62 protein-coding genes and 1 tRNA gene (1 of these 63 cut by a window edge) are annotated in these 55477 nt (G+C 60.3%); 10 read left to right on the top strand and 53 right to left on the bottom strand.

Going from position 1 to position 55477, the window contains the following annotated elements; all coding sequences use genetic code 11:
* Window positions 1-114: 114 nt before the first annotated feature.
* Entirely contained in the window at window positions 115-2094 is a 1980-nt protein-coding gene (gene dnaG / locus B8991_RS07935) for a DNA primase (RefSeq protein ID WP_084352107.1), read from the bottom strand.
* A 387-nt stretch (window positions 2095-2481) separates the two neighbouring features.
* On the opposite strand from dnaG, the gene B8991_RS07930 reads away from it, so the two are divergent.
* Window positions 2482-4092 (top strand): calcium-binding protein, encoded by a 1611-nt coding sequence (locus tag B8991_RS07930; RefSeq protein WP_084352105.1) that lies wholly within the window; start codon window positions 2482-2484, stop codon window positions 4090-4092.
* 48 nt (window positions 4093-4140) lie between these two features.
* On the opposite strand, the gene B8991_RS07925 is transcribed toward B8991_RS07930, so the two are convergent.
* A complete protein-coding gene (locus tag B8991_RS07925) occupies window positions 4141-5571 on the bottom strand; it encodes a Glu/Leu/Phe/Val family dehydrogenase (RefSeq protein ID WP_084352265.1) in 1431 nt (476 codons plus the stop codon).
* 350 nt (window positions 5572-5921) lie between these two features.
* On the bottom strand, window positions 5922-6392 hold the full coding sequence (locus B8991_RS07920) for a hypothetical protein (protein ID WP_084352263.1): 471 nt from the start codon (window positions 6390-6392) through the stop codon (window positions 5922-5924).
* A gap of 211 nt (window positions 6393-6603) precedes the next feature.
* Here B8991_RS07920 and B8991_RS07915 point away from each other — a divergent pair, with 211 nt between their 5' ends.
* Entirely contained in the window at window positions 6604-7515 is a 912-nt protein-coding gene (locus tag B8991_RS07915) for a pirin family protein (protein ID WP_084352103.1), read from the top strand.
* 39 nt (window positions 7516-7554) lie between these two features.
* Here the strand turns inward: B8991_RS07915 and B8991_RS07910 are convergent, their stop codons facing one another.
* Entirely contained in the window at window positions 7555-8142 is a 588-nt protein-coding gene (locus B8991_RS07910; RefSeq protein WP_084352101.1) for a TetR/AcrR family transcriptional regulator, read from the bottom strand.
* 114 nt (window positions 8143-8256) lie between these two features.
* On the opposite strand from B8991_RS07910, the gene B8991_RS07905 reads away from it, so the two are divergent.
* The 6 genes from B8991_RS07905 to B8991_RS07880 all read left to right on the top strand — a co-directional run bounded on the left by B8991_RS07905 (window position 8257) and on the right by B8991_RS07880 (window position 14083).
* Entirely contained in the window at window positions 8257-8541 is a 285-nt protein-coding gene (locus B8991_RS07905; protein ID WP_084352099.1) for a hypothetical protein, read from the top strand.
* An 82-nt stretch (window positions 8542-8623) separates the two neighbouring features.
* Entirely contained in the window at window positions 8624-9910 is a 1287-nt protein-coding gene (locus B8991_RS07900) for a homoserine dehydrogenase (RefSeq protein WP_084352097.1), read from the top strand.
* A gap of 259 nt (window positions 9911-10169) precedes the next feature.
* Complete coding sequence (gene glpX, locus B8991_RS07895) at window positions 10170-11135, top strand: class II fructose-bisphosphatase (protein ID WP_084352095.1); 966 nt, start codon at window positions 10170-10172, stop codon at window positions 11133-11135.
* Between the two features lie 68 nt (window positions 11136-11203).
* Entirely contained in the window at window positions 11204-12946 is a 1743-nt protein-coding gene (gene recJ, locus B8991_RS07890) for a single-stranded-DNA-specific exonuclease RecJ (protein WP_084352093.1), read from the top strand.
* A 143-nt stretch (window positions 12947-13089) separates the two neighbouring features.
* Window positions 13090-13164, top strand: a tRNA-Glu gene (locus tag B8991_RS07885).
* Between the two features lie 484 nt (window positions 13165-13648).
* Window positions 13649-14083 (top strand): hypothetical protein, encoded by a 435-nt coding sequence (locus tag B8991_RS07880; RefSeq protein WP_084352091.1) that lies wholly within the window; start codon window positions 13649-13651, stop codon window positions 14081-14083.
* A gap of 18 nt (window positions 14084-14101) precedes the next feature.
* Here the strand turns inward: B8991_RS07880 and B8991_RS07875 are convergent, their stop codons facing one another.
* The 7 genes from B8991_RS07875 to B8991_RS07845 form a co-directional block, all read right to left on the bottom strand.
* Complete coding sequence (locus B8991_RS07875) at window positions 14102-14650, bottom strand: hypothetical protein (RefSeq protein ID WP_143514516.1); 549 nt, start codon at window positions 14648-14650, stop codon at window positions 14102-14104.
* 326 nt (window positions 14651-14976) lie between these two features.
* A complete protein-coding gene (locus B8991_RS07870; RefSeq protein WP_084352087.1) occupies window positions 14977-16473 on the bottom strand; it encodes a YfjI family protein in 1497 nt (498 codons plus the stop codon).
* The gene (locus B8991_RS07865; RefSeq protein WP_084352085.1) at window positions 16470-17357 is read right to left on the bottom strand and encodes a DUF7146 domain-containing protein; all 888 of its coding nucleotides are present in this window, start codon (window positions 17355-17357) and stop codon (window positions 16470-16472) included. The genes B8991_RS07870 and B8991_RS07865 overlap by 4 nt, the downstream gene beginning before the upstream one ends.
* Window positions 17358-17448: 91 nt before the next feature.
* Window positions 17449-17856, bottom strand: a complete 408-nt coding sequence (locus tag B8991_RS07860; protein ID WP_235866575.1) for a winged helix domain-containing protein — start codon at window positions 17854-17856, stop codon at window positions 17449-17451.
* Between the two features lies 1 nt (window position 17857).
* Window positions 17858-18043: a helix-turn-helix transcriptional regulator gene (locus B8991_RS07855; protein ID WP_084352259.1), complete on the bottom strand. Its 186-nt coding sequence runs from the start codon at window positions 18041-18043 to the stop codon at window positions 17858-17860.
* Window positions 18044-18145: 102 nt separating this feature from the next.
* Window positions 18146-18895 (bottom strand): hypothetical protein, encoded by a 750-nt coding sequence (locus B8991_RS07850; protein ID WP_084352083.1) that lies wholly within the window; start codon window positions 18893-18895, stop codon window positions 18146-18148.
* Entirely contained in the window at window positions 18892-20208 is a 1317-nt protein-coding gene (locus B8991_RS07845) for a tyrosine-type recombinase/integrase (protein ID WP_084352081.1), read from the bottom strand. The genes B8991_RS07850 and B8991_RS07845 overlap by 4 nt, the downstream gene beginning before the upstream one ends.
* 353 nt (window positions 20209-20561) lie before the next feature.
* Here B8991_RS07845 and B8991_RS07840 point away from each other — a divergent pair, with 353 nt between their 5' ends.
* A complete protein-coding gene (locus tag B8991_RS07840) occupies window positions 20562-21176 on the top strand; it encodes a hypothetical protein (RefSeq protein WP_143514515.1) in 615 nt (204 codons plus the stop codon).
* Window positions 21177-21336: 160 nt separating this feature from the next.
* Here the strand turns inward: B8991_RS07840 and B8991_RS07835 are convergent, their stop codons facing one another.
* The 40 genes from B8991_RS07835 to rpsL form a co-directional block, all read right to left on the bottom strand.
* Window positions 21337-22353 (bottom strand): amino acid ABC transporter substrate-binding protein, encoded by a 1017-nt coding sequence (locus tag B8991_RS07835; protein WP_084352077.1) that lies wholly within the window; start codon window positions 22351-22353, stop codon window positions 21337-21339.
* A gap of 203 nt (window positions 22354-22556) precedes the next feature.
* The gene (locus tag B8991_RS07830) at window positions 22557-23273 is read right to left on the bottom strand and encodes an ATP12 family chaperone protein (protein ID WP_084352075.1); all 717 of its coding nucleotides are present in this window, start codon (window positions 23271-23273) and stop codon (window positions 22557-22559) included.
* Complete coding sequence (locus B8991_RS07825) at window positions 23270-23950, bottom strand: HAD-IA family hydrolase (protein WP_084352073.1); 681 nt, start codon at window positions 23948-23950, stop codon at window positions 23270-23272. The genes B8991_RS07830 and B8991_RS07825 overlap by 4 nt, the downstream gene beginning before the upstream one ends.
* A complete protein-coding gene (locus B8991_RS07820; protein WP_084352071.1) occupies window positions 23947-24993 on the bottom strand; it encodes an RluA family pseudouridine synthase in 1047 nt (348 codons plus the stop codon). The genes B8991_RS07825 and B8991_RS07820 overlap by 4 nt, the downstream gene beginning before the upstream one ends.
* Window positions 24990-25370 (bottom strand): fluoride efflux transporter CrcB, encoded by a 381-nt coding sequence (crcB, locus tag B8991_RS07815; protein WP_084352068.1) that lies wholly within the window; start codon window positions 25368-25370, stop codon window positions 24990-24992. Before crcB ends, B8991_RS07820 begins: the two co-directional genes overlap by 4 nt.
* A gap of 109 nt (window positions 25371-25479) precedes the next feature.
* Window positions 25480-26793, bottom strand: coding sequence for a replication-associated recombination protein A (locus B8991_RS07810; protein WP_084352066.1), 1314 nt, complete (start codon window positions 26791-26793; stop codon window positions 25480-25482).
* 372 nt (window positions 26794-27165) lie between these two features.
* Window positions 27166-27576 carry a 50S ribosomal protein L17 gene (gene rplQ / locus B8991_RS07805; RefSeq protein WP_084352064.1) on the bottom strand — a complete coding sequence of 137 codons (411 nt, stop codon included), beginning with the start codon at window positions 27574-27576 and terminating at the stop codon, window positions 27166-27168.
* A 169-nt stretch (window positions 27577-27745) separates the two neighbouring features.
* The gene (locus B8991_RS07800) at window positions 27746-28762 is read right to left on the bottom strand and encodes a DNA-directed RNA polymerase subunit alpha (protein ID WP_084352257.1); all 1017 of its coding nucleotides are present in this window, start codon (window positions 28760-28762) and stop codon (window positions 27746-27748) included.
* A 112-nt stretch (window positions 28763-28874) separates the two neighbouring features.
* Entirely contained in the window at window positions 28875-29264 is a 390-nt protein-coding gene (gene rpsK, locus B8991_RS07795; RefSeq protein ID WP_084352062.1) for a 30S ribosomal protein S11, read from the bottom strand.
* 15 nt (window positions 29265-29279) lie between these two features.
* A complete protein-coding gene (gene rpsM, locus B8991_RS07790) occupies window positions 29280-29648 on the bottom strand; it encodes a 30S ribosomal protein S13 (RefSeq protein ID WP_084352060.1) in 369 nt (122 codons plus the stop codon).
* A 199-nt stretch (window positions 29649-29847) separates the two neighbouring features.
* The gene (locus B8991_RS07785) at window positions 29848-30180 is read right to left on the bottom strand and encodes a DUF6693 family protein (RefSeq protein WP_084352058.1); all 333 of its coding nucleotides are present in this window, start codon (window positions 30178-30180) and stop codon (window positions 29848-29850) included.
* A gap of 53 nt (window positions 30181-30233) precedes the next feature.
* On the bottom strand, window positions 30234-30878 hold the full coding sequence (locus tag B8991_RS07780) for an adenylate kinase (protein WP_084352056.1): 645 nt from the start codon (window positions 30876-30878) through the stop codon (window positions 30234-30236).
* Window positions 30875-32239 (bottom strand): preprotein translocase subunit SecY, encoded by a 1365-nt coding sequence (gene secY / locus B8991_RS07775; RefSeq protein ID WP_084352054.1) that lies wholly within the window; start codon window positions 32237-32239, stop codon window positions 30875-30877. The genes B8991_RS07780 and secY overlap by 4 nt, the downstream gene beginning before the upstream one ends.
* Before the next feature lie 107 nt (window positions 32240-32346).
* Window positions 32347-32820, bottom strand: a complete 474-nt coding sequence (rplO, locus tag B8991_RS07770; RefSeq protein WP_084352053.1) for a 50S ribosomal protein L15 — start codon at window positions 32818-32820, stop codon at window positions 32347-32349.
* Window positions 32821-33048: 228 nt separating this feature from the next.
* Window positions 33049-33834: an MBL fold metallo-hydrolase gene (locus tag B8991_RS07765; protein ID WP_084352051.1), complete on the bottom strand. Its 786-nt coding sequence runs from the start codon at window positions 33832-33834 to the stop codon at window positions 33049-33051.
* Between the two features lie 141 nt (window positions 33835-33975).
* Entirely contained in the window at window positions 33976-34164 is a 189-nt protein-coding gene (rpmD, locus tag B8991_RS07760; protein ID WP_084352049.1) for a 50S ribosomal protein L30, read from the bottom strand.
* A gap of 12 nt (window positions 34165-34176) precedes the next feature.
* Window positions 34177-34761, bottom strand: a complete 585-nt coding sequence (gene rpsE / locus B8991_RS07755; RefSeq protein WP_084352047.1) for a 30S ribosomal protein S5 — start codon at window positions 34759-34761, stop codon at window positions 34177-34179.
* Between the two features lie 122 nt (window positions 34762-34883).
* Entirely contained in the window at window positions 34884-35243 is a 360-nt protein-coding gene (rplR, locus tag B8991_RS07750; protein ID WP_084352045.1) for a 50S ribosomal protein L18, read from the bottom strand.
* A gap of 11 nt (window positions 35244-35254) precedes the next feature.
* Window positions 35255-35788, bottom strand: a complete 534-nt coding sequence (gene rplF, locus B8991_RS07745) for a 50S ribosomal protein L6 (protein WP_084352043.1) — start codon at window positions 35786-35788, stop codon at window positions 35255-35257.
* A 10-nt stretch (window positions 35789-35798) separates the two neighbouring features.
* Window positions 35799-36191: a 30S ribosomal protein S8 gene (rpsH, locus tag B8991_RS07740; RefSeq protein ID WP_084352041.1), complete on the bottom strand. Its 393-nt coding sequence runs from the start codon at window positions 36189-36191 to the stop codon at window positions 35799-35801.
* 14 nt (window positions 36192-36205) lie between these two features.
* On the bottom strand, window positions 36206-36511 hold the full coding sequence (rpsN, locus tag B8991_RS07735; protein ID WP_084352039.1) for a 30S ribosomal protein S14: 306 nt from the start codon (window positions 36509-36511) through the stop codon (window positions 36206-36208).
* 13 nt (window positions 36512-36524) lie between these two features.
* Window positions 36525-37088 carry a 50S ribosomal protein L5 gene (gene rplE, locus B8991_RS07730; RefSeq protein WP_084352037.1) on the bottom strand — a complete coding sequence of 188 codons (564 nt, stop codon included), beginning with the start codon at window positions 37086-37088 and terminating at the stop codon, window positions 36525-36527.
* Window positions 37081-37392, bottom strand: a complete 312-nt coding sequence (rplX, locus tag B8991_RS07725; protein WP_084352035.1) for a 50S ribosomal protein L24 — start codon at window positions 37390-37392, stop codon at window positions 37081-37083. The genes rplE and rplX overlap by 8 nt, the downstream gene beginning before the upstream one ends.
* Window positions 37392-37760 carry a 50S ribosomal protein L14 gene (gene rplN, locus B8991_RS07720; protein ID WP_084352033.1) on the bottom strand — a complete coding sequence of 123 codons (369 nt, stop codon included), beginning with the start codon at window positions 37758-37760 and terminating at the stop codon, window positions 37392-37394. The genes rplX and rplN overlap by 1 nt, the downstream gene beginning before the upstream one ends.
* Before the next feature lie 75 nt (window positions 37761-37835).
* Window positions 37836-38066: a 30S ribosomal protein S17 gene (gene rpsQ / locus B8991_RS07715; protein ID WP_084352031.1), complete on the bottom strand. Its 231-nt coding sequence runs from the start codon at window positions 38064-38066 to the stop codon at window positions 37836-37838.
* Window positions 38067-38077: 11 nt separating this feature from the next.
* Window positions 38078-38281, bottom strand: a complete 204-nt coding sequence (gene rpmC / locus B8991_RS07710; RefSeq protein WP_084352029.1) for a 50S ribosomal protein L29 — start codon at window positions 38279-38281, stop codon at window positions 38078-38080.
* A gap of 523 nt (window positions 38282-38804) precedes the next feature.
* Window positions 38805-39425, bottom strand: a complete 621-nt coding sequence (locus B8991_RS07700) for a 2OG-Fe(II) oxygenase family protein (RefSeq protein WP_084352027.1) — start codon at window positions 39423-39425, stop codon at window positions 38805-38807.
* Between the two features lie 216 nt (window positions 39426-39641).
* On the bottom strand, window positions 39642-40055 hold the full coding sequence (rplP, locus tag B8991_RS07695) for a 50S ribosomal protein L16 (protein ID WP_084352025.1): 414 nt from the start codon (window positions 40053-40055) through the stop codon (window positions 39642-39644).
* A gap of 12 nt (window positions 40056-40067) precedes the next feature.
* Window positions 40068-40778 carry a 30S ribosomal protein S3 gene (gene rpsC, locus B8991_RS07690; RefSeq protein ID WP_084352023.1) on the bottom strand — a complete coding sequence of 237 codons (711 nt, stop codon included), beginning with the start codon at window positions 40776-40778 and terminating at the stop codon, window positions 40068-40070.
* Window positions 40778-41158: a 50S ribosomal protein L22 gene (gene rplV / locus B8991_RS07685; RefSeq protein WP_084352021.1), complete on the bottom strand. Its 381-nt coding sequence runs from the start codon at window positions 41156-41158 to the stop codon at window positions 40778-40780. Before rplV ends, rpsC begins: the two co-directional genes overlap by 1 nt.
* Before the next feature lie 3 nt (window positions 41159-41161).
* On the bottom strand, window positions 41162-41440 hold the full coding sequence (gene rpsS, locus B8991_RS07680) for a 30S ribosomal protein S19 (RefSeq protein ID WP_084352019.1): 279 nt from the start codon (window positions 41438-41440) through the stop codon (window positions 41162-41164).
* Between the two features lie 3 nt (window positions 41441-41443).
* Complete coding sequence (gene rplB, locus B8991_RS07675) at window positions 41444-42286, bottom strand: 50S ribosomal protein L2 (RefSeq protein WP_084352017.1); 843 nt, start codon at window positions 42284-42286, stop codon at window positions 41444-41446.
* 263 nt (window positions 42287-42549) lie between these two features.
* On the bottom strand, window positions 42550-42846 hold the full coding sequence (locus B8991_RS07670) for a 50S ribosomal protein L23 (RefSeq protein ID WP_084352015.1): 297 nt from the start codon (window positions 42844-42846) through the stop codon (window positions 42550-42552).
* A complete protein-coding gene (rplD, locus tag B8991_RS07665; protein WP_084352013.1) occupies window positions 42843-43460 on the bottom strand; it encodes a 50S ribosomal protein L4 in 618 nt (205 codons plus the stop codon). The genes B8991_RS07670 and rplD overlap by 4 nt, the downstream gene beginning before the upstream one ends.
* Window positions 43457-44299 carry a 50S ribosomal protein L3 gene (gene rplC / locus B8991_RS07660; RefSeq protein WP_084352011.1) on the bottom strand — a complete coding sequence of 281 codons (843 nt, stop codon included), beginning with the start codon at window positions 44297-44299 and terminating at the stop codon, window positions 43457-43459. The genes rplD and rplC overlap by 4 nt, the downstream gene beginning before the upstream one ends.
* A gap of 15 nt (window positions 44300-44314) precedes the next feature.
* Complete coding sequence (gene rpsJ / locus B8991_RS07655) at window positions 44315-44623, bottom strand: 30S ribosomal protein S10 (RefSeq protein WP_084352009.1); 309 nt, start codon at window positions 44621-44623, stop codon at window positions 44315-44317.
* 108 nt (window positions 44624-44731) lie between these two features.
* Window positions 44732-45907 carry an elongation factor Tu gene (tuf, locus tag B8991_RS07650; protein WP_084351976.1) on the bottom strand — a complete coding sequence of 392 codons (1176 nt, stop codon included), beginning with the start codon at window positions 45905-45907 and terminating at the stop codon, window positions 44732-44734.
* Window positions 45908-45993: 86 nt separating this feature from the next.
* Entirely contained in the window at window positions 45994-48117 is a 2124-nt protein-coding gene (gene fusA, locus B8991_RS07645) for an elongation factor G (protein ID WP_084352007.1), read from the bottom strand.
* A gap of 25 nt (window positions 48118-48142) precedes the next feature.
* Window positions 48143-48613, bottom strand: coding sequence for a 30S ribosomal protein S7 (gene rpsG, locus B8991_RS07640; protein ID WP_084352005.1), 471 nt, complete (start codon window positions 48611-48613; stop codon window positions 48143-48145).
* A gap of 12 nt (window positions 48614-48625) precedes the next feature.
* The gene (gene rpsL, locus B8991_RS07635) at window positions 48626-48997 is read right to left on the bottom strand and encodes a 30S ribosomal protein S12 (RefSeq protein WP_005621086.1); all 372 of its coding nucleotides are present in this window, start codon (window positions 48995-48997) and stop codon (window positions 48626-48628) included.
* A 368-nt stretch (window positions 48998-49365) separates the two neighbouring features.
* Between rpsL and B8991_RS07630 the strand changes: the two genes are divergently transcribed.
* The gene (locus tag B8991_RS07630) at window positions 49366-50172 is read left to right on the top strand and encodes a putative rhamnosyl transferase (RefSeq protein ID WP_084352003.1); all 807 of its coding nucleotides are present in this window, start codon (window positions 49366-49368) and stop codon (window positions 50170-50172) included.
* Window positions 50173-50258: 86 nt separating this feature from the next.
* On the opposite strand, the gene rpoC is transcribed toward B8991_RS07630, so the two are convergent.
* Window positions 50259-54506: a DNA-directed RNA polymerase subunit beta' gene (gene rpoC, locus B8991_RS07625; RefSeq protein WP_084352001.1), complete on the bottom strand. Its 4248-nt coding sequence runs from the start codon at window positions 54504-54506 to the stop codon at window positions 50259-50261.
* Window positions 54507-54596: 90 nt separating this feature from the next.
* Window positions 54597-55477: the end of a DNA-directed RNA polymerase subunit beta gene (gene rpoB / locus B8991_RS07620; RefSeq protein ID WP_084351999.1), read on the bottom strand. The gene runs 3256 nt beyond the window's last position; 881 of the gene's 4137 nt are visible here — the last part of the coding sequence; the start codon falls outside the window, past its right edge; the stop codon is at window positions 54597-54599.

Raw genomic sequence — 55477 nt, 5'->3', positions numbered from 1 at the left:
CTGAGCGGGCGATTCTACTAGGGCGATTCGTTCAATCCGAATCAATAGCGCGATTCGGCGATTCGCACACCCGTATAGCCGCATTTTCTTTACTGTTTACTTACCAAGATGCGTTTAACTGCCGCGCTTGGCGTATTCTATTCTCTCCAGAAGCGCGTCCAGAGCGCTGCGTTCATCGCGATCGATTCGCGCGCCGTTGGGGCCGACATCATATTCCACGCGGTCATTCTGTTGGCTGCGCTCTGCCTGGTGGCGGGCATTTGCCGCCTGCCCCAAACGCCAGGTCACCGCCTCATCCGAAGGCCCTTCCAGATCTTCCTCCGCCTCGGCCAGTTCGGCCTGATGCCCCGCACGGGCCGATAGTTTCGCCAATTGCTCGGCCACGGTCATCCGGGCAAGATCCGTGTTGCCGGGCCGGCGAATGCAGGGCGTGACTGCCACATGGCGCGCCGAGAGCAGTGTTTCAAGGGGCTCGGGCCCAAGATGGTGCAGAATCTCGGCCCGCAAGGCCTTTGCATCCATTCCGGCGTGACGCAAAAGCTGATCGCGCAGGATTGCATGGGTCGGATCGGCGCAATGCATCTGCTCCAGCTCCGGTTCAAACTCCTCGATCAGGTCGGGGCAGGTCACCAAAGCGGCCAGAACCACCGCCTCGTGCTGGCGGGTTTCGGCGCTTTCGCCTGCCGCCACCAGCATGGAATTGCGCACCGAATCGCCCGCGCCTTTTTCCACCTGCCAAGACGGCGCACCAAACTTGCCGCCGGACTTGCCCGGACGAAATGCGCCCTGCCGTTTCTGGGGCCGGCGCGCTGTGCGGAACAGCTCCCACCGCAGTTCCTTGATCGCCTCGCCGTAATGGCCGCGCACCGACGGGTCACGGATCAGCATGATCTTCTCGCGCAGCACCTTGTCCAGCGCGGCCCTGCGTTCAGGACTGTCAAAGACCTGGCCTTCTGTTTCGCGCTGCCACAGCAGGCTAACCATCGGCAGCGCGGCATCCAGCACCTTTTGCAAGCCAGCGGCCCCGTCGACGCGGATCAGATCATCGGGGTCCTTGCCCGGCGGCATGACTGCGAAACGCAGCGATTTCCCGGCCTCCAGCAGCGGCAGCGCCAGATCGATCACCCGGTAGGCGGCGCGCATGCCCGCCGTGTCGCCATCCAGCGCAATCAGCGGCTCGTCCGAGATCCGCCACATCAGGTGCAACTGATCTTCGGTCACGGCTGTGCCAAGCGGTGCCACGGACGCGCCAAAACCGGCGGCGCTCAGCGCGATCACGTCCATATAGCCTTCGGCCACGATCAGCGGCGCACCTTTGCCGGATGCCGCGCGCGCAGGGCCCATGTTGTAAAGGTTGCGCCCCTTGTCAAACAGCAGCGTTTCCGGAGAGTTCAGGTATTTGGCATTGTCATTCGGGTCCATCGCCCGGCCGCCAAAGGCAATGCAGCGCCCGCGCGCATCGCGGATCGGGAACATGATCCGGTTGCGGAACGTGTCATAGGGCTTGCCGCCCTTGCTGGACGCCTTCGCCAAGCCGCAATCAAGGATCATCTGTTCGGACACGCCCTTGCCGCGCAGGTGGTCCCAAAGCCCCTGCCAGCCGTCGGGCGCAAAGCCGATGCCGAACGTGTCGCGCGTCGCATCCGTCATGCGCCGCCGGTCAAGATAGTCGCGCGCCGCCGCCCCTGCCCCGGTCTTGAGCTGCATGATGAAGAACTGCGCCGCCTGCTCCATCACCTGTGTCAGCTCTGTCCGCAGATCCGCCTTTTCCTGCGCCTTCGGATCGCGCGCGGGCATCGGCATTCCGGCCTCGCCGGCAAGGATCTCGACCGCTTCCATGAAACCGACATTCTCGGTCTCGCGCACGAAAGAGATGGCGTCGCCCTTCGCGTGACAGCCAAAGCAGTAGTAGAATCCCTTGCGGTCATCGACGTGAAAACTGGCGGATTTTTCCTGATGGAACGGGCATGGTGCCCACATGTCGCCCTTGCCCTGATTGGACTTGCGCTGATCCCACATGACCTTGCGCCCGACGACCTGAGACAGACTCAGCCGGGTGCGCAATTCGTCCAGAAAGTTCGGTGGCAGGCTCATGCCATGAATATCGGTGCAGGCGCGCGCAAAGTCCAGCCGATGGGTGCTCTGCAGGTCATCATATCCCTGCGCCCACGCTGACCCTCGGTCGCAACCCGAAATGCCGATCGCGGCAGCGCATGATCATGCCCGGCACCCCGCGCCACATGGCGGCAAAAGATCTTGCGCTGCCGAATTTCCAAAAAAGCATCCGAGCCTCGTATCGCGCCAAGACCATTTCAACAATTTGTTTATAAACAATTTTTCAACCTATTCGACGGGGCCGACACATTACCGACATATTTAAGTCAAGTTTTTGACACAGCTTCGCCCGAGAACATCTTTTGGAAGATTTCAAATCAAGATACGCAACCGTAGGGTTAAAAGAGCAGCATAAGGAGCTTGTAAATGTCGATTGATGGTGACAGCGGTAACAACCTGTTGGTGAACCTTCTTTTTTCCAACACCCTACGTGGCTTTGCTGGCGATGACACGCTGGTTTCAGGCCTTGCGAATGATCGGATGGAACCCGGTGAAGGCGATGATTTTGTCGACGGCGTCCTCGGCGGCGCTCATACGATCCTGGGCAGCGAAGGTGACGACACGCTGAACGGCTCCACGCTTGGGAGCGATACCTTTCTCATCTGGGAATCGCTGGCCGGTGGCGTCATGGACGCGGAAACGATTACCGCCTCGCTGGCTGGCGGGGATCTGCTTAGCATTCAAAGCGCCGCCGCAACCGGCTACAATCTGAATGCGGATCCCGACAACCAGGGCTGGGGCAACGGCAGCCATGACCTGCGGTTTCGCAATATCGACAAGTTCGACCTGTACCTCAGCGGTGAAGGGTTTGATACGATCCTGACTCTGGACGGCGATGACACGATCCGGACCGGAAGCGATTCCGATTTCGTGGGCGGGCGCGGCGGCGACGATGTGATCATCAGCGACGACGGCAATGACACGCTTTATGGCGGCGAGGGGAACGACTATATCGTTGGCGATACCGTCACAAGTTCCCTCACCGCAAACGACCGGATCTTTGGTGACGCCGGCAATGACACCGTGTGGGCCGGTGTGGGCGATGATGTGGTCTACGGGTTGGAAGATAACGATCTGCTCCGGGGCGAAGATGGGAACGATTTCCTTGCAGGCGGCGACGGTGCCGATACCGTGCTGGGGGGTGCGGGCAATGACACGATCAGCGGCGGTACGGGCGATGACGCCCTTTACGGCGGTGCAGGCATTGACGCGCTGAACTACTATTTCGCCACTGGCGGTGTCACCGTTGACCTTTCGGCGCAGGGCGTGGCCCAGGCGATCGGTGGGGGCGAAGGGACGGACATCTTCTCTGGCTTTGAGAATATCCTTGGCAGCGGCAACTTTGGGGACAACCTGATCGGTAATGCCGCGAACAACACCATTCGTGGCTATGGCGGTGGCGACACTGTCAGTGGCGGTGGTGGAGACGATTTGTTGTTGGGATATGCCGGCAATGATGTGCTGTCGGGCAACGATGGCAATGACACGCTGAACGGCAGCTTGGGCGATGATTCGGCCTATGGTGGCGATGGCAACGATCTGCTTCAGGGCGGCAATGGCAACGACCTGCTGAACGGGCAGGATGGGGCCGACATCCTGGTGGGTGGCGCGGGTGCCGACACTTTGACCGGCGGCCTTGGCGCGGACGTGCATTATGGCGGCGCTGGCGCAGATGTTTTCGTCTTTGCGGCAATCGCCGAAAGCCATTCCGGGCCGGGAACGCGCGATCGCATCGCTGATTTCGGTGGCGGGGACATGATTGATCTGTCGCTGATCGATGCCAACAATACGATCGCAGGGAACCAGGCTTTCACCTTTATCGGGACGGATGCCTTCTCGGCTGCGGGGCAGGCAAGATACTGGACAGATGGCACCAACACCATCCTGCTGCTTGATGTGGACGGCGACGGGACGGCGGATGGGAATATCGCCCTGACCGGCATCGGCTCGTTGACTGCCGGCGACTTTCTGCTCTGATTTCAAGACACTCGATTGCCCCGCCCTGATCCGGGCGGGGCAATCGTTTCAAAGGCCCTTGGCGCGATAGCTTGCGGCGACCTTGGTGATCGACACCAGATATGCGGCGGTGCGAAGATCATCGACATCTTCCCGCTCGTGCCAGACGTCGCGCATCGACTGATAGGCGACCCGCATCGTGTCATCCAGACCCGAGCGCACCAGTTCAAGCTCGTCCGCGCCGCGCAGGTACTTCGTCTTGAACTCTGGCGTCATCGACCAGGCATCGCCAAGATAGCGGTCCAGACGCTCCAGTTCGTCGATGACAAGTTGATGGCGCGCCTCTTCCTGACGCCGCTGCATACGACCAAAGCGGATATGGCTGAGATTCTTGACCCATTCGAAATAGGACACCGTCACACCACCGGCATTTGCATACATGTCGGGAATGATAACGACGCCTTTTTCGCGCAGGATTTCGTCCGCCCCGGCGGTGATCGGGCCGTTCGCGGCCTCGATGATCAGCGGCGCCTGGATATCCGCCGCATTGCCAAGGTTGATAACCCCTTCCAGCGCGGCCGGGATCAGGATATCGCAGGCCGCACCAAGCACCGCGGCCCCTTCGGCGTGATGGGTCGCGTCCGGATAGCCGGTGACACCGCCATTGGCGATAATCCACTCGCGCACATTCTCGACGTTCAGACCGGCCTCGTTCACAAGCGCGCCGTCGCGCTCGATGATGCCTGTGATCTTGCAGCCATCCTCTTCGGACAGGAACTTGGCAGCATGATAGCCCACATTGCCAAGCCCTTGGATGATCACGCGCTTTCCGTCCAGCTTGCCGGTCAAGCCCGCCTTCTCAAGGCCCTTCGGATCGCGGAAAAACTCTCGCAGCGCATATTGCACGCCCCGGCCCGTCGCCTCCACCCGGCCAGAGATACCGCCCGCATTCAGCGGCTTGCCGGTCACACAGGCCCGCGCATTGATGTCGGTGGTGTTCATCCGCGCATATTGATCGGCGATCCAGGCCATTTCACGTTCGCCTGTGCCCATATCGGGGGCGGGCACGTTCTGACTGGGATGGATCAGGTCGCGCTTGGCCAGTTCATAGGCAAAGCGCCGGGTGATCAGCTCCAGCTCATGCTCTTCATACTGGCGCGGATCAATGCACAGCCCACCCTTGGAGCCGCCGAACGGCGCCTCCACCAGCGCACATTTATAGGTCATCAGCGCCGCCAGCGCCTCGACCTCGTCCTGGTTGACCTCGGTCGCGTAGCGGATACCGCCCTTGACCGGTTCCATATGTTCGGAATGCACGGAACGATACCCGACAAATGTCTGGATCCCTCCGCGCAGACGCACACCGAAACGTACGGTATAGGTGGCATTGCAGACGCGGATCTTTTCTTCCAAGCCCGGCGGCAGGTCCATCTTCGCGACCGCACGATTGAACATCATATCCACGCTCTGCCGGAATGTCGGTTCGTTCTTTGGCTGCATCTGCCCCTCCATGGTCATGCAAGCTGCGCATCCTTCCGCAAGCTGTCCCATGCGCGGGTAACAAAGCGGTTAAGACGAGCGCTATTCGATACTGTCACACACTATGTCGAATTCCTTCGACGTCTCATAGTGCGCTGCCATTGTCGCCCGTGTCGAGACAATTGACCATGATCGGTGCAATATCAGGAAATCAAACGACCTTTCCGCAGAACCGCGTCCGGGATTCCAACGAACCGCCGGACAAATCACCAGATGCGGCCCAGCAGGCCCCGCCACGAAAGCCCGCAACCATCATATGAAATCATCCATATCGCAGATCAGACCCGCGTCCTCCGGCAAACGCGGAAAGGTCAGATTTGTCCGGCCTTCATCGCGGTTATCATATCGGCCATGAATTTTGCCTCGGCAGACGGAATGACGCCGCCAATGGCAACCCGGCGTCCAACGCGCCACCAGATGCCCGGTTTCCAGCCACGGGGTTGCTTGTCCACGGTTTTCAGCATGAACCCGTTGGACGGCTTGAAGGCAAAAGCCCCGCGATCCACCGTGACGATATCCTCGGTCCGTGCCAGTAACGTCCCGGCGCTGTCACGCAATTCGTCGCGGGTTAGATGCAGCGTCAGCGCGGTTGCCTGCCACATCACCTGAGCCGCCCATAGCGACAAAGCCCCGACCGCCACCAGCAACACCTGCCAGACCGCGCCCATGGCCGCCGTCACCGCAACGTATAAAAGCAGCAAGCCAAGTGCTGCCACGATACCCACACCAATGATCCGCCGTCCGGCAGAGGCACCAGCCTGCGCCACAATCTCGTCCTGCATGCCTGCCCCCTGCGGCGTCCTGCGCCCGTCATTTCCGTTGTTTTTCGAAACGTCGGGGCCATGCCCGGCCCCGACGTTCTCCGCATAGCGCACCGATTGCGGGAAAGCGAGAGTGTGCGTCCCTGCACATACGCGGTTCGAGCCTCGCGGATTGTCGCAACGCCCGACGCCCCTTATCTTTCGTCCAGCAACACTTGGAAGGAGACGTGCAATGTCCCTCAGACCGACTTTGGAAACCCGCAAGGCAACCCCCACGATGGAGGGCGCAGGCGTGCATCTGCACCGCGCCTTCGGCTTTCAGGATCCATCAGAGCTGGACCCGTTCCTGCTGTTCGATGATTTCCGCAATGACGTGCCGGATCACTACCTGCAAGGGTTTCCATGGCATCCGCATCGCGGGATCGAGACCATCACATATGTTCTCAACGGCTCTGTCGATCATGGCGACAGTCTGGGCAATACCGGGTCGCTGGGCGCGGGCGATGTACAATGGATGACGGCCGGATCGGGCATCCTGCATCAGGAAATGCCCAAGGGAAATGCCAGCGGGCAAATGCATGGCTTTCAGCTTTGGGCAAACCTGCCCTCGTCGCTGAAGATGACCGCGCCGCGCTATCAGGACGTCGAAGGCAAGGAGATCCCCGAGATCATCGACGATGACGGCACCCGCGTGAAGGTCATCGTGGGCTCGTTCTGGGGAAAAAGCGGCCCGGTGGACGGCATCGCCGCCGATCCGCAATATCTGGACGTCTATGTGCCTGCGGGCGTGAAAAAGACCCTGCCTGTGGACACTTATCGCCGGGCCTTTGCCTATGTCTTCGAAGGATCGGGCGCGTTCACGGATGCCGCAGACCCCACCGGTGTGCTTTTGGAAAAAGAGGTGGACGGCGCAGAGCTGAACATCCGCGACATGTCCGGCGACCGCACGCTGGTGCGCTTTGGCACCGGCGACAGCGTCACCGTGCAGGCGGGCGAACAAGGCGTGCGCTTTCTGCTGATCTCTGGCGCACCGATTCAGGAACCGGTCGCCTGGCACGGGCCCATCGTGATGAACACCCAGGCCGAGCTGCAACAGGCCATGCGCGACCTGCGCAACGGCACGTTCATCAAGGCGGCACATTGACCGCCCGGCGGCGGCGCAGGGATTTTTGCGCCGCCGCCTTTATTCCGTCACGCTGCGATGCACCATGTCCCAATAGACCTGCTCGACCTCTTCCAGCGACAGGCGACCGGCGCTGCGATACCAGGTATTCACCCCCGTCAGCATGGCAATCACCGCCAGCGTCGCTATCTTCGGATCGGCTATGGTGAAATCGCCCCCCGCCATGCCGTCGCGCAAGATGCTTTCCAGCGCATCCTCATAGTCCCGCCGGAGCGCCTCGATGATTTGGAAATTGTTCGGCTCCAGGCTGCGCAGCTCCATGTAGGAAATGAACACCGCCTGCGGTCGGTCAGCGTGAAAGCTGATGTGGAAGCGGGTGAACCGCTCCAGCCGCGCCGTGGGCGAACCATCCTGCCCCAGCGCCGCATGCGCCGCCAGCAGCTCGTCCATATGGCCACGCATCAGCGAAAACAGCAGCGATTGCTTGTCGGCCGTGTAATTATACAACGCGCCCGCCTGCACCCCGACCTCGGTTGCGATCTGCCGCATCGACACCGCAGCATAGCCGTGCCGGGCGAACAGCCGCAAAGCTGCCTCGCGGATGCGCGGGCCGGTGATTTCGGAATGAGAACCTGTCGTGCGTGCCATACCCCCTGATAACTGAACAAATGTTCAGATCAAAGCCCGACTTGCCCAAACCGCGCGTCTGGGGCATGACGGTGCAGTCCTGATCGCCCCGCCCCTACCGGAGCCGCCCCGCCGATGCGCCTAATCCTTGCCCTGACCCTTGCATCCCTTGCCGGATGCACCAGCTTTCCAGAGCTTGAGGCGGCACAGACACCGGGGATCCAGTCCGCCGCCTATCCGCGTCTTCTGCCGCTGGACAGTCTTCTGGCCGAGGGTGGCGACCCGCGCGCAACGCCCGAGGCAATGGATGACATCGCCGCCCGTGTGGCACAGTTGCGCGACCGCGCCGACCGCCTGCGCGGCCCGGTCATCGACAGCGCGACCCGGTCGCGGATGGCGCGCGGCGTTGTCGAAGGCTGACACGGCACCACCCGCCGTTGCACCCCGCCTGCGAACCCGCTACATCGCCGCCAAGCCATGAAGATTTTACAGGAGCCCCGCGATGTCAGACCCCCTGCGCCTTGGAATTGCCGGTCTGGGGACCGTCGGTGTCGGCGTCGTCAAGATCGTCCGTCAGAAGGCGGCAATGCTGCAATCGCGCACCGGGCGCGAGATCACGATCTCTGCGATTTCCGCGCGCACCCGCGACAAGGATCGCGGCGTTTCGCTGACCGGCTACGCGTGGGAGGATGATCCCGTCACCCTGGCCACCCGCGACGACGTGGATGTGTTCGTGGAACTGATGGGCGGCAGCGACGGCCCCGCCAAGGCCGCGACAGAGGCAGCCCTCGCCGCGGGCAAGGATGTGGTCACCGCCAACAAGGCGATGCTGGCGCTGCACGGTCAGTCCCTGGCCGAGGCGGCCGAAAGCGCGGGGGCCGTGCTGCGTTTCGAAGCGGCTGTCGCAGGCGGCATCCCGGTCATCAAATCCCTGACCGAAGGCCTTGCCGGCAACGAGATCACCCGCGTGATGGGCGTGATGAACGGCACCTGCAACTACATCCTGACCCGGATGCAATCGGCGGGCCTGCCCTATGAAGAGGTGTTCGAAGAGGCCAACCAGCTGGGCTTTCTCGAAGCCGATCCCGAACTGGACGTGGGCGGCATTGACGCCGGTCACAAGCTGGCGCTGCTGGCCTCCATCGCCTACGGCACACAGGTGGCGTTTTCCGAGGTAGAACTTGAAGGCATTGGCCAGATCACCATCGAGGATATCCGTCAGGCCGCCGATATGGGCTACCGCATCAAGCTGCTGGGCGTCGCGCAGCTGACCGGACGCGGGCTGGAACAGCGCATGTCGCCCTGCCTCGTACCGGACAGCTCTCCGCTTGGGCAGTTGGAAGGCGGCACCAACATGGTGGTGATCGAGGGCGATCAGGTCGGCCAGATCGTGCTGCGCGGTGCGGGCGCCGGTGAAGGCCCCACCGCCAGCGCGGTTCTAAGCGACGTCATCGACATCGCGCGCGGCACCCGCCTGTCGACCTTCGGGCAACCCGCGACAACCCTGCGACCGGTCACTCCGGCCCGTGCCACGGCACCTGCCCCCTATTATCTGCGGATGCTTTTGCAAGACCGCCCCGGCGCGCTGGCCAAGATTGCAACGACACTGGGCGAGGCCGGGATCTCCATCGACCGGATGCGCCAATACGGGCATTCCTCGGGCACCGCACCGGTTCTGATCGTGACGCACAAGACAACCCGTGCGTCGCTGGACGAGGCGCTGGTCGCCATGCCCGCCACAAAAGCGCTGGCCGAGGCCCCCGTCGCCCTGCGCATCGAGGAAGCCTGACCCGCCAAGATCCACAACGCGCCCGGCCGAATGCGGATCGGGCGCGCCTGGGCTGCGGTCCTGGCCTGCGGGCGGATGGCGCCAGCAATGTCCGCCACGCGCCCCGCGACGGGTGCAGAAGACAGTCAAAGCAGTCTCCTGTGCCTTGACGGACACCCTAGACCGCGCGGCTTGCGCGCCTGCGTTAGCGCTACCGGCCTTGTCTGTTCACCCCCCGTTGGGCTACATCGCAGCAACGCCGTTCCTGAAGGATTTCCAGATGACCTCTCATATTGATTTCAATGACCGTATGCTTTCGCTTGGTCTGGCGCGTGTGGCCGAACAAGCCGCCATCGCCAGCGCCGACTGGATCGGACGTGGCGATGAGAAAGCCGCCGATCAGGCTGCGGTCAACGCCATGCGCGACCAACTGAACAAACTCGACATTCAGGGCACCGTGGTGATCGGCGAAGGCGAGCGTGACGAGGCCCCCATGCTGTTCATCGGCGAAGAGGTCGGCAACGGCACCGGCCCGGCGGTGGATATTGCGCTGGACCCGCTGGAAGGCACCACCCTGACGGCCAAGGACATGCCCAACGCGCTGACGGTCATCGCCATGGGGCCGCGCGGCTCGATGCTGCATGCGCCGGACGTCTATATGGACAAGCTGGCAATCGGACCGGGCTACAAACCGGGTGTGGTGACGCTGGACATGTCGCCGATGGACCGTGTCAATGCGCTGGCGGCGGCAAAAGGCTGTTCAACCGACGACATCACCGTCTGTATCCTGGAACGCCCGCGCCACGAAGAGATGATCGCCGAAGTGCGCCAGACCGGCGCGGCGATCCGCCTGATCACCGATGGCGACGTGGCCGGCGTGATGCATTGCGCCGAACCCGACCTGACCGGCATCGATATGTATATGGGATCCGGCGGGGCACCCGAAGGCGTGCTTGCAGCAGCAGCGCTGAAATGCATGGGCGGGCAGATATTCGGCCGCCTGCTGTTCCGCAACGATGACGAGAAGGGCCGCGCCGCCAAGGCCGGGATCACCAATCTCGACCGGGTCTATACCCGCGACGACCTGGTCACCGAACATGTGATCTTCGCCGCGACCGGCGTCACCAACGGGTCGCTCGTGGCCGGGATCAAGCGCGAGGTCGGCTACCTGACGACCGAAACGATCCTGATGCGGTCCAAGACCGGCTCTGTCCGGCGCATGACCTACCGCAACCCGACACGCTGACCGGGCATCCGGTCGGACCTTCAGGCGCGCCTGCAACACCGGGTCCGGGGCGGACCTGACGGAGGATCATGGCCTATCTGAATGTCGAAACATCCCTGACGGGCCGCCGCTGGGTCGGCCCCTCGGGCGAGGCAGAACGCCAGGCCGAGGCATTGGCGCAACAGACCGGCCTGCCGCGTCCGATCTGTGCCGTGCTGGCACGCGCAGGCGTTCCCGCATCCGAGGCGCAGGCCTATCTTTCCCCGCAATTGCGCAGCCTGTTGCCCGACCCGCGCTCCTTGCGGGATATGAAACCGGCCGCAAAACGCTTTCTTGCCGCCGTCACCCGGGCAGAGCGTATCGCCATCTTCGCCGATTATGATGTGGATGGCGGGGCTTCCGCCGCGCTGCTGCTGGATTGGCTGGGCGCGATGGACCGGCAGGCGACGCTGTATATCCCCGACCGGATCGATGAGGGCTATGGCCCCAACGTGCCCGCCATGCAGGCGCTGGCCAAAGATCACGACCTGATTGTCTGCGTCGATTGCGGCACGCTCAGCTTCGAGCCGATCGCCGCCGCCAAGGGCACGGATGTGATCGTGCTGGATCACCATCTCGGTGCCGAAGAGCTGCCCGCAGCGCTGGCCGTCGTGAACCCCAACCGACAGGACGAATCCGGCGATCTGGCGCATCTCTGTGCGGCCGCCGTGGTGTTCCTGATGCTGGTCGAAACCAACCGCCAACTGCGCGAATCCGGGCGGAAAGGCCCCGACCTGATGGCGATGCTGGATCTGGTGGCGCTGGCCACCGTGGCCGATGTGGCACCGCTGATCGGGGTCAACCGCGCGCTTGTGCGCCAAGGGCTGCGGGTCATGGCACGGCGCGACCGCCCCGGCCTTGTGGCCCTGTCGGATGTGGCAAAGCTGACCAGCGCGCCCAGCAGTCACCATCTGGGCTTTGTCCTTGGGCCGCGCGTCAATGCGGGCGGGCGCATCGGCAAGGCCGATCTTGGCGCACGCCTTCTGGCCTGCCGCAATCCGCAAGAGGCGCAAGCCATGGCCAACCGGCTGGATGCGCTGAACACCGAACGCCGCGAGGTCGAGGATCAGGTCCGCGCCGCCGCGATGGCGCAGGCCGAAGAGCGCGGGCTTGACGCGCCGCTGGTCTGGGCGGCGGGCGAAGCCTGGCATCCCGGCGTCGTCGGCATCGTCGCCAGCCGCCTCAAGGAAGCCAGCAACCGGCCCGCCATTGTCATCGGGCTGGACGGGGACGAGGGCAAAGGCTCTGGCCGGTCGGTCGCGGGCGTGGACCTTGGTGCCGCCATCCAAAGACTCGCCGCCGAGGGGTTACTGCTCAAGGGTGGTGGCCACAAGATGGCGGCAGGCCTCACGGTCGCCCGCGACAAGCTGGACGAGGCAATGGCGCGGCTGTCGGATCTGCTGGCCAAACAGGGGGCCGGTGATGCGGGCCCTGCCGACCTTCGGCTTGACGGCACGCTGATGCCGGGGGCCGCCACGCCAGAGATCATCGACCAGCTCGACAATGCCGGCCCTTTCGGCGCTGGTGCCCCTGCCCCGCGTCACGCCTTCCCCTCGGTCGAGATCCGCTATGCAAAGCGCGTCGGCTCAGCGCATCTGCGGCTCAGTTTTTCTGACGGAACAGGCCCCAGAATCGACGCAATCTGCTTTGGGGCCTATGACGGCCCACTTGGGGACGCGCTGGAGAATCACGGCGGCGCCCGCTTTCATCTCGCCGGACGGTTGGAAATCAACGAATGGGGTGGCAGGCGCAAAGCCCAACTGCGCCTCGATGATGCCGCAAAGGCGCAATAACGCCTGATCTTCCGCTGCATTTCCCTTAAAATCCGCAAGTTTACAGCCTGACCCGACGTCGAATAAAAATTCCCTGAAAAACAGTGTAATTTCCACTTGCACGCACCGCAGGCTTTGCCTAAACACCGCCTCACGCCAAGCGTGGCCCGTTCGTCTATCGGTTAGGACGCCAGGTTTTCAACCTGGAAAGAGGGGTTCGATTCCCCTACGGGCTGCCATTTTTCTTGCTTAAGTAGTTGATTTTTCTACCTAAACAGAAAGCGCGTCCCCCACTATATCCCCCACCTTGCAGCGGATTGTCGCGGAATATGTCGGAACAAGGCGACGCCTCATCGGGCAGTCTTAATCATCCGTCAGTCTTTGACTGGTGTCCCGACCTTCCCGCGCAAGAGCGTTCACAAAAGCACGAATGGCTGCGGATTCGCGGCTGCGCTCGCCATGCTGATAATTGGGATGTGCCTTGCCGGGGTTCGCACCGCCGCCCGCACCGTGCATCCGGCATACCGCCCAGCCGCGTACCGCCGGGCTTCTGCACGGTAAACCGGTGCGTTTTGACTTCGCAGAGCATCGTGGCGCACGGTGCATGGGGTAAGCGTCCTGTTTCATTGCCGCCCCTCCCCCGTGGTTTTTTCATCGGTAGACACTGGCAACTTGGTGAAGTGATAATAATTGTCTAGCCGGAATGTTAACGGGGCCGATTTTATGCACCTACTTAGAATTTTTATTGCTTTCATATTAATCTCACAATCTGCTTTGGCGCAGCAACAGGAAGGCGTCATTTTACGCTGCGGGGCGTCGAGTGGTCACGCTTTCCATTTCAAGGACGAAACTACGAATCCCAATGGGCCCAACTGGACAAAGGACAGCATATCCACAGGCAAAATCATTCTCGTACGTTATGGCGATGAATGGGATATTCTCTTTGATGATAGCGTTGGTTCTTATGGCTACCGACAGGATGGTGCGAGAGTGATACCGTTGTTAGACAGTCCTGGCATGTTGACCGTTGGCGCATTCGGCGCGGCCTATGTCGATATTTATACCTTTGATTTTAAAGACAAAATATTAGCGTGGAGCAGAAACAAACTCGGCCCGATTTTGCCAAAGGTAGCAGCATACAAAGCAACTTGCGAATGACGGGTTCAGCGTCTTGCGCTAGTCATTTCCGCTCCGTCCCCCTTGGTTGACGTTGCCGACCACCGCCTGCGCGCCGCTTTCCACCGTGACACGCTCAACCCGCACAGTCTGTTGCCCTTTGGAACGATACCTTTTGAGCGTGTCCATCTGTGCCGCAAAGGTGCGTGCCAGCTTGTTCAGCGCGCGTTCGGCAGCATCCTGTTGCGGGATGTTGTCAACATGGTTCAACCGCCGCGCTAGCATCATTGTCGCTTGGTGAATGGCTGCCATCTGCGTTGTCAGCAGCAATTCCGCTGCATCTTTGGGCTGCATTGCATCCACGAAACCCAGTGCAAAGTTGGATGCGCTTTCATCGGTGCGCCTGCTTTGCGACCCCAATTTCGCCATTTGGCCAAGCCATTCGCTTTGCATGGCTGCGTTCGGTGCTGACGTCAGAACCCTGTCGAAGTCGCCACGCGCGTTGATTTGAAGCACGTTGTCGGCCCCCCATTCCAAGGCCATCGCGGGCGGTTCGCGTTCCTGCATCTTTGCAGCCGATTTCTTCGGTTTGTCGAGGTCATTCGCCATTGTCTTGTCCTTTCGGTTGAACCCAAGCCCGCGCGATACCGCACCAGTGCCGTCCATCCGGCCCGTGCTTTTCCCACTCGGTCAGCCTGCGCCAATCTGCCAGAGACACGACACGGCCTGTCCAAGTGCGTGGATCCCCGGTGACAGATGCGCCATGCCGGAACGCATCAGATTCGCGGTTCTGCGCCGGGGGCGTTGCGACACTTGCGACATTTGCGACAATCAAAGCCGGGCGCTGGGCGTGTGTCGCAGATGTCGCGATTGTCGCAGGGGGCGGGGCGTCACTTTCGCGCCCCTCCCCGAGTTCCGATAAAGCGGCGCTTGCATCAAACCACATCGCTGTCACCCAGCACGATATGCCACGCCTCGGCCCGTGCGGCCCCCCGCACCACTGCGCCCGCATCCAGCCGCACAAGCCATCCATGCTTCTCAAGGATGCCCAGCGCCGCCCGTGCCTTCGGGCTTTCGCGCAAAGGGTTCGGTCCGAGCCTGACCACATCCCGCGCCATCACGTCAGGATGCGGCCAGCTTTCCAGCAGCCATTTGCGCAGCGCCTCGGCCTTGTCGATTTCCGCCGATACGGTCGCGGCGCTGGCAAGCCGTGACGCTTCGGACAAATAGAATTGCGCCAGCGTTATCGCGTCGGCCATCGTTTCGGCTTTCACGGCCTGCGCGTCCAGATCGGGCCAGAGGGTCAGCACGCCTGCGATGCGCGCCGCCTGTTCCGCCACCTTGGATGCGGTGCCGGTGATATGCGCCAAGTCGCCGCCGGGGGCTTGCGCCGCTTCGATTGCATCGGCAAATCCCGCCAGTAGCGTGCGGGCGTCAGGGGCAAGGCCAAGGCTGCGCGGTTGCAGTTCGCGGGTTTCTTCATCCATCGGCAGGGGCGTGTCGAGAATGTCGTGCAGCCGCCCCGCAAAGCCTGCCAATGCCCTATCATCGCGCCGCGCGGTTGCCTGCATCCGTGTGCCAATGGCGCTGGGCGGTTCGCACATCAGGAACCGGGGCAGAAAGCCGGTATCGGCTGCCAGCGGGTCGGCCATGAAGCTACGCGCCACGGTCGGCTGCACCATCAGATGCACCGCCAGCCGCCGCCCATAAAGCGTTGCGTGCCCATCGCCTGCGCGCGTGCGCCTTATCGGATTGCCTTGCCAAAGGTCATTCAATGCCGCCAGCGTCTTTTGCCTGTTGTCGCTATTCATGGCGTGCCCGCCCAGAAATTGCCCGCCTTCATCCGAGAAAAGGCCAAGACTGGGTTGGCCGGTTGCGAATAGTTTGGTCAGCCCTTCAAAGGTCGGTTCCGACACGGTGCGGTCAGCCGATGGGGGCGCGTCGGGTTCTGCGCCCAGGGCTTCAAGGTCGGCTTGTGCAGCAGTGCGCTTTTCGCCCTTGCCCTTTTTGGCTTCGGCAAGGATGCGGTCGCGCTCCCCTTTCCAGAGCGCATGTGCATTGGCCCAGCTTTGCATATTGTCGCGCTGGGCTTTCGCCTGTTCGCGTTCATGGTCACGCAGCGCCGCCATCAGCGGCGCGTCGCAGGCTGATTTGCGTTCGCCGCTTAGCGCCATCGTCAAAGCATAGAGCGCCAAGGGACGCGGCCCGCCCAGCGTGTCCACATCTGCAAAGCCCTGCACCGCTAAGGATGCCACGGCCAAAGCCGATTGCGCCGGGATTGCCACCGGGGCTTGCGTGATGCCCTGCACCGCTTCGACAGCCCCGCGCAACGGCCCGAGCGCGTGAACGGGATAGGCGGCACCGGGCGCAATGTCGCGCACCAGCGGTTGCGGTCCTTCGGGGTTGTATCGGATAGCTTGGGGCGCGGTCATGCGGTTTCCCCTTTCTTTGTCAGAATGTCGTTCCAGTCGCGGCCATCGGGGGCAGGCAAGAGCGATACCTGCCAGCCCAGCGCGTGCGCGCGTGCCGCCAATGCGTTTGCAGCTTCACGGCCTGCCGTGTCGCCATCGGGGGCGATGGTCAGCCGCTTTGGTGTATCCGGCAGGTGCAGGGCGCGGATGCCGGATGTTGACAGCGCCGCCCAGACGGTCGCAGGCCCACGCAACAGGCCAGAGGCAAGGCTCAAGGCGGTTTCTATGCCTTCGGTCACCACCAACGGCCCCGCCCCATCCATGAGCCTGACAGCGCCGCCAGCAGCCCCGCCCAGCATCATCTTTGCCGGGTCAATCGCAGCCTTGCCCGTGCCATCGGCGCGCAGGTAGGTGCGATGCACGCAAGCCCCATCCGCGCCCTGCACCGCCGCCACCAACGCGGGATGCCGCTTCGCGGTCGGCCCGTGCCAGCAGGAGCCGTGAAAGCGCAGGGTGCGGGGCAGGTCGCAAGTGATGCCCCGTGCTTTGCGTAGATAGGTTTCGGCCAGCGTGCCGCCGATGGGCTGGGCGTCCTGCCAAACCTGTTTGGCTTGCGCCGCACGTTTGACCGCCTCGGCCCGCTGTTCCGCGTCGCGCTGGGCCAGCGTTGCCGCGTCCGGGGGCGTGTAATCCCCCGAGCGCAGCCCCGTCGCCGCCAGAATATCCGTGAAAGCACAAGCCGATTTCTTGCAATCCAGCAGCAGCCGCCCATTGCGGCCATCACCCAAGGTCAGGGCGTTCTGGCGCTTTTCGCGCTCGGGCTGGCATACGGGGCAAGGTGCCGCCCCGTAGCTGCGATACCACTTGCCGCCCAGCGCAAGTGTCAGGTCGCGTGCATCCCTCATTGCATCGCCCCCCAGATCAGGACGGCCAGCGCGTGCGCCTGCGCTTCGGTCAAACCATGCGCCCGCATCAAAAAGGCAATTTGCAGACGATTCATGCCGCACCCCCTTTCCAGTCGAGGGTGACGCCAGAGCGCAGCACATAGCGCCCGTGATGTCCGGCGTAATCGCCGCCATGCGGTTCAGTGACGGTTTCGATGTCCAGCCCGAGTGCGCGCAAGTTGAACACATAGGCGCTCCAGCGCGGCGCAGGGTTGTCGATGGGCGTGCAGCCTTTGGCCCCAACGCGACGCAGTTCTTCGAGCGCCCAGCGGTCGCGGCCCGTCACCACGATGCGAAACGGATCGCCTGTGCTGGGCGTGACGCGATAGAACGTGCCGGAATTGTGGCGTTTGCGCTTTTGCGGTGCTATGTTCGGGATGTCAGCCGCATTTGCATGGCGATAATCCCGGCCCGGTTCCTGCGCCAACAGGTTCCGGGCCACTTCGTTTCCGCCGCTCATATCAAGCGACCTTCGTTTCGCGGGCTTCAAGCCACGCGGTCACGTCGCTTTCGCGCCACGCCACAAGGCGTGCGCCCAGCTTCACGGGCTGCGGAAATTCGCCGCGTTTCATCCAATCGTAAATGGTCGAGCGGGAAAGCCCAGTGCGGGCTTCCACCTCGGGGCGTCGGATTAGTTTTTCGGCCATTGTCGGTTCCTTTCGGTTGCAGATGTTGCAATCCGGAAGGTCGGGCATTTCGCCTAAGTAGTCATACGGGGTGAATGGGGGTAAATTACAGACATTTCCCCGTTAAGATACGGGGGCAAATTTCATTCTTTTCTGAGCCGCTTTTGCCATATCCGCAGGCGATGCATCTATTTCCAGTGCACAGTAGGCTGCGCGCACAAGTTTATAGAGCTGACCGGTTGTTTCACCTGTCACTGGATTGCGGCCCAATGTTGCCGGCTCTCCAGTTACCGCAGCAACAATAACGCAGCATTCAGTCGCCACTCTATGCGCGAGGATATTTTTGCCTTTGTTTCCATTCACAATATTTCCGGTCGACTTGATTCTCTCGCGGACACCATCCGAGTTCTTTCCGATAGCGATGCCTGCGGCATCCAAAGCGTTTGCTTGCCACTCCAAGGTTCCGGCTACCGTGGCTATGGTTTCAAGTTTGTCTAAAAGCGAGTGACGGGCCATCAACTGGCTACCTTCTGGAAGATGAGCTGCTAAGGTTGGAGCATCGCCCCATGCCGCGAGCAGGTCATAGGCAAACATCCGCAATTCGTCACCAGCGCCAAAACCACCTCCGCGAGGACCATCCTTATCACCTCGCACGCATGCAGCTGCTTTCCGCAAATAGCTCGCTGCTTTTCGTAGGTCAGACGCCTCTCCCTCTGGCGATTTTGCATTGACGACTTCCCAGTGCTGAATTCGCCCCATGCTATACGCCGTAAAGAGCCGCTCTGCGAGCATCTCAACTTGCTGTTCTGCTAGTTCAGGGAAAATGGAAGCGATGGCATCATGGCATGCTGGACGGTGGTTTTTCAGCATCATGGCGCATACCCCATCTTCACAATATTGCCAGTTGCCACAACCTTATCGCCTCGCAAAAATCCAGCCCACGCAGACATCATCGCCCGCCGCCGTTCCAGCATGTCGCTGCGTTGATAGGCGCGCTCCACATCCGAGCCGATGAAATGCGCTAGTGCGACTTCTGCCATATCACGCGGATAGCCTTGTTCCGCCGCCCATTGTCGGAAGGTTGAGCGTAGCCCATGCGGCACTGCCGGGCGCTTGTTGCGCGGATCAAGGTAGCCCGCGCGCCCCGCCTTCACTTCGCTTTCCTGCATCCGCCGCATGACTGCGGAAATGGACATATCTGACAGCATCCCGCCGCGCGGAGCAAAAAACACGAAAGGCGAATCTTCCATCCGGGGCAGACCTTGCAGAATAGCCACCGCCTCGGGCGTCAGCGCCACGCGATGTTCCCGGCCCCCTTTCATCCGCGAGGCCGGAATGGTCCATGTCGCAGAAGTCGCAAGTGTCGCAACGGGGGTGGTCCTGATTGCACTTTTCGCGCCGAAGTCGATTTCATCCCATGTCATGCCGCGCACTTCTCCCGAGCGTGCAGCGGTCAACGTCAAGAATTGCAATGCCTTCGCGGCCATGCCGTCGCGTCTTTCAAGCGCAGCCCACCAGTCCGCAACGTCGCCCAGCGCCAATGCGGGTTGGTTCTGCACCTGCGTCACCTTGCCGGGTGCGGGCAACAGTTCCTTAAGGTTCCCACCCCAGCGCGCGGGGTTGTCGCCAGTGCGGTGCCCCGAGACGGTCGCCCAGTTCAGGATAGCTTCCACGCGTCCGCGCAGCTTTTTCGCCGTCACCGTTCTTTCGCGCCAATGCGGTTCAAGCATCCGCAAAATGTCCGCAACATCTATATCGCGCACCAGAATGTCAGCTAAGGCAGGGAACGCCAGACGCTCGATTGATGACAGCCACTGCTTACGATGCTTCTCACTCTTAAACTCTTTAAGCTTTACGGCGGCATAAGCTTCGACGGTCTGCGCAAAGGTCAACGCTTCACGCGCCGCCCGCCTTTCTGCCAGCGGATCGCCGCCCAGCATGGCCTTACCCCGGTTTTCGAGTGCCAACTTGCGCGCCACCGCCAGCGATATAGCCGGGGGGCTGCCCAATCCGATTTCGCTACGCTTGCCGCGGATGGTGATGCGCTGCACCCATTGCTTCGCACCGTTCGGACGCACGCGAAGAAAAAGGCCATGCCCATCAAAGTGCTTTCCCGGCTCCGTCACTGTTTCCACGAAACGTGCGGTCAGAGAGTTTTGCGGCTTTCGGATTCCAGCGCCTGCCATATCATATCCCCCAACATATCCCCCACCTTACTGCGGATTAACTAGGAATATGCCGGATTATGCTGGACGATGAAAGAGAAAATATTCTTTATTTTATAGGCTTATGCGGTAGGTAGCGGACAATGCCGGAAATACCTATGGCGGCCCTACGGGCTGCCACTTTTCCTTGTGAGTTGCTGGATTTACTGGATAAGATCCCCAGCTGTCCGCTCTGGGTAAGCATTGTCTAAGGATTTGAAGGCACCAAACGGCCCCCGAAAGCATCGCTAAACGCTCACGAAGGCGTGACCGCATGTCGCACTTGGTTCTTTATGTGGGCTGCGTTTGTTCGCCGAATGCAGTAAGCCTACGACATGAGAACCGGCAAGATACCATTTCGCTTCGACATGACGGAAGTTTTGGGCCGCGCCCGCCAACGCTACACCAAGCATGTTGGCGGCGTAACCTTGAACCTTCCCTTCGTCAGCATTGCGGTGAACCCGAAGGACAAGGAACGGCAGGTTGCGCGGGAACTTGTCATTCGACTCGCTGACAGACGCGTGCTTTCTGCTTGGGAATGCTGCGACGGCTGCATTGATAATGCGCTGATTTCGCTTCGTGAGATACGCGGCATTCTGGTAGATAAGCAGGTTGAACTTGCCGACCTACAAGACGGTTCGCTTTACCTGCTTGTAGACGTCATGGCGCTAGGCATTCGGCAATTCCTTACCTACGAAGAACTACTTAACAGGTCTGACGATGCGCCGCCGCACCCCCGTTTCGGGGAATTCTACCGCCCGCCCGACATTCGGGAAGCCTACTTTGACGCGCTGGAAGTTTTGCGTGCGCACCTTAGCCGGTGCTTGGGTCAAGTTGCTGCGATTGGCAGCATGGACCTTCCGCAAGACGGCTTGGTGAAGAACTATCAGGGCGGTTGGCAAATCGAAGCCTACGAAGCCTTGCCAATCGAACACGACAAGCCGTCGTAAAAAGAATCCCGGCTGGGTCGGTGCACGCGAACCGGGGCTAATTGGCACTTCGTCGTTTGAGTTCGTCAGGGGTGTTCGCACAAGTCCACGACGGTTGATCGGCAGGAAGTGCTCACAGCGGCACCGTCACGACGCCTCGACGGCCCCGCTGAACCGCCGCTTAACGAAACGGCGGCGCGTAGAGCAATCCGCCGTCGATCCATTGCGCGTTCAGCCCGCGCGACAGGCCGACCGGCGTGTTCTGACCGATATTCTTTTCGAACAATTCGCCATAATTCCCGCCGGCCATGATGGCGCGTTTCGCCCAGTCGGGGCTGAGGCCCAGCATCTCGCCCAGCGATCCGGATGTGCCAAGAAGACGCTTGATTTCAGGGTTGTCGGTCACGCCGGACAACTCGTCGACATTCGCCGAGGTGACGCCGTATTCTTCCGCCGCGATCAGCGCATTCAGCGTCCAGCGCACGATGTCGCCCCACTCGTTATCGCCATGGCGCACCAACGGGCCCAGCGGTTCCTTCGAGATGATCTCGGGCAGGACCACATGGTCCTTGGGGTTCTGGAATGTCGCACGGGTTGCGGCCAATCCGGACGCATCGGTGGTGTAGACATTGCATTCACCCGCCAGATAGCGATCCTGTGCATCGGCCACCGTGTCAATCGGAACGGTCGTATATTCCATGTTGTTCTTGCGGAAATAATCCGCAAGATTAAGCTCGGCCGTAGAGCCGACCTGCACGCAGATGGCCTTGCCGTTCAACTCTTTTGCCGAAGAGACGCCAAGTTCCTTGGGGACCAGAAAGCCCTGGCCGTCATAATAGTTGATCCCGACGAAATCGAACTGCTGGTTGACGTCGCGCGAAAACGTCCAGGTGGTGTTGCGGGCCAGGACGTCGATCTGCCCCGATGCCAAGGCGGTAAAGCGGATCTTGTTCGTGGTGGGCACGAAGTTCACCGCCGACGGATCGCCAAGAACCGCAGCGGCAAGTGCGCGGCACATGCCGACATCGAAACCGTCCCAGTGGTCATTCACATCGGCGGCCGCAAAGCCGACCATGCCCTCGGACACGCCACAGTTCAGCATGCCGCGCGCCTTGACATCGTCAAGCGTGCCAGCCGCCGCGCCGCCAACCGTCAGGCCGGCCACGCCAAGCGCACCAAGCAATGCGGTCCCCTTCATCGTCACCCCTTCCAGTACTCAAATCCTATCGCGGCGCATGGCCTGCGTTCCCCCACCGCCGACCACTTGTCAAGAACGTCGAAATTTCACGCCCAATGCGCAGGAGTTTGGGCGAAATCTGCATGTAACGTCAAGACAACTCTCTTCGAATTCCCGCGCCTTGCGGTTTGCCTTGCGTCAAGCTCTCTGCCTCAAGACCGCTGTCATGGCCCGCGCCGACACAAGTCCAGAAATACCTTGGCCTGAAGGAAATCGCCGCGCTTTCGCGCAGCCAAACGCGCAGCTTCGTCATCCACGCCCCATTGTTCTTCTTGCCAGGTCTCGTCGATCCGCGACAGATCCCATGCGGTTTCGGCCTTCAGGTGCGCTTCTGACACCGCCAATGCAAGCACCAAGGACCCCGAAATCGACACAAGATCGTGAAACGCTGCGAGCTCGAAAGGCGTCATGCGGCGCACCGGATCCTCCAGCGCGGCCAGCGCCTTTGGGTCCTGCGCCGCATGCATCACGCCGGTCCGCGGTGCCAACCGGGCACCAAAGCGCGCATCGGCCCAGTCCAGCAACGGATCCCAGCCCTGCGCCTGCCGGGCAACCAATCCGTCGGGGCTGTCGGCGCGGTAGCACAGCAAATCGGCGTCCCCGTAGGCCAGCAGCATCGTTGCAACCTCGTCGAACTGCACCGCAACCTTGTCGATTGCCGCATTCGCGCCGCGCGTGACGGGCATTGTCAGCGGGTTGACCCGGTCTTCCTGCGCGTCCCATTCCGCCGCAACGGCCTGGGCCAGCGCCCGCGTTGGCACCACCAGTGCTTTCTTGGCGGGCGTCTTCACCGCACGCCCGTCCAGCGCCACGGAATATCCGCCATCGGCCTCGACCACCTGCGCCTCTTTCCAGAACCGCTTTGCCGCCCCGAAACTCATGCCCAGCCCTTCCAGATCCGCCCCAGCGCGCCGGGCAGGTCTTCAATCGTGTCGATCACCACATCCGCCTGCAACCGCGACACCGGGTGATAGCCCCAGCTGACACCCACAGCGCCAAACTTCGCGGCCCGCGCCATATCCATGTCGTAGGACGTGTCCCCGATCATCGCCGCCTCGCTGGCCAACGCGCCGGTCTCGTCCAGACAGGTCTCCAGCATCGACGGATGCGGCTTGGACGGGTGAAAATCCGACACTTGTTCGGTCACGAAAAAGCCGGTCAGCCCGTGGCCTTCCAGCAGCGCATCCAGCCCGCGCCGCGACTTGCCCGTTGCCACGCCCAGCAACACGTCATCACGCGCCTTCAGCCTCTCCAGCATGGCGCGCACACCGGGATAAAGCGGCGAGGTCGACTCTGCCCCGTCGCGCGCGCGCAGCGCCACATAGGCATCCTTGTAGGCGGCGACCATGCGCGAAAGCACTTCGGCATCCACCTGCGGTGCCAGCTTGCCGATCGCCTGGTCCAACGACAGGCCGATAATGCCCAGCACATCCGTGCGCGCAGGCGCAGGCTGCCCCGCATCGGCAAAGGCCGCGCCCATCGAGGCGACAATATCCGCCTGACTGTCTACAAGCGTGCCATCGACATCAAAGACGATCAGTTTTGGTGCGTCACTCATCGCAGGCTCTCGAACGGGTCTTTGTCGGCCAGGTCTTCGGTCCAGCCAAATGTATCCCAGCTTTGCGCCATATGCGGCGGCAGCGGCGCGGTCACCATGATGTCCTTGCCCGTCACCGGATGCTCGAAACTCAGCGAACGCGCATGCAGGTGCAGCTTCTTCGAAATCACACCCCCCAGTTGCGCACCCCAGCCATCGCCGGGATTGTCCTGCCCGGACCCGCCATATTTTCCATCACCGATGATCGGATGCCCGATCTCGGCCATATGCGCGCGAAGCTGATGCGTCCGGCCGGTGATCGGCTCCATCGCCACCCAGGACGCGCGCCCTGCCACCCGGTAGAGCGTGGCATACAGCGTATGCGCCCGCTGTGCGCCGGGGGTTCCGTTCATCTCGTGCGGATGCACACAATGCATCTTTTCGCCTTCGCCCTTGGCGCCATGGCCGCGCGCCTTGACCAGACCGTAGCGGATCTCGCCCAGATAGGGCGTGGGCACACCGGCCACCAGCGCCCAGTAGATCTTGTGCGTCAGGCGGTGGCGCATCGCCTCTGTCAGCGCTTTGGCCATTGGCCGCGTCCGCGCCAGCAGCAGGACGCCGGATGTGTCCTTGTCCAGCCGGTGCACCAGCCGGGGCTTTTCGTCATACCCGAATGTCAGCGCCGCAGACAGCGCATCGACATGGCGCACCCCCTGCCCGCTGCCCCCCTGCGTCGGCAGACCCGGCGGCTTGTTGATCGCGATGATATGGTCATCGCGGTACAGGACCGTGCCCTGGATCATCTCTTCATCGGCGGGATGCAGATCCATCCGCACCGGCGCGGGCTTGTGATCCTCGGCCGGGATGGGCGGAATGCGCACCACCTGCCCTTCGTTCAGGCGGGTGTTGGCCTTGACCCGCCCGCCATCGACGCGCAGTTCCCCCTTGCGGCACATCTTTTCGATGCGCCCTTGCTGCACATGCGGGAACATCCGCCGCAACCAACGGTCCAGCCGCTGATCGGCGTCGTCCGGCCCGATGGTGACGTTCTGTACCTGGCTCATGCGAAGACCCCGCGCGTTGCAAGCATCCCCAGCGTCAGACCGCCAACCGACAACCCGACCGACAAAAGCACATAAAGCCCCGCCAGCCCGAATGCGCCCCGTTCGATCAGGGTGACAGTTTCCAACGAAAAGGATGAAAAAGTGGTAAAGCCGCCAAGGATTCCGGTCATCACGAACGGCCCCCAATGGGTCAGCCCCTTGTTGGCCGCCATGACGACAAAGATGCCCATGATGAAAGAGCCCAGAATATTGACGGTGAGCACGCCCAGAGGAAAGCTGGTTTGCCCAAAGGCCCGCGTCACGCCGACCCCGGTCAGAAAGCGCGCGCTGGCGCCGATGGCCCCGCCAAGGGCAACTTGAAGCACGGTGAAAATCATGCCGGACCTGTCGCGTCTGGCGTCCCTATTGTCAAGCGCACAGCGGCTTTGACGCCGCGAGGGGATTTGTACCTATTCAGCGTGCAAAAGGCACAAAAAGCCCCAAACCTCACCCCGGATTGCGCCGCGCGCGCAGCTTGGCAAAATACTCGACCCGTTTTTTCAGATCGCGTTCAAAACCGCGCTCGACAGGGGCATAGAACTCTGTCCGGCCCATGGTCTCGGGAAAGTAATCCTGCCCGGAAAACCCGTCTTCCTGATCGTGATCATAGGCATAGCCGTCGCCGTAACCCTCTGACTTCATAAACTTTGTCGGCGCGTTCAGGATATGTTTGGGGGGCGGTTCGCTGCCCGTCTTGGCGGCTGCCTTCCGCGCGGCCTTGTAGGCGGTGTAGACAGCGTTGGATTTCGGGGCAAGCGCCAGATAGACCAGCGCCTGCGCGATCGCCAACTCGCCTTCGGGACTGCCAAGACGTTCAAAAATCTCCCACGATTCCAGACAGATGGACTGCGCCTGCGGGTCCGCCAACCCAATATCCTCAACCGCCATCCGGGTGATCCGCCGCGCCAGATAGCGTGGATCCTCGCCCCCTTCCAGCATCCGTGCGAACCAATACAGTGCAGCATCGGGGTCTGATCCCCTGACAGATTTGTGAAGCGCCGAAATCAGGTTGTAATGCGCATCGCCGGACTTGTCATATTGCGCCGCACGGCGCATCAAACGCTCGCTCAAGCTCTTGGTATCAAGCGGTTTTTCGACCTTCCACGCCATGATCTGTTCAACAAGATTCAGCAGCGCTCGCCCGTCGCCATCGGCCATCTCCAACAGTTGTTCTCGCGCTTCGCCGCTCAACGGCAGTGCCCGGCTTACCTCTTGCTCCGCGCGCTGCGCCAAACGCTCCAGATCGGCAAGCGATAGGCGTTGCAGAACAAGCACTTGGCTGCGGGACATCAAGGCTGCATTCAGTTCGAATGAGGGGTTCTCCGTCGTCGCGCCGACAAGCAGTATCGTGCCGTCCTCCATATGCGGCAGGAACCCGTCCTGCTGCGCCTTGTTGAAACGGTGGATCTCGTCAACGAACAACAAGGTGCCCTGCCCATTCGCCCGGCGATGTTTGGCGGCTTCGAAAACCTTCTTCAGATCCGCAACGCCAGAGAAAATCGCGCTGATCTGGACAAAGTGCAGGTCCGTCTCGCCCGCCAGAAGACGCGCTATCGTGGTTTTCCCAACACCCGGCGGCCCCCAGAAGATCAACGACGACAGTGTACCAGACGCCAGCATGACACCCAAAGGCGCCTCCGGTCCAAGCACCTGCTCTTGGCCGATGACATCACCCAGCGACTGTGGCCGCAGCCTGTCGGCCAATGGGCGCGGGCCGCTATCGGCGGCTACACTCGGGGAGCTGTCGAAAAGGTCGGCCATCCGTCCCTATCCTGCTGGCGTAGTGGGCGCACCGCACATTACGGGCTGACACAGCATATGTCTGCGCGCGCCCCGCGATGCAAGCCTTGGGACAAGGCAGCCGCGACGCGGTGGCTGCATGAGACCAAGGACGGGCAGCTTTACAAAGGGTTTGACGCTTTTCTGGTGCTCTGATTGCAGATGCCGTGCTCGCGGAACATCACCCGGATTGCCCGATTTCAGGGGCTACATCAAATCCTTGATTGGGAATACGAGCAGGTGGTTCCCAGAGTGCCTTACCCGCGCGTCCTGCATCGCAAAACACGCAGTCTGGTCCGCGCAAAATAAAAGCCCGCCGAAGCGGGCTTTGAAATCGTTCTTTCGAAGAACTGCTTACTCTTCAGCAGCTTCCAGACGGGCCTTGTCAGCCGCGCCTTTGGCGTCGACGTCACGGTCGACAAATTCGATGATCGCCATCGGGGCCATGTCACCATAGCGGAATCCCGCCTTCATGATCCGGATGTAGCCACCCTTCCGGTCCGCAAAGCGCGGGCCGAGCACGTCGAACAGCTTTGCAACGTGGATGTCCTGCTTGAGCTGCGATGCTGCCAGACGACGTGCATGCAGATCGCCGCGCTTGCCGAGCGTGATCAGCTTTTCGACGATCGGACGCAGTTCCTTGGCTTTCGGAAGGGTCGTCTTGATCTGCTCATGCTCAATGAGCGAGCCGGCCATGTTTGCCCACAGCGCCTTGCGGTGCTCATGGGTGCGGTTCAGGCGGCGGTAACCTCTTGCGTGACGCATGTTCTTTTCTCCTAATTGCTCTCTACGAGCGGTTTTGCTTTGTCCGGCTCCTGATGCGTGTCAGGAACTCTCCTTGGGGCACCTGCCCGGATGTTTACCCTACCCGCCCCGGACTTGATCCGGGGCCTCTGGGCAACAGGTCCCGGGTCAAGCCCGGGACAGGTATTTCTCAGAACGAATCTTCCAGCTTTTTCGCCAGGTCTTCGATATTGTCCGGCGGCCAATCCTCAACATCCATGCCAAGGTGCAGCCCCATGCCCGACAGCACTTCCTTGATCTCGTTCAAGGACTTGCGACCGAAGTTCGGGGTACGCAGCATCTCTGCCTCGGTCTTCTGGATCAGATCGCCAATATACACGATATTGTCGTTCTTCAGGCAGTTGGCCGAACGGACGGAAAGCTCCAGCTCGTCCACCTTCTTGAGGAGCAGCGGGTTGAATTCCAACCCGTCGTCTTCGTCCTGACGATTTGCCGATTCCGGCTCGTCGAAGTTCACGAATATCGACAGCTGATCCTGAACGATGCGCGCAGCAAAGGCCACGGCGTCATCCGGCGGAATTGATCCATCGGTTTCGATCTTCATCGTCAGTTTGTCATAGTCCAGCACCTGGCCTTCACGGGTCGGCTGAACGTCATAGCTGACCTTCTTGACTGGCGAATAGATCGCGTCGATCGGGATCAGGCCAATGGGAGCATCTTCGGGCTTGTTCTTGTCGGCAGCGACATAGCCTTTGCCCGTGTTCACGGTCAGTTCCATGAACAGGTCCGCACCGTCATCGAGATGACAGATCACATGCTCCTTGTTCAGAACCTCGATGCCTGCGCTGTCCGAAATATCAGCAGCGGTGACAACGCCCGGCCCTTTGGCATTGATCGAAAGCCGCTTGGGCCCTTCGACTTCCATCCGCAGGGACACGCCCTTGAGGTTCAGCACGATGTCGGTCACGTCTTCGCGCACACCGGCGACGGACGAGAATTCATGCAATACGTTGTCGATCTGCACGGAGGTGATCGCGGCGCCCTGAAGCGACGACATCAACACACGGCGCAGAGCATTGCCCAGCGTCAGGCCAAAGCCGCGTTCCAGCGGTTCGGCCACAACAGTTGCCTGGCGCATCGGGTCATTGCCCGGTTTTACGTCCAGTTGTGTGGGCTTGATCAGCTCAGCCCAGTTCTTGTGGATCATGCGTCCCTCCATTCTTGTCTGCCTTCCATGTCCTAAAAGGCAAACGCCCGAGGTTTCTAACGACGACACGGGGCCCTGCACCTGGCAAGGCCCCGGTAATGAGTAATCTAGATCAAACGCGGCGGCGCTTTGGCGGGCGGCAGCCGTTATGCGCCATCGGGGTCACATCACGGATAGAGGTGATGTTGAAGCCAACCGCGGCCAGAGCGCGCAGTGCGGATTCGCGACCGCCACCGGGGCCCTGGACCTCGACTTCCAGCGTTTTCACGCCATGCTCCTGAGCCTTCTTGCCCGCATCTTCAGCGGCCATCTGAGCGGCATAGGGCGTCGATTTCCGCGAGCCTTTGAAGCCGCATGTGCCGGCCGAGGACCAGGAAATTGCGTTGCCCTGAACGTCAGAAATCAGGATCTTGGTGTTGTTGAAGGAAGAGTTTACATGCGCAACGCCAGTGGCGATGTTCTTGGAAACCTTCTTCTTCGTACGACGGGTATCGCGTGCCATATCTTCTGATCTCCCTTACTTCTTCTTGCCGGCAATGGCCTTAGCGGGGCCTTTGCGCGTGCGTGCGTTGGTATGGGTCCGCTGACCGCGGACAGGGAGGTTGCGGCGATGACGCAGGCCGCGATAGCAACCAAGGTCCATCAGACGCTTGATGTTCATCTGCGTCTCACGGCGCAGGTCACCTTCAACGTCGTAGTTGGCGTCGATATGTTCCCGAACAGCCAGAACTTCGGCGTCGGACAGCTCGTTCACACGGCGAGTCGCGTCGATGTTGACGGCTTCACAGATGGCTTTGGCCGAAGAATGACCAATTCCGGTGATGTAGGTAAGGGCGATCGGGACCCGTTTATGGGTCGGGATGTTTACGCCGGCGATACGTGCCACGTGTCACTTTCCTTTTGTTGCGGTTCCGTAGCTCCAGAACCTTTTTTCACAACGCAAGCCCGGACGACTATTGCCCGGGCCGCAGCTGAATTCGAGATGATTTAGCCCCAATTGGGAATCGCGCGCAAAGCGCGAGATACGGCTGTCTATTGGCCAGTCAAAGCATCGTCAACCCCTGTCAAGCGCTTTCTTGGCCGGCCTATAATGGCTTTAGCTCTACAGCGTTCAACAGGCGCTTTATCACCGCTGGCCAATAGACCAGATACGCAAGTCCGAAGGTCACAATGGTCAGCAAAAGCCACACAAGAGCATGTCCCAGAATGTCGAAGAAAGCCACCTCAACTGACACGCGGGCGATCCTGGCCCCTTCACCATCCAGAACATATGTACGATTCATCGGTGCCTTGATGAAGTAGTAAGGCAGCACAAACAAAGCCAATCCCAGCGTCACGATGGATAACACAATCCAGATGAGAAGCTGTCCGATTGCTTCGCCAACCGTAAATTCGCATGAAAAGCGATTGCCGAGCATCACAAAATCCTAGTGCTTCGCGAGGTTATGCGACCCGCTGGCCGAAACCGGTTTCAGCCTGCCAACGCGGCGTCAATCGCTGCCTTGACCTCGTCAATCTCACCCAGCCCATCGACGGACACCAGATCCCCCTTGGCATAATAATAGCCAAGCAGCGGCGAGGTTTTCTTGTAGTATTCCATCAGGCGGGTCTTGAGGCTGTCCTCATTGTCATCCGCCCGTCGCTTGAACTCTGTTCCGCCGCAATTGGTGCACTTGCCATCGGCGGGAATCGGTTTGGTCTGATCGTTGTAGACTTCGCCACAATTGCCGCAGGTCGATCGGGCCGTGATCCGGGCCACCAGCGCCGCGTCGTCCACTTCCATCTCGATCACGGCATCCAGCGCCTCGCCTGAGTTTTCAAGCAACTCGCCCAGGGCATCAGCCTGCGCCAGCGTCCGGGGGAAGCCGTCGAAAATGAAGCCGCCCGCCTTGTCGCCTTCCAGCTTCTCGCGGATCAGTCCGATGACGATCTCATCGGTGACCAGATCGCCGCGCGCCATGACGTCGGCCACGATCTTGCCCATCTCGGTTCCGCTGTCCTTGGCTTCGCGCAGCATGTCACCGGTCGACAGCTGTATCATATTACGCTCATCCACGAGAATACGCGCCTGGGTTCCTTTGCCTGCTCCAGGCGGTCCAAGTAGAATAATATTCATCGGCGCGCAGGCCCCCGTTTGTTACGTTTCTTACTTCCTTTACCGCGAAGCTGCGATTTCTGAATAAGACCTTCGTATTGGTGGGCCAGAAGATGGCTTTGCACCTGCTGGATCGTGTCCATCGTGACCGACACCACGATCAGTACCGACGTGCCGCCGAAGTAGAAGGGAATGGCGAACTGTCCGCGCAGAATCTCGGGCAGCAGGCAGACCGCGGCAAGATAGGCAGCCCCCAACACCAGCACGCGATTGACGACGTATTCCAGATATTCGGCAGTCTTCTTGCCCGGACGGATACCCGGCACAAAGCCGTTCTGGTTTTTCAGGTTGTCCGCAACTTCGTCCGGCTTGAACGACACGTTGAACGTGTAGAAATAGGCGAAGAACACGATCATCGACGCGAAAAACAGCAGGTAGAGCGGCTGACCGGGACCGAAATAGGCCAAGATCGTCGACATGACCGGACCGGCATCAGAGCCAGAAAAGGTTGCAATCGTAGTCGGCAGCAACAGCAGCGAGGACGCAAAGATCGCCGGAATAACGCCTGCGGGGTTAACCTTGACCGGCAGGTGGCTGGACTGGCCTTCCATGACCTTCATCCCCACCTGACGGCGCGGGTATTGGATATGGATCTTGCGCAGGGCGCGTTCCATGAACACCACGAACATGATCACCGCGATGACCATGAGGATCACGCCAATGATGACAGCGGGGCTGATCGCACCCGAACGGCCAGAGGCGAAGAACTGCGCCAATGCGGCCGGAACCTCGGCGATGATGCCGACGAAGATGATCAGTGAAATGCCGTTGCCGATGCCGCGCGCGGTGATCTGCTCGCCCAGCCACATCAGGAACATGGTGCCGCCGACCAGCGTGATGACACAGGAAGCGCGGAAAAAGAGACCGGGATCGGTCACCAGATCGCCCGCTTCCAGCGAAACGGCCAGACCGTAGGCCTGGAAGGTCGCCAGAATCACCGTGCCGTAGCGGGTGTACTGGTTGATCTTCTTGCGGCCCTGCTCGCCCTCTTTCTTGATCTGTTCCAGCGCTGGAACCATCGAGGACAGGAGCTGAATGATGATCGAGGCAGAGATATAGGGCATGATCCCCAGCGCGAAGATCCCCATACGGCCAAGCGCGCCGCCGGTGAACATCGTGAGGATCCCCCCGATGCCCTGCTGGGCCTGTTCCATGAATTCGCGCAGAGCCAGACCATCGATGCCCGGAACGGGAATGTAGGTGCCAAGGCGATAGACGATCAGTAGGCCAAGCGTGAACAGGATGCGATTGCGCAGGTCAGTGGCCTTGCCCAATGCCGCCCAGCTTGTATTCGCGGCCATTTGTTCTGCTGCAGATACCATGCGGGTCTCTCTATAGTGAAAACGCCGCCCGGGCCGTTTTCCGGCTCGTGGGCGGCGTTTGGAAAACTCAAAGGTATGTAAGCGGACTGACGCCCGCTCACAACCTCTTATTCAGCAGCTTGCGCGGTCGTGACCTTGAGCGAGCCGCCAGCCTTCTCTACCGCCTCGATGGCAGACTTGGAGGCACCGGTGACTTCGAGGGTCAGCTTGGAGGTGACGTCGCCCTTTGCCAGAACGCGGATACCGTCCAGCTTGCGGCGCACCAGACCGGACGCGATCAGCACGTCTTCGGTGATGGCATTGCCGGCATCCAGCTTGCCCGCTTCGACGAATTTCTGGATCAGGCCCAGGTTGATGACCGCGTAAGACTTCCGGTTGGGCTTGTTGAAACCGCGCTTCGGCAGACGTTGGTAGAGCGGCATCTGGCCGCCTTCGAAGCCCTTGATCGCCACGCCCGAACGGGACTTTTGACCCTTGATACCACGGCCACCCATTTTACCCATGCCGGAGCCGGGGCCACGGCCAACGCGCTTCTTGCGCTTGGTTGCGCCGTCATTATCGTGCAATTCATGCAGTTTCATGTCGCTTCTCCTTTGCCGGATGCGGCCCCCAGCGACGGGAGCGGCCGAACACGGCGTGTGTTTGTGAACGAGTCGCGGCCCATACCGGGCCACCCGGCGCGTATACCGAGGCGCGCGCGCACGTTCAAGGGCGGAGTTCCACATCGCGGAAAGATCCGCCAACAGGCCCCCGCTCAGGGCGGGGGCGGGACCGTGCGAGTCGCGGGTGAGCGCCGAGATAGACGAAGTTCAGGCCTCGCTCTCTTCGTACCATCCACCCATTTTCACCTCTGACGCATTGCCGACGAGTTCCGCGAATTCTTCGGGATCCTGCGTGCCGCCGTCGCGGCCGCGATAGTGGTAGGGGTAGACGTATGTTGGCCCGAATTCCTGGACCGCATCAGCGGCCGCCGCCGCATCCATGGTAAAGGGCAGGTTCATGCAGACGAAGGCAAGGTCGATATTCTCCAGTGCGCGCATCTCGGGGATGTCTTCGGTATCGCCGGACAGATAGACCCGGAAATCATCAAAGCTCAGGACATATCCGTTGTCCCGGCCTTCGGGATGGAAGTTCATGCGCTCTTCGGTGGTGTTATAGGCCGGGATCGCGTCGACCGCGACGCCGTTGAACTCTGTGGACTCTCCATTGCCGATGGCCTGCGCTGTCGCGGCTATCCCCTCAGGAAGCATGCCGTGGACCGCAGGGTTTGTGATCACTGCTGTGTCGTCGCCCATCAAAGCGGCCAGCGTTTCGGCATTATAGTGGTCGCCATGCTCGTGGGTGATCAGGATAAGGTCGGCACCGGGCAGATTGGCATATTGCGCGGGATCGCCGACGGGATCGACATAGATTGTGCCTGCAGGTGTCTCCAGCACAACAGATGCGTGACTGACCGGATGCACCGAGATCGCACCTTCAGCGGTTTCGAACATGTCGCCAGTGTGGGTTGCGGCGCGCGCGGCATAGGGCAGCACGGTGACGACCCCTGCTCCGGCGGCGGCGGTGACCAGAAAGGCTCTGCGTGATTGTGTCATGTCAGATTTCTCCTGTTGGATGCCTTCAAGATAGACCGCGTCACGCAAACGACAAAACTGGGGCGAAGAACGCGAAACGCCCCCCGGCAGGGCCGAGGGGCGATCACTTTTATTTGATGCAGTAAAGATCTTGTGCGCGCGTCAGTCGCGCTCTTCGACGATCTCAACCATGTGGGAAATCTTTGCGATCATGCCACGCACGGACGGGGTATCTTCCAGTTCGCGGGTCTTGTGCATCTTGTTCAGACCCAGACCGATCAGCGTCTGACGCTGAACTTGAGGGCGGCGGATCGGCGATCCGATCTGCTTTACAACGATGGTTTTTGCCATGTTCCCGGTTCCTTACGCTTCTTCGGCCACTTGGGCGCTTTCCTGCGGCGCGTCTTCACGCTTTGGCAGAATATCGGCTACTTTCTTGCCGCGACGCTGAGCCACCGAACGCGGGCTGGTCTCTTTGCCAAGACCTTCAAGCGTTGCGCGGATCATGTTGTAGGGGTTCTGCGACCCGATCGACTTGGCGACAACGTCCTGCACGCCCAGCATCTCGAACACGGCACGCATCGGACCACCGGCGATGATACCGGTACCCTGTGGCGCGGTACGCATGACGACTTTGCCAGCGCCATGACGGCCTTCCATGTCGTGGTGCAATGTGCGGCCTTCGCGCAGCGGCACGCGGATCATCTTGCGCTTCGCCTGCTCTGTCGCCTTGCGGATGGCCTCGGGGACCTCTTTGGCCTTCCCTTTGCCAAAGCCGACACGGCCTTTTTGGTCGCCCACAACCACGAGTGCTGCAAAGCCAAAACGCTTGCCGCCCTTCACGGTTTTGGACACGCGGTTGATCGCGACGAGGCGATCCGCAAATTCCGGCGTTTCATCACGCTGGTTGCGGCGGTTGCCACCACGGTTATTGGTATCTCTTGCCATTCGGCGTCCTTTCGTTCAGGCGCGGCGATGCGCACCAAAATAGTTCAATCCTGGTGCCCCGGCACTGGTCCGGGGCCCGGATCATCGAGGTGCCCCGAACGATTGTCCGGGGCGTCCTGCACTTAGATCTTCAAGCCACCTTCACGCGCGGCGTCGGCCAGGGCCTTCACCTTGCCGTGGAACAGAAAACCACCACGGTCGAAATAGGCTTCTTCCACACCGGCCTTCTTGGCGCGCTCGGCAATCGCGGTGCCCACCTTTGCGGCAGCCTCCAGATTGTTCTTGCCGGTCACGCCCAGATCCTTCTCCAGCGAGGAGGCGGAAGCCAGGGTAACGCCGTTCACATCGTCGATCAGCTGAGCGCTGATGTTCTTGTTCGAGCGATGTACGCTCAGCCGCAGCCGACCGGCATTGACCTTGCGAAGTTTGTTCCGAACGCGCAGGCGGCGCTTCAGAAACAGGGTTCTTTTGCTGTTTGCCATCTTGTGCGTCCTTACTTCTTCTTGCCTTCCTTACGGAAGATGAATTCATCCTTATAGCGGATGCCCTTGCCCTTATAAGGCTCGGGCTTGCGCCATTCGCGGATGTTCGCTGCGACCTGACCGACCAACTGTGCGTCAGTGCCTTCAACAACGATCTGCGTTGGCTTCGGGGCTGTCACGGTGACGCCCTCCGGCACAGTGAAATCGACGTCGTGAGACAGACCAAGGTTCAGTTTAAGCACGTTCCCCTGAAGCTGGGCACGATAACCCACGCCCTGGATCTCGAGCTCTTTCTTGAAGCCTTCAGACACACCCTGCACGAGGTTGGCAACCATAGTGCGGCTCATGCCCCACTGCTGGCGCGCGCGCTTGGACTTGCCGCGCGGCGTGACCGCCACGACATTGTCCTGCACCTCGATGGTGACATCGTCGGTTGCGTTGAAGCTGTGGGTCCCTTTGGGGCCTTTCACTTCGACGGTCTGGCCGGACACGGATACGCTGACCCCCGAGGGCAGCTCGACCGGTTTCTTGCCAATACGAGACATTACCTACTCCTCAGAAGACCGTGCAAAGCACTTCGCCGCCAACATTCTGGCTGCGTGCTGTTGCATCCGACATCACACCCTTGGGGGTGGAGACAATCGAGACACCCAGACCCTGACGGACCTGCGGGATCTCTTTAACACCAAGATACACACGACGGCCCGGAGTCGAAACGCGCTTGAGTTCGCGAATAACCGGGATGCCCTCGTAGTATTTGAGGCTGATTTCGATGGCCGGGTGGCCATCCGCGCCCGTGGTTTTCTCGTAGCCACGGATGTAGCCTTCGTCCGCCAGCACATCCAGAACCCATGCACGCAGCTTGGACGCTGGCGTGATGACCGTGGACTTGCCACGCATCTGGGCGTTGCGGATACGGGTCAGCATATCGCCGATAGGATCGTTCATTTGCTAACCCTCCCTTACCAGCTGGACTTGACCATGCCGGGAGCTTGGCCATTCGAGGCCAATTCACGCAGCATGATACGGCTGACTTTCAGCTTACGGTAATAGGCGTGCGGACGCCCCGTCAGCTGGCAGCGGTTGTGAAGACGCGACGGCGCGCTGTTGCGCGGCAGTTTCGCCAGTTCGAGACGGGCCTTGAAGCGCTCTTCCATCGGCTTCGACTCGTCTTTTGCGATTTCCTTGAGCTCGGCACGCTTTGCGGCATATTTGGCCACCAGGCGTTCGCGCTTCTTCTCGCGTTCGATCATTGCTTTCTTCGCCATGATACAGGTCCCCTCAGCTGTTGAACGGCATGTTGAAATGCTTCAACAGCGCTTTGGCTTCCGCGTCGGTCTTCGCGGTCGTGACGATCACGATGTCCATGCCCCAGGTCTCGTCTACCTTGTCGAAATCGATTTCGGGAAAGACGATATGTTCCTTGAGGCCCGTGGCATAGTTGCCGCGGCCATCGAACGATTTGCCCGACACACCGCGGAAGTCGCGGACACGGGGCATTGCGATGGTGATGAGACGGTCGAGAAAGTCGTACATCCGGTCACCGCGCAGGGTCACCTTGGCACCCAGCGGCATCTCTTCACGGACCCGGAAACCGGCGATCGATTTCTTGGCCTTTGTGATGACAGCCTTTTGGCCGGCAATCGCGGACAGATCTTCCTGTGCCGATTTTGCCTTCTTGGAATCGCGTACCGCTTCGGCACCACAGCCGATGTTCAGCACGATCTTTTCCAAAGCCGGGATCTGCATGTCGCTCGTATAACCGAACTCTTCTTTCAGTGCCGCTTTGATGGTCTCGCGGAACTGCGTTTTCAGACGCGGGGTATAGGTTGCGGTATCAAGCATCGATCACGTCCCCCGTGGTCTTGGCAAAACGAACCTTCTTGTCGCCTTCCATCCGGAAGCCGACGCGGGTTGCCTTACCGTTAGTGTCAACCAGCGACAGGTTCGACAATGCAATCGGCATCGCCTTGGGCACGCGGCCCCCTTGGCTGGTCTGGGTCTGACGGGTGTGACGGACGGCCATGTTCAGCCCATCCACCACAGCCTTGCCGGCCTTGGGGTCAATCAGGGTAATCGTGCCCTGCTTGCCTTTGTCCTTGCCGGTCAAAATGACGACATTGTCGCCCTTGCGGAGCTTAGCAGCCATTACAGCACCTCCGGAGCAAGCGAGATGATCTTCATGAAGTTTTTGGCACGCAATTCGCGCACGACCGGCCCGAAGATACGGGTTCCGACCGGCTCACCTGCGTTGTTCAGGATCACGGCGGCATTGCGGTCAAAACGGATGGAGGAGCCGTCTTCACGACGGACTTCCTTGGCGGTGCGCACGACGACGGCCTTGCGGACGTCCCCTTTTTTCACGCGACCGCGCGGGATGGCTTCCTTGACGGAGACGACGATAATGTCGCCCACGCTCGCATATCTGCGTTTGGAACCACCCAGAACCTTGATGCACTGCACCCGGCGAGCGCCGGAGTTGTCAGCGACATCCAGATTGGTCTGCATCTGGATCATTTGGTTTCTCCCGACCTTTGGGGGGCGTCATTCACGCCAATCCCCCAGGGTTTCGTAAAGCTGTTGAGCGGGGGCTTATTCAGCCACCACCTCCCAGCGTTTCGTCTTCGACTTCGGCGCGCATTCGATGATGCGGACCGAGTCGCCAACCTGAAACTTTTCAGCTTCGTCGTGAGCCCGGTACTTCTTGGACTTACGGATTGTCTTTTGCAGCACAGGGTGCTTGAAGCGACGCTCGACCTTCACGGTGACGGTCTGGGCGTTGGCAGTGCTTGTGACGGTGCCTTGCAGAATTCGTTTGGGCATATCAGGCGTCCTTATTCTGCAGCCGCTTGCGCGGCTTTCTGGTTCAGCACGGTCTTGACCCGTGCCGCGTCACGACGCACCTGGCGCATACGTGCGGTATTTTCCATTTGGCCGGTGGCGGCCTGGAAGCGGAGGTTGAAGGCCTCCTTTTTAAGCTGGACAAGCTGGTCCCGGAGTTCGTCCGGGGTCTTGTCACGGAGTTCGTGGGCGTTCATGCGCCTCTCCTTTACTACAACATCACCGGCAGGCCCCCATCTGCGTACACATAGGGTCACCCTTTTTCCGGTGGAGTCCGTGGATGAGCAGCCCCTTTACGCGCGATTCGTTCAAAACGCAACACTCTGTATAAACGAAAGCCACCCGACCGGCTTCGCGATGCGTTTGCGCCTCGGTCTACCACACCCCCTCAAACGCCTATGCGGCTTTTCTTTACCCAGCCTCGGCTTTCAGGCTATGATGTGTCATGCGCCAGTTGCTGACATTGGGGCTGATACTTGCCGCCATGCCCGCATTTGCGGAACAGGCCCCAACCGATTGTGCCTGCATAAACCGCAATGGCGTAGAAGTCCCACTCGGTGAGATAGCCTGCCTGAACGTTGGTGGAAAAAGCTTCATGGCACGTTGTTCGTTCTCGCAAAACGTGCTGACCTGGCGACGGGTACAGGATGGCTGCATCGTATCAGAAACGCCCTACCCGTTCAGCCCGGCACCACATCTAGCGAATGTCTCACGCGCGGCTCAGTCCCACCTATAGTTGAAACTGACGCTGATGCGCTCTTCTTCAGACATGTTCATCGGCACTTCGTGGCGCAACCAGCTTTCCCACAGCAACACGTCACCGACGTTTGGTGCCTCGTATATAAAGGCCCGCAATTCCTCGCGGCAACCCTTTTGGCGTGTAGGGGCCGCCATCATCATCGGCAAACGCGGATCTTCAAGCTTCAAAGCAGATGCTCCACCAGGCATGGCAACATATGTGGTGCCTGAAATGACCGAATGCGGATGGATATGACTGGAATGGGCACCACCTTCGGGCAGGATATTGATCCAGATATCTTCCAACACCAACGCCCTGTCGCCCAGATCAAATTCCAGATCCTTTACGAAAGCCGCAACATGCTTGTCCAAGGACGTTACCAGATCCCCAAAAACGGGAAACCGCCAAGGCAAGTCCGTCAAAGACGCGTAAGACGTATAGCCGGGATAGCCATTCTGCTCGCACCACACCTGCCCGGCCTCGTCATCCTCTGCGATCGAATAGCAGGACTGGGCCATCTCGTCGGCGTCGATAACGGGTGCATGCTCCGACAAGGCAGCACGGTAAAGGCGGGTGGCAAAAAGCGAGCGTATCTGTGACATGACCGTGGTGTAGCGCGAGTCGTCACCGGGTGCGAGAGGCCATTCGCATCAGCGCGTCCTGCCCCGGACTTGATCCGGGGCCTCTGCGGTTTCGCTGACGGCAGAAGGCCCCGGATCAAGTCCGGGGCGCGCAGTGACCGAACGCAGCGAAACGAAAACCCCCGCCGCTTTCGCGCCGGGGGTCAATTCTACTCGCATCGGGCTGTCGCCCTTTGCTTACCAGTCCTCGCGAACGACGACGCGGGTCTTGATCGGCAATTTCATCGCAGCAAGACGCAGCGCCTCGCGGGCCACGTCCTCGTCGACACCGTCGATCTCGAACATGACACGGCCGGGCTTGACCTTGCAGGCCCAGAAGTCGACCGAACCTTTACCCTTACCCATCCGAACTTCGGTGGGCTTGGAGGTCACGGGCACGTCCGGGAAAATCCGGATCCAGACCCGGCCCTGGCGCTTCATGTGACGTGTCATCGCGCGGCGAGCCGCCTCGATCTGACGCGCTGTCACACGCTCGGGCTGGGTTGCCTTGAGGCCATAGGTTCCGAAGTTCAAGTCGCTGCCGCCTTTGGCAAGACCTGCAATCCGACCCTTGAACTGCTTGCGGAATTTAGTGCGTTTCGGTTGAAGCATCTCAAATTCTCCTTAGCGGCGGCCGCCGCCGGCACCACGAGGGGCCGGGCCGTCCTGCAGCTCTTGTGCCTTACGGTCACGCGCTTGCGGATCGTGCTCCATGATCTCACCCTTGAAGATCCAGACCTTGATCCCGATGATGCCATAGGCCGTTTCGGCCTCGACATTTGCGTAATCAATGTCAGCGCGAAGGGTATGCAGGGGCACGCGGCCCTCGCGATACCATTCGGTACGGGCGATCTCTGCACCGCCGAGGCGGCCAGCAACGTTCACCCGGATCCCCAATGCACCCATGCGCATCGCGTTTTGCACGGCACGTTTCATGGCGCGACGGAACGACACCCGACGCTCAAGCTGCTGAGAGATCGATTCTCCCACCAGACGCGCGTCAAGCTCGGGCTTGCGAACCTCAACGATGTTGAGGTGCAGCTCAGAGTCGGTCATTGCCGCGATCTTCTTGCGCAGGGTTTCGATATCGGCGCCTTTTTTGCCGATGATCACGCCCGGGCGCGCAGTATGAACGGTCACACGGCACTTCTTGTGCGGACGCTCGATAATTACGCGCGACACACCGGCCTGCTTGCATTCCTTGAAGATGAATTCGCGGATGGCGATATCTTCCAGCAGCAGATCACCATAGTCCTTGGTGTCAGCATACCAACGGCTGTCCCAGGTGCGGTTGACCTGAAGGCGCATACCGATCGGGTTGGTTTTGTTACCCATTATGCTTGCTCCTCGACCTGGCGGACCTTGATGGTCAGCTCACTGAACGGCTTGATGATCTTGCCAAACCGGCCGCGGGCACGGGGACGACCGCGCTTCATGGTCAGGTTCTTGCCGACATAGGCCTCGGCGACGACCAGTTCATCAACATCCAGATTGTGGTTGTTCTCGGCATTGGCGATGGCCGACTGAAGGCATTTCTTCACGTCGATCGCGATCCGCTTGTTCGAGAAAGTGAGATCGGTCAGGGCCTTCTCCACTTTCTTGCCACGGATCATCGCAGCAACCAGGTTCAGCTTTTGCGGGCTTGTGCGAAGCATGCGCAGTTTTGCCATTGCTTCGTTATCAGCCACGCGGCGGGGATTCTTATCCTTGCTCATGGCTTATTTCCGCTTCGCTTTTTTGTCAGCCGCATGTCCGTAATATGTACGGGTCGGCGAATACTCACCGAACTTCTGACCGATCATATCTTCGGAGACGTTCACCGGGATATGTTTGCGGCCATTATAGACGCCAAACGTCAAGCCCACGAACTGGGGCAGGATCGTCGAACGGCGCGACCAGATTTTGATAACTTCACTGCGACCCGATTCACGGGAAGCTTCGGCCTTCTTGAGCACATAGGCGTCAACGAAGGGGCCTTTCCAGACAGAGCGTGTCATGTATTAGCGCCCTTTCTTCTTGGCGTGCCGCGAGCGGATAATCAGCTGCTGCGAGGCCTTGTTCTTGTTACGGGTCTTGGCACCTTTGGTCGGCTTACCCCAAGGAGTAACCGGGTGACGACCACCGCTCGTCCGACCTTCACCACCGCCATGGGGGTGATCGATCGGGTTCATCACAACGCCGCGGACGGAAGGACGCTTGCCATAGTGGCGCATCCGGCCGGCCTTGCCGTAGTTCTGGTTCGAGTTGTCGGGGTTCGACACGGCACCAACAGTGGCCATGCATTCCTGACGCACCAGGCGCAGTTCGCCCGAGCTGAGACGGATCTGGGCATAGCCACCATCGCGACCGACGAACTGGGCATAGGTGCCCGCCGCACGCGCGATCTGACCGCCTTTACCCGGCTTCAGCTCGATATTGTGGACGATCGTCCCGATCGGCATGCCCGAGAACGGCATCGCGTTGCCCGGCTTGATGTCGACCTTGGTGCCTGCCACGACCTTGTCACCGACAGCGAGACGCTGGGGGGCAAGAACGTAAGCCTGCTCGCCATCGTCGTATTTGACGAGCGCGATAAAGGCGGTCCGGTTCGGGTCATATTCGATCCGCTCGACGGTTGCCGCCACGTCGAATTTGTTACGTCTGAAATCTACGATCCGGTAGAGGCGCTTTGCCCCACCACCACGCCTGCGCGATGTGATCCGCCCGGTGTTGTTCCGACCGCCCGATTTGGACAAACCCTCGGTGAGAGATTTGACCGGACGCCCTTTCCAAAGCTCCGAACGGTCGATCAGCACCAGCCCGCGCTGGCCCGGCGTCGTCGGCTTATACGACTTGAGTGCCATGCTTTCTGTCTTCCGTTAGCTACTGGCGGGAAACCCGCCTGATGTAAGCCCCCTCGTGCGAGGTGACCGAAGTAAAAGGGCCCCGAAGGTCCCCGGTGATCCGCCGAAAAATGCAAAAGAACCGTTGCCGGCACGCCGCAAGATCAGGCGAAGAGGTCCCGGATCAAGTCCGGGACGGGTGTCTGCGGGTCCACAAGGACCTCCAGAAAAAAAACCGTGCAGCCCCGGAACGAATCCGGGGCCGCGAAAGTTGCCCGTGGCTATTACAGCCCGGTGGTCACGTCAATGGTGTTACCCTCTTCGAGGGTGACATAGGCCTTCTTGACGTCCTTGCGCTTGCCGGGTTGCCCGCGGAAACGCTTGACCTTGCCTTTGGTGATCGTGGTGTTGACGGCCTTGACCTTCACACCAAACAGGCTTTCGACGGCCTCTTTGATCTGTGGCTTGTTGGCCTCGATATCCACTTCAAAGACAACCGCACCGCTTTCCGACGCCATGGTCGATTTTTCGGTGACGATCGGCTTGCGGATCACGTCGTAATGTTCTGCTTTCGCGCTCATTTCAGTCGAGCCTCCAGTGCTTCGACACCCGCCTTCGTCAGGACAAGCGTGTCCTTCTTGAGGATGTCATAAACGTTGGCACCCATCGACGGCAGAACATCGAGACCGTCGATGTTGGCTGCGGCGCGGGCGAAATCCTGGTTCACCTCTGCCCCGTCGATAACCAGTGCGCGCTTCCAGCCCAGATCCTTCACCTGACGCGCCAGCTCGGACGTTTTGCCGTTCGAGTTTGCAGTGTCGATGATGACCAGCGAACCGTCCTTCAACTTGGCAGACAGTGCCAGCTTCAGACCCAGTGCACGGACCTTCTTGGGAAGATCGTGGCCGTGGCTGCGCGGGGTCGGACCCTTGTAGATACCACCCTTGCGGAAGATAGGTGCCTTGCGGGAGCCGTGGCGTGCGCCGCCGGTGCCCTTCTGGCGATAGATCTTCTTCGTCGAGTAGCTGACTTCCGAGCGGGTCTTGACCTTGTGCGTACCGGCCTGCGCCTTGTTGCGCTGCCAACGAACGACACGGTGCAGAATGTCCGCACGCGGTTCCAGGCCGAAGACGTCGTCGCCCAGATCGACCGAGCCGGCCGTGCCGCCGTCCAGTTTGATCACGTCGAGTTTCATTCGTCGCCTTCCTTCTTCTCGGCCTCGATATCGGCCTCAGCCTTCTTCAGCGCATCTGCCTCGGCGGCGGCCTGCTCTTCAGCTGCGGCCTTTGCTGCGGCTTCTTCCTCGGCTGCGGCCTGTGCGGCGGCTTCCTCGGCAAGGCGCTTGGCTTCTTCACCCGCCGACTTCAGCGCGGCAGGATAGATCACGTTCTCGGGTGTCGGCTTCTTGACCGCATCCTTGACGGTCACCCAACCACCTTTGGAACCTGGAACGGCACCCTTGATCATGATCAGGCCACGCTCTGCGTCGGTCTTGACGACCTGCAAGTTTTGCGTGGTGACGCGTGCAGCGCCCATGTGTCCAGCCATCTTCTTACCTTTGAAGACCTTGCCGGGATCCTGACATTGACCCGTGGAGCCGTGCGAACGGTGGCTGATCGAAACACCGTGCGAGGCGCGAAGACCACCGAAGTTGTGCCGCTTCATGGCACCGGCGAACCCTTTACCGATCGAGGTGCCGGAAACATCCACATACTGACCTTCAAAGTAATGGTCAGCCGTGATTTCCTCACCGATTTCGATCAGGTTTTCAGCAGCCACGCGGAATTCCGCGACCTTGCGCTTGGGTTCCACATTCGCAACCGCGAAGTGGCCGCGCATGGCCTTGGATGTCCGCTTTGCCTTGGCCGTGCCAGCACCCAGCTGAACAGCGGTATAGCCGTGCAGATCGGCGGTGCGGGTTGCAACAACCTGAAGCTTGTCGAGTTGAAGAACGGTCACAGGAATCTGCTTTCCGTCTTCCATGAAAAGCCGGGTCATGCCGACTTTCTTAGCGATGATACCAGAGCGCAACATGTCCGGGTGCCCTCCTTATACCTTGATCTCGACGTCGACGCCGGCAGCCAGGTCGAGCTTCATCAGCGCGTCCACGGTCTGGGGTGTCGGGTCGACAATGTCGAGCAGACGCTTATGCGTCCGGATCTCGAACTGATCACGGGATTTCTTGTTCACATGGGGACCACGCAGAACAGTGAATTTCTCGATCTTGTTCGGCAGCGGGATCGGCCCGCGGACGTCTGCACCGGTGCGTTTGGCGGTGTTGACGATTTCCTGCGTCGAGGCATCCAGGACGCGGTAGTCAAACGCCTTTAGCCGGATGCGAATATTTTGGCCTTGCATTTCAATCTAGCCTTTCGCGGCATTGGAGTTGATAGGAGGAGGCGGGATCATCCCGCCCCCTCTTCGAACCCTGCGGGGGGTTGTTTGCCCCCCGCGCAGTCAGTTTGATTACTCGATGATTTTCGAGACGACGCCGGAGCCGACTGTGCGGCCGCCTTCGCGGATCGCGAAGCGCAGCTTTTCTTCCATCGCGATCGGTGCGATCAGCTCAACCTCGAACTTCAGGTTGTCGCCCGGCATCACCATTTCGGTGCCTTCGGGAAGAACAACCGTGCCGGTCACATCCGTCGTGCGGAAGTAGAACTGCGGGCGGTAGTTCGCGAAGAACGGCGTGTGACGGCCACCCTCGTCCTTGGTCAGGATATAGGCTTCTGCCTCGAACTTGGTGTGTGGCTTGACCGAACCCGGCTTGCACAGGACCTGTCCACGCTCAACGCCTTCGCGGTCGATACCGCGCAGCAGGGCACCGATATTGTCGCCGGCTTCACCACGATCCAGCAGCTTGCGGAACATTTCCACACCGGTGCAGGTCGTCTTGCGCGTGTCACGAATGCCAACGATTTCAAGCTCGTCGCCGACGTTCACAACGCCACGCTCGACACGGCCGGTCACAACCGTCCCGCGGCCGGAAATCGAGAACACGTCCTCGATCGGCATCAGGAAGGGCTGGTCCACGGCGCGCGCGGGCTGGGGGATGTACTCGTCGACAGCCGCCATCAGTTCCTTGATCTTGTCTTCGCCGATCGCGTTGTCGCGACCTTCCAGAGCGGCCAGCGCCGAACCGGCGATGATCGGGATATCGTCGCCCGGATAGTCATAGGCCGACAGAAGCTCGCGCACTTCCATCTCGACCAGCTCGAGCAGCTCTTCGTCGTCGACCTGGTCAACCTTGTTCAGGAACACGACCATCGCAGGGATGCCAACCTGGCGGCCCAGCAGGATGTGCTCGCGCGTCTGCGGCATCGGGCCGTCAGCAGCGTTCACAACCAGGATCGCGCCATCCATCTGCGCCGCACCGGTGATCATGTTCTTGACATAGTCAGCGTGGCCGGGGCAGTCGACATGCGCGTAGTGGCGGTTCTCGGTCTCGTACTCGACATGCGCGGTCGAGATCGTGATCCCGCGCGCCTTTTCTTCCGGCGCGCCGTCAATCTGGTCATACGCCTGGAAGTCACCGAAATATTTCGTGATCGCAGCCGTCAGCGTCGTCTTGCCGTGGTCCACATGGCCAATCGTGCCAATGTTGCAATGCGGCTTAGAACGCTCAAACTTTTCCTTTGCCATTTTCCTGGCTCCCTTCTGTATCGGATGGTGGGATGAAACCCCACCCTACGGTGGTGGGTAGGGCGGGGTTCACCCCGCCACCCGGATTATGCGTATTTCGACTGGATCTCTTCCGAGATGTTCTGCGGCACCGGATCGTAATGATCGAACTGCATCGTGAACTGCGCGCGGCCCGAAGACATGGAGCGCAGGTTGTTGATGTAGCCGAACATGTTGGCCAGCGGCACCATGGCAGCGATCGCAATGGCGTTGCCGCGTGGTTCCTGCCCGGTCACCTGCCCCCGACGCGAGGTCAGGTCACCGATTACGTTGCCGGTATAGTCCTCAGGCGAGATCACCTCGACCTTCATGATCGGTTCCAACAGCTTGGCACCGGCACGACGAAGACCTTCGCGCATGCACATCCGGCCCGCGATCTCGAACGCCAGAACGCTGGAATCCACGTCGTGGAACTTACCGTCGATCAGCGCGACCTTGAAGTCGATGACCGGGAAACCTGCCAAAGGACCGGAGTCCATGACCGACTTGATGCCCTTTTCGACGCCGGGGACGTATTCCTTCGGAACCGCGCCACCAACGATGCGGCTTTCGAACGAATAGCCTTCGCCCGGCTCTGTCGGCGAGATGATCATCTTGACCTCGGCGAACTGACCAGACCCACCCGATTGTTTCTTGTGGGTGTAGGTATGCTCGATCTCGTGGCCGATGGTTTCACGATAAGCCACCTGCGGCGCACCGATATTGGCTTCGACCTTGAACTCGCGCTTAAGACGGTCCACCAGAATATCGAGGTGAAGTTCGCCCATGCCCTTCATGATCGTCTGGCCCGATTCCTGATCGGTTTCGACGCGGAAAGACGGGTCCTCGGCGGCAAGACGTGCCAGACCGGCAGACATCTTCTCCTGGTCGGCCTTTGTCTTGGGTTCGACGGCAATCTCGATCACCGGATCGGGGAATGTCATCGTTTCCAGAACCACCGGTTCCTTGACGTCGCACAGCGTATCCCCGGTGGTGGTGTCCTTGAGACCCGCCAGCGCGATGATGTCGCCCGCAAATGCTTCCTCGATTTCCTCGCGGTCGTTCGAGTGCATCATCATCATTCGACCGACACGCTCTTTCTTGCCTTTGGTCGAATTCAGGATCGAAGTGCCCTTGGACAGAACGCCCGAATAGATGCGGGTGAAGGTCAGGGTCCCGACGAACGGGTCGTTCATGATCTTGAATGCCAGACCGGCAAACGGCATCGTGTCATCCGCGCGGCGCGGAATATTGCGGGTTTCCGTCTCGTCACCGGGCTTGAAGCCCATGTAATCGACAACGTCCATCGGGCTGGGCAGATAATCCACAACCGCGTTCAGCAACGGCTGGACACCCTTGTTCTTGAACGCCGAGCCACACAGGATCGGCACGAACTTCAGACCAAGCGTACCGGCACGGATCAGACGACGCAGCGTCGGAATGTCAGGCTCTTCACCTTCGAGATAAGCCTCCATCACGTCGTCATCCATCTCGACAGCGATCTCGATGAGATTGGCACGCCATTCGTCGGCGGATGCCTTCAGGCTTTCACGGATCGGCTGACGAACCCAGGACGCGCCCAGATCCTCGCCTTTCCAGACCCACTCTTCCATGGTGACAAGATCAACGATGCCTTCCAGCTCGTTCTCGGACCCGATCGGAATCTGGATCGGGGCCGGGACAGCACCGGTGCGGTCCTTGATCATCGCGACGCAGTTGAAGAAGTCGGCACCGATCTTGTCCATCTTGTTGACGAAGACAACCCGCGGAACCCGGTACCGATCGGCCTGGCGCCAAACGGTTTCGGTCTGCGGCTCGACACCCGCGTTGGCATCCAGCACCGCAACGGCACCGTCAAGCACGGCCAGCGAACGCTCGACTTCGATGGTGAAGTCAACGTGGCCGGGCGTGTCGATGATATTCATCCGGAATTTGGTGCCGTCGGTACCTTCGGCGGAAGGATCTTCCTGCCACTGCCAGAACGTCGTGGTGGCGGCGGACGTGATCGTGATGCCACGCTCCTGCTCCTGCTCCATCCAATCCATGGTGCCGGCCCCGTCATGGGTTTCGCCCATCACGTGATTCTTGCCGGTATAGAACAGAATGCGTTCCGAGCAGGTCGTCTTGCCTGCGTCGATATGCGCCATGATACCGAAGTTGCGGTACCGTTCGAGGGGATATTCGCGTGCCATTGGGCTTACGTCCTTCGGATTTAGTTTACCAGCGGTAGTGGCTGAATGCCTTGTTGGCATCGGCCATCTTGTGGGTGTCTTCGCGCTTCTTCACGGCGGTACCACGGCTGTTGACCGCATCCAGAAGCTCACCTGCAAGGCGCTCTTCCATGGTGTGCTCGTTGCGGTTGCGGCACGCAGTGATCAACCAGCGGATGGCCAGCGCTTCGCGACGCTCGGGGCGCACTTCAACGGGCACCTGATAGGTGGCACCACCCACACGGCGCGAACGAACCTCGACCGAGGGCTTGATATTGTCGAGCGCTTCGTGGAAAATTTCCACCGGCGCGCGCTTCACCTTGTCCTCAACACGCTCAAGGGCGTTGTAGACAATGCGCTCTGCGGTCGATTTCTTGCCATCGACCATCAGGTTGTTCATGAATTTCGTCAGAACCCGGTCGCCATATTTGGCGTCGGGCAGGACTTCGCGTTTTTCAGCGGCGTGACGACGGGACATCTGTTAATCCTCTTATTTCGGACGCTTGGCGCCGTATTTCGAACGGCGCTGCTTACGATCCTTGACGCCCTGGGTATCCAGAACACCGCGCAGGATGTGGTAACGCACACCAGGAAGGTCTTTTACACGGCCGCCACGGATCAGAACCACAGAGTGCTCCTGAAGGTTATGGCTTTCACCGGGAATGTAGCTGATGACTTCGAAACCGTTGGTCAGGCGCACCTTTGCAACTTTCCGCATCGCCGAGTTCGGCTTCTTCGGTGTGGTCGTGTAGACACGCGTGCAGACGCCGCGCTTTTGCGGGCATTGCTCGAGATGCATGGATTTCGAGCGTTTGACTTTCGGCTGCCGCGGCTTGCGGATCAGCTGTTGGATCGTTGGCATTCCGGTTCTTTCCCCGTGTAGCTCACATATGTGGTGCACGCGCGTTGCGTGCGGGTTGACAACAAAAGCGCCCTACGCGTCCGCAAAGCACCGGGTGCACCACCTGAGGGTGCGACGCAAAAAACCGCATTCGTCCCCGATAACGGGAACGACGCGGGGGTTTCCAGAGGATCGGGGCGAAAGGCCCGGATCTTGACCGCTTCTAGTTTTGAGTATCGACGCAAAAGACAGATGTCCCTTCGTCGAGATAGCGGGCGTATAGGGGGAGTCGCAGACCTTGTCAACAGCACCTGACCCTTGTGCAGGCGCTTGGGCAATGACAATCTTTGCAGCAACGATCGGGACAATATTACAGGGGAACGATTGGCATGCAAGTGATCGGTCTGTGCCGTTTTTCCTACCCCGCCGAGGGCGGATTTCAGGTTGAACATGGCGGGCTGAAAGAGCGGCAGGATTACCTCTACTCCCCTGCCCGCATCGAGGAACGTTTCCGCCAGTTCGAGACCATCTGCCTGCCGGGTCTGAAGGCACAGACAGACCCGGATTTCCTCTTTCTTGTGCTCGTGGGTGAAAGCCTGCCCGCCCCCTATGCAGAGCGGCTGACGCGCCTGCTGGAAGGCTTTGCGCAAGCGCGCATCGTGGCCCGCCCGCCCGGACCGCATCGCAAGGTCTGTCAGGACGTGATCAACCGCGCAAGGGACCTGGACCAGCCATGCCTTCAATTTCGTCATGACGATGATGACGCCGTGGCAGTCACCTTTGTCGAACGCCTTCGGGGTGCCGCGCAAAGCTGCAAAGGGCTACTTGAGAATAACGGGCTGGTCGCGATTGACTTCAACCGCGGCTATATCGCCCGGCCCGACGCGCAGGGCCTTGCGGCAGAGCCAAACCTGACGCCGTTCTACGGGGTTGCATTGGCGGTCGCAGCCCAAGCTGGTGTACGCCAGACGATCATGAATTTTGGCCATAACCGACTGAACCAGTTCATGCCGACCATCAGCCAGACCGACTCACCCATGTATGTGCGCGGACATAACGACCACAACGACTCGCGTCAGAAGAAGCATGTGAAGCCGATTGAGCTGCCCCGGTTGAACGCGGCAGGCGAAGCCAAATTCCGACGGATATTTGCCATCGACGCCGATCACGTCAGGCAGGTCTATTCCAACACCTGAGTGCGGACACTGCCATGTGGTGAATGGAAAAACCCCCGCGCATTGCTGCGCGGGGGTTTCTGGTTTCAGGTTAGATGTCGCGATACTTAATCGCGGCTTTCCGGAGTCTCAACAATGCCGCTATCGAAGTCGCCAGCACCGGCAACATCGTCCTGCATTGTCGGAGCAGCAAGCGCTGCTGCGGCCTCTGCTTCCTCGCGACGGGCCTCGATGACGACATTATCGCGCGATTTTGCGACCTTGCGCATCTTCTGGGTTGCCCCGCCGGTCCCTGCCGGGATCAGACGACCCACAAGGATATTCTCCTTCAGGCCGATCAGACGGTCACGCTTGCCTTGTACAGACGCTTCGGTCAGCACGCGCGTTGTCTCCTGGAAGGAGGCGGCAGACATGAACGAGCGTGTCTGAAGCGAGGCTTTGGTGATCCCCAACAGAACCGGCTGACCAGATGCGGGGCGACCGCCACGGGCCATTGCCTTTTCATTGGCCTCGTCCAACTCGATCTTCTCGACATGCTCGCCCTTGAGAAGCGTGGTATCACCGCTGTCGCTGATCTCCCACTTCTTGAGCATCTGGCGCACGATCACTTCGACATGCTTGTCGTTGATCTTCACACCCTGGAGCCGGTAAACGTCCTGCACTTCGTCGATCATGTAGTTGGCCAGCGCTTCGACACCCATGATTGCGAGGATGTCATGCGGCGCGGGATTGCCGTCCATGATGTAGTCACCCTTCTGAACGAAGTCGCCTTCGCCTACCGGGATGTGCTTGCCCTTGGGCACCATGTATTCGACAGGGGACAGGCTGTCATCAGACGGTTCGATCGCGATCCGGCGCTTGTTCTTGTAGTCCTTGCCAAAGCGTACAAAGCCGTCGATTTCAGCGATGATCGCGTTGTCTTTCGGACGACGCGCCTCGAACAGTTCAGCCACGCGGGGAAGACCCCCGGTGATGTCCTTGGTCTTGGCACCTTCACGCGGAATACGCGCGACAACGTCACCGGCCTTGATGTCCTGCCCGTCTTCGACCGACAGGATGGCATCAACCGACATCGGATAGGTGATGGGGTTGCCCGCATCATTGCGTACAGGTTCACCATCGCCATCAACCAGAATGATCTCGGGCTTCAGCTCGTTGCCTTTTGGCGCTGCACGCCAGTCGGCCACGATCTTCTGCGTCATACCCGTTGCATCATCGGTATCCTCGCGGACGGCCACACCGTTCACAAGATCCACATGCCGCGCCATGCCGTCTTTCTCGGCGATGATCGGCAGCGTGTAGGGATCCCATTCGAACAGCTTGTCGCCACGCTCGATCTTCTGACCCTCGGTCACAAACAGCTTGGTGCCGTAGCCCAGCTTGTGGCTGGCGCGTTCTTCACCGTGCTCGTCCATGATCCGCAACTTCATGTTACGGCCCATGACCAAGGTCTCACCGATCGAGTTTTCCAGCGTGCTGGACTGCTCGAAGGTGATCGTGCCGGCCTGGCTGGCTTCCTGGAAGGACTGCTGGCCACCCTGTGCAACACCGCCGATGTGGAACGTCCGCATCGTCAGCTGCGTACCGGGTTCACCGATGGACTGCGCCGCAATGATACCCACGGCTTCGCCAGTGTTCACCATCGTACCGCGCGCCAGATCACGACCGTAGCACATCGCACAGACGCCTTCTTCCGACTCGCAGGTCAGCGGCGAACGGATGCGCGCACTTGCCAGACCGGACTGGTCGACAATGTCGGACATGCGCTCGTCGATCAGCTCGCCTTGACGCACCATCACTTCCTCGGTGCCGGGCCGGACCAGATCCTCTGCCGCGACACGGCCCAGGATACGTTCGGCCAGCGACGACACGACCTCACCATCGTTGACAGCCGCTTCGGCAGTGATCGCCCGTTCGGTTCCGCAATCACGATCCCGCACAATGCAATCCTGCGCCACGTCCACAAGACGACGCGTCAGGTAACCAGAGTTCGCCGTCTTCAACGCCGTGTCCGACAGACCCTTACGGGCACCGTGGGTCGAGTTGAAGTATTCAAGAACGGTCAGGCCTTCCTTGAAGTTCGAGATGATCGGCGTCTCGATGATGTCGCCATTCGGCTTCGCCATCAGGCCGCGCATCCCGCCCAGCTGCTTCATCTGCGTAACAGAACCACGCGCACCGGAGTGGGCCATCATGTAGACCGAGTTCGGCTCGGATTCAGACCCGTCAGCGTCCGTCTTGGCGGCCGAAATGGTCGACATCATCGCCTCGGTGACCTTGTCGTTACATTTCGACCAGGCATCGACAACCTTGTTGTACTTTTCGCCCTGAGTGATCAGGCCGTCCATGTACTGTTGTTCGAAATCCTTCACCTGACCCCGGGTTTCCTCGACGATCGGCCATTTGGATTCAGGGATCACCATGTCGTCCTTGCCGAACGAGATACCGGCCTTGAACGCTTCCTTGAAGCCCATGGACATGATCTGGTCACAGAAAATGACAGACTCTTTCTGACCGCAATAACGGTAAACGGTGTCGATGACCTTCTGCACGTCTTTCTTGCGCAGCAGGTTGTTGACCAGATCAAACGGTGCCTTGGCATTCATCGGCAGCAGCGCGCCAAGACGGACCCGACCGGGTGTCGTCTCGTAGCGCTTGACGATTTCGTTGCCTTCTTCGTCGATCTGGGTGACGCGCGCGGTGATCTTGGCGTGCATATGCACTTCGCCAGAGTTCAGAGCGTGTTCTACCTCTTCGATGGAAGAGAACGACATGCCCTCGCCCTTCATGCCATCGCGGGCGATGGTCACATAGTAAAGGCCAAGGATCATATCCTGCGACGGAACGATGATCGGCGCGCCGTTGGCAGGCGACAGAACGTTGTTCGTCGACATCATCAGAACGCGCGCTTCAAGCTGGGCCTCCAGCGAAAGCGGAACGTGCACGGCCATCTGGTCGCCATCAAAGTCGGCGTTGAAAGCCGAACAAACCAGCGGGTGAAGCTGGATGGCCTTGCCTTCGATCAGCATCGGTTCGAACGCCTGAATGCCAAGACGGTGCAGCGTCGGCGCCCGGTTCAGCATGACAGGGTGTTCGCGGATCACCTCGTCCAGAATATCCCAAACTTCGGGACGTTCTTTCTCGACCAGCTTCTTCGCCTGTTTCACCGTGCTGGAAAGACCCTTGGCCTCCAGACGCGAGTAGATAAAGGGCTTGAACAGCTCCAGCGCCATCTTCTTGGGAAGACCGCACTGATGCAGTTTCAGCTCCGGCCCCGTCACGATGACGGACCGGCCCGAAAAGTCGACGCGTTTACCCAAAAGGTTCTGACGGAAACGGCCCTGTTTGCCTTTCAGCATGTCGGACAGCGATTTCAGCGGGCGCTTGTTGGCACCGGTGATGACACGGCCACGGCGGCCGTTGTCGAACAGCGCGTCAACGGATTCTTGCAACATCCGCTTTTCGTTGCGCACGATGATGTCTGGCGCACGCAGTTCGATCAAGCGCTTCAGACGGTTGTTCCGGTTGATCACCCGACGATACAGATCGTTGAGGTCAGACGTGGCGAAACGACCACCATCCAGGGGCACCAGCGGGCGCAGCTCTGGCGGGATCACGGGAATGACCGTCATCACCATCCACTCGGGCCGGTTGCCCGACTCGAGGAAGGATTCCACGACTTTCAGACGCTTGATGATCTTCTTGGGCTTCAGCTCACCAGTGGCTTCTTTCAGATCCGCGCGCAGTTGCTCTGCTTCGGAGTCCAGATCAATTGCCGCGAGCATTTCACGGATGGCTTCGGCGCCGATATTGGCCGTGAACGCGTCCATGCCATAGACGTCTTGCGCGTCCATGAATTCTTCTTCGGACAGCATCTGGCCATAGGTCAGATCGGTCAGGCCGGGCTCGATCACCACATAGTTTTCGAAATAAAGCACACGTTCCAGATCACGCAGCGTCATGTCCAGCATGAGACCGATGCGCGAGGGCAGCGATTTCAGGAACCAGATATGCGCGCAAGGCGCGGCCAATTCGATATGGCCCATGCGCTCGCGACGGACCTTTTGCAGCGTGACTTCCACGCCGCATTTCTCGCAGACGACGCCGCGATATTTCATGCGCTTGTACTTGCCGCACAGGCATTCGTAATCCTTGATCGGGCCAAAGATACGCGCACAGAACAGGCCGTCACGTTCTGGTTTGAACGTGCGATAGTTGATGGTCTCGGGCTTCTTGATCTCACCGAAGGACCACGAGAGGATCCGCTCGGGCGATGCCAGAGACACCTTGATCTCGTCGAAGGTTTTCACCGGTGCGACGGGGTTGAACGGGTTGTTTGTCAGTTCCTGGTTCATCTTATCATCCTAAAGCTGTCGGAAAGGAAAGGTGCGACCAAGGCTTTCGGAAAAGCCTTGGGAAAGTCCTTTTGCAGACTTCTGCGACCGCTACTCATCCTCCTCCGTATCCAGGAGTTCCATGTTAAGGCCCAAGCCGCGGACCTCTTTGACGAGAACGTTGAACGATTCCGGAACGCCGGCCTCGAAATTGTCTTCGCCCTTGACGATGCTCTCATAGACCTTGGTCCGGCCTGCCACGTCATCCGATTTCACCGTCAGCATTTCCTGCAAGGTGTAGGCGGCACCGTAAGCTTCCAGAGCCCAGACTTCCATCTCACCGAAGCGCTGGCCACCGAACTGTGCCTTACCACCAAGCGGCTGCTGGGTGACGAGGCTGTAAGGCCCGGTCGAGCGCGCGTGGATCTTGTCATCCACAAGGTGATGCAGCTTCAGCAGGTACTTGACGCCAACGGTCACGGGGCGGCTGAACTGCTCACCCGTGCGGCCGTCGAACAGGATCGACTGGCCGGAGGTGTCAAAGCCCGCGCGTTTCAGCGAGTCGTTGACATCGGCCTCTTTCGCACCGTCAAAGACCGGCGTTGCGATCGGAACACCGTTCGTCACGTTGCCCGCCGCTTCGAGAAGCTGGCCATCTTCCATGCTGCCGATGCCTTCCTCGTAGACATCGTCGCCATAGGCGATCCGCATCGCTTCGCGCACCGGGGTCAGATCGCCCGACCGGCGGTATTCGCCAAGTGCGTCGTCGATCTTGATGCCAAGGCTGCGCGCAGCCCAGCCCATATGGGTTTCAAGGATCTGACCGACGTTCATACGCGACGGAACGCCCAGCGGGTTGAGGCAGAAATCGACCGGAGTACCATCTGCGAGGAACGGCATGTCCTCCATCGGAACCACCTTCGAGATCACACCCTTGTTGCCGTGACGGCCGGCCATCTTGTCGCCCGGTTGCAGCTTGCGCTTCACCGCCA

This window comes from Primorskyibacter flagellatus (assembly GCF_900176485.1).
Classification (GTDB): Bacteria; Pseudomonadota; Alphaproteobacteria; order Rhodobacterales; family Rhodobacteraceae; genus Primorskyibacter; species Primorskyibacter flagellatus.
Note: the sequence above shows the minus strand (reverse complement) of the source record. Positions and strands in the feature narration are given on the sequence as shown.

Excerpts from the sequence above, each read along its gene's own strand:
- dnaG (WP_084352107.1), bottom strand. The coding sequence starts at position 2,094 with ATGAGCCTGCCACCGAACTTTCTGGACGAATTGCGCACCCGGCTGAGT.
- B8991_RS07930 (WP_084352105.1), top strand. The coding sequence starts at position 2,482 with ATGTCGATTGATGGTGACAGCGGTAACAACCTGTTGGTGAACCTTCTT.
- B8991_RS07925 (WP_084352265.1), bottom strand. The coding sequence starts at position 5,571 with ATGCAGCCAAAGAACGAACCGACATTCCGGCAGAGCGTGGATATGATG.
- B8991_RS07920 (WP_084352263.1), bottom strand. The coding sequence starts at position 6,392 with ATGCAGGACGAGATTGTGGCGCAGGCTGGTGCCTCTGCCGGACGGCGG.
- B8991_RS07915 (WP_084352103.1), top strand. The coding sequence starts at position 6,604 with ATGTCCCTCAGACCGACTTTGGAAACCCGCAAGGCAACCCCCACGATG.
- B8991_RS07910 (WP_084352101.1), bottom strand. The coding sequence starts at position 8,142 with ATGGCACGCACGACAGGTTCTCATTCCGAAATCACCGGCCCGCGCATC.
- B8991_RS07905 (WP_084352099.1), top strand. The coding sequence starts at position 8,257 with ATGCGCCTAATCCTTGCCCTGACCCTTGCATCCCTTGCCGGATGCACC.
- B8991_RS07900 (WP_084352097.1), top strand. The coding sequence starts at position 8,624 with ATGTCAGACCCCCTGCGCCTTGGAATTGCCGGTCTGGGGACCGTCGGT.
- glpX (WP_084352095.1), top strand. The coding sequence starts at position 10,170 with ATGACCTCTCATATTGATTTCAATGACCGTATGCTTTCGCTTGGTCTG.
- recJ (WP_084352093.1), top strand. The coding sequence starts at position 11,204 with ATGGCCTATCTGAATGTCGAAACATCCCTGACGGGCCGCCGCTGGGTC.
- B8991_RS07880 (WP_084352091.1), top strand. The coding sequence starts at position 13,649 with ATGCACCTACTTAGAATTTTTATTGCTTTCATATTAATCTCACAATCT.
- B8991_RS07875 (WP_143514516.1), bottom strand. The coding sequence starts at position 14,650 with ATGGCGAATGACCTCGACAAACCGAAGAAATCGGCTGCAAAGATGCAG.
- B8991_RS07870 (WP_084352087.1), bottom strand. The coding sequence starts at position 16,473 with ATGACCGCGCCCCAAGCTATCCGATACAACCCCGAAGGACCGCAACCG.
- B8991_RS07865 (WP_084352085.1), bottom strand. The coding sequence starts at position 17,357 with ATGAGGGATGCACGCGACCTGACACTTGCGCTGGGCGGCAAGTGGTAT.
- B8991_RS07860 (WP_235866575.1), bottom strand. The coding sequence starts at position 17,856 with ATGAGCGGCGGAAACGAAGTGGCCCGGAACCTGTTGGCGCAGGAACCG.
- B8991_RS07855 (WP_084352259.1), bottom strand. The coding sequence starts at position 18,043 with ATGGCCGAAAAACTAATCCGACGCCCCGAGGTGGAAGCCCGCACTGGG.
- B8991_RS07850 (WP_084352083.1), bottom strand. The coding sequence starts at position 18,895 with ATGATGCTGAAAAACCACCGTCCAGCATGCCATGATGCCATCGCTTCC.
- B8991_RS07845 (WP_084352081.1), bottom strand. The coding sequence starts at position 20,208 with ATGGCAGGCGCTGGAATCCGAAAGCCGCAAAACTCTCTGACCGCACGT.
- B8991_RS07840 (WP_143514515.1), top strand. The coding sequence starts at position 20,562 with ATGAGAACCGGCAAGATACCATTTCGCTTCGACATGACGGAAGTTTTG.
- B8991_RS07835 (WP_084352077.1), bottom strand. The coding sequence starts at position 22,353 with ATGAAGGGGACCGCATTGCTTGGTGCGCTTGGCGTGGCCGGCCTGACG.
- B8991_RS07830 (WP_084352075.1), bottom strand. The coding sequence starts at position 23,273 with ATGAGTTTCGGGGCGGCAAAGCGGTTCTGGAAAGAGGCGCAGGTGGTC.
- B8991_RS07825 (WP_084352073.1), bottom strand. The coding sequence starts at position 23,950 with ATGAGTGACGCACCAAAACTGATCGTCTTTGATGTCGATGGCACGCTT.
- B8991_RS07820 (WP_084352071.1), bottom strand. The coding sequence starts at position 24,993 with ATGAGCCAGGTACAGAACGTCACCATCGGGCCGGACGACGCCGATCAG.
- crcB (WP_084352068.1), bottom strand. The coding sequence starts at position 25,370 with ATGATTTTCACCGTGCTTCAAGTTGCCCTTGGCGGGGCCATCGGCGCC.
- B8991_RS07810 (WP_084352066.1), bottom strand. The coding sequence starts at position 26,793 with ATGGCCGACCTTTTCGACAGCTCCCCGAGTGTAGCCGCCGATAGCGGC.
- rplQ (WP_084352064.1), bottom strand. The coding sequence starts at position 27,576 with ATGCGTCACGCAAGAGGTTACCGCCGCCTGAACCGCACCCATGAGCAC.
- B8991_RS07800 (WP_084352257.1), bottom strand. The coding sequence starts at position 28,762 with ATGATCCACAAGAACTGGGCTGAGCTGATCAAGCCCACACAACTGGAC.
- rpsK (WP_084352062.1), bottom strand. The coding sequence starts at position 29,264 with ATGGCACGCGATACCCGTCGTACGAAGAAGAAGGTTTCCAAGAACATC.
- B8991_RS07785 (WP_084352058.1), bottom strand. The coding sequence starts at position 30,180 with ATGCTCGGCAATCGCTTTTCATGCGAATTTACGGTTGGCGAAGCAATC.
- B8991_RS07780 (WP_084352056.1), bottom strand. The coding sequence starts at position 30,878 with ATGAATATTATTCTACTTGGACCGCCTGGAGCAGGCAAAGGAACCCAG.
- secY (WP_084352054.1), bottom strand. The coding sequence starts at position 32,239 with ATGGTATCTGCAGCAGAACAAATGGCCGCGAATACAAGCTGGGCGGCA.
- rplO (WP_084352053.1), bottom strand. The coding sequence starts at position 32,820 with ATGAAACTGCATGAATTGCACGATAATGACGGCGCAACCAAGCGCAAG.
- B8991_RS07765 (WP_084352051.1), bottom strand. The coding sequence starts at position 33,834 with ATGACACAATCACGCAGAGCCTTTCTGGTCACCGCCGCCGCCGGAGCA.
- rpmD (WP_084352049.1), bottom strand. The coding sequence starts at position 34,164 with ATGGCAAAAACCATCGTTGTAAAGCAGATCGGATCGCCGATCCGCCGC.
- rpsE (WP_084352047.1), bottom strand. The coding sequence starts at position 34,761 with ATGGCAAGAGATACCAATAACCGTGGTGGCAACCGCCGCAACCAGCGT.
- rplR (WP_084352045.1), bottom strand. The coding sequence starts at position 35,243 with ATGGCAAACAGCAAAAGAACCCTGTTTCTGAAGCGCCGCCTGCGCGTT.
- rplF (WP_084352043.1), bottom strand. The coding sequence starts at position 35,788 with ATGTCTCGTATTGGCAAGAAACCGGTCGAGCTGCCCTCGGGGGTCAGC.
- rpsH (WP_084352041.1), bottom strand. The coding sequence starts at position 36,191 with ATGAACGATCCTATCGGCGATATGCTGACCCGTATCCGCAACGCCCAG.
- rpsN (WP_084352039.1), bottom strand. The coding sequence starts at position 36,511 with ATGGCGAAGAAAGCAATGATCGAACGCGAGAAGAAGCGCGAACGCCTG.
- rplE (WP_084352037.1), bottom strand. The coding sequence starts at position 37,088 with ATGCTTGATACCGCAACCTATACCCCGCGTCTGAAAACGCAGTTCCGC.
- rplX (WP_084352035.1), bottom strand. The coding sequence starts at position 37,392 with ATGGCTGCTAAGCTCCGCAAGGGCGACAATGTCGTCATTTTGACCGGC.
- rplN (WP_084352033.1), bottom strand. The coding sequence starts at position 37,760 with ATGATCCAGATGCAGACCAATCTGGATGTCGCTGACAACTCCGGCGCT.
- rpsQ (WP_084352031.1), bottom strand. The coding sequence starts at position 38,066 with ATGCCCAAACGAATTCTGCAAGGCACCGTCACAAGCACTGCCAACGCC.
- rpmC (WP_084352029.1), bottom strand. The coding sequence starts at position 38,281 with ATGAACGCCCACGAACTCCGTGACAAGACCCCGGACGAACTCCGGGAC.
- B8991_RS07700 (WP_084352027.1), bottom strand. The coding sequence starts at position 39,425 with ATGTCACAGATACGCTCGCTTTTTGCCACCCGCCTTTACCGTGCTGCC.
- rplP (WP_084352025.1), bottom strand. The coding sequence starts at position 40,055 with ATGCTTCAACCGAAACGCACTAAATTCCGCAAGCAGTTCAAGGGTCGG.
- rpsC (WP_084352023.1), bottom strand. The coding sequence starts at position 40,778 with ATGGGTAACAAAACCAACCCGATCGGTATGCGCCTTCAGGTCAACCGC.
- rplV (WP_084352021.1), bottom strand. The coding sequence starts at position 41,158 with ATGAGCAAGGATAAGAATCCCCGCCGCGTGGCTGATAACGAAGCAATG.
- rpsS (WP_084352019.1), bottom strand. The coding sequence starts at position 41,440 with ATGACACGCTCTGTCTGGAAAGGCCCCTTCGTTGACGCCTATGTGCTC.
- rplB (WP_084352017.1), bottom strand. The coding sequence starts at position 42,286 with ATGGCACTCAAGTCGTATAAGCCGACGACGCCGGGCCAGCGCGGGCTG.
- B8991_RS07670 (WP_084352015.1), bottom strand. The coding sequence starts at position 42,846 with ATGAGCGCGAAAGCAGAACATTACGACGTGATCCGCAAGCCGATCGTC.
- rplD (WP_084352013.1), bottom strand. The coding sequence starts at position 43,460 with ATGAAACTCGACGTGATCAAACTGGACGGCGGCACGGCCGGCTCGGTC.
- rplC (WP_084352011.1), bottom strand. The coding sequence starts at position 44,299 with ATGTTGCGCTCTGGTATCATCGCTAAGAAAGTCGGCATGACCCGGCTT.
- rpsJ (WP_084352009.1), bottom strand. The coding sequence starts at position 44,623 with ATGCAAGGCCAAAATATTCGCATCCGGCTAAAGGCGTTTGACTACCGC.
- tuf (WP_084351976.1), bottom strand. The coding sequence starts at position 45,907 with ATGGCAAAGGAAAAGTTTGAGCGTTCTAAGCCGCATTGCAACATTGGC.
- fusA (WP_084352007.1), bottom strand. The coding sequence starts at position 48,117 with ATGGCACGCGAATATCCCCTCGAACGGTACCGCAACTTCGGTATCATG.
- rpsG (WP_084352005.1), bottom strand. The coding sequence starts at position 48,613 with ATGTCCCGTCGTCACGCCGCTGAAAAACGCGAAGTCCTGCCCGACGCC.
- rpsL (WP_005621086.1), bottom strand. The coding sequence starts at position 48,997 with ATGCCAACGATCCAACAGCTGATCCGCAAGCCGCGGCAGCCGAAAGTC.
- B8991_RS07630 (WP_084352003.1), top strand. The coding sequence starts at position 49,366 with ATGCAAGTGATCGGTCTGTGCCGTTTTTCCTACCCCGCCGAGGGCGGA.
- rpoC (WP_084352001.1), bottom strand. The coding sequence starts at position 54,506 with ATGAACCAGGAACTGACAAACAACCCGTTCAACCCCGTCGCACCGGTG.